This is a genomic window from Nocardioides sp., from assembly GCF_031397825.1.
In the GTDB taxonomy this organism is placed as follows: Bacteria; Actinomycetota; Actinomycetes; order Propionibacteriales; family Nocardioidaceae; genus Nocardioides.
The window spans coordinates 1-56506 of sequence record NZ_JANNML010000133.1 but is presented as its reverse complement, the minus strand read 5'-3'; the positions used below and the strand labels follow the sequence as shown (position 1 = coordinate 56506).

Genomic DNA, 56506 nt, shown 5'->3' with positions numbered 1-56506 from the left:
CTCCGTGCCATCGGGCTGAGTCGGCGGCACGCCCAGCGGGTGCTGGACTCCGGACTAGCGGGTCCACCGACGCGACTGCCCTCGGCCACGCTCTACAACGCCACGCGGGTGGACGCCCTCCTGACCTGGCCGACCCTCGAGGAGGCGGCGATCGATGCAGCCTGCCCCTGGGGGCTGTTCGTCGGGCGCCGACAGCCAGATCGCCCCATGACCTCAGACGGGCAGTGGGACCGGGCGGGGGTCGGATGGGACATGCCGGCGATCACCGGCGCGTGGATACGCATCTGCATCGATCGGCACGGCTTCCTGCCCTTGGTCCAGACCGTGGGCGGTTTCGTCGCCCTGGGTGCCGACATCGTCGACGTCCGAGTCGTGACCCACGGCGACAGCGGACTGCAGCATCGCGAGCGAAGGCTGCTGCTGCGCGAGCCGGGCGCGTGGTTCGACGCGCTGCGGCACCGACGACTGGTCACCGGCGCGGGTCCGCCGTACCTGATCCGCGGCTGGCACCCCACGGCCGGCGGAGGTCCCGGCTGGGGCGTGGGACAATGCGGCCCGTGACCGCACCCCACGTCCCCAACGTTCTCGCCACCCGCTACGCCGGGGCCGACCTCGCGCAGATCTGGTCGCCGGAGCACAAGATCGTGCTCGAGCGCCAGCTCTGGATCGCCGTCCTCCGTGCCCAGCGCGACCTCGGCATCGACGTGCCCGACGGGGTGATCGAGGCCTATGAGGACGTCGTGTCCAAGGTCGACCTCGACTCCATCGCCGCCCGCGAGCGGATCACCCGCCACGACGTGAAGGCGCGCATCGAGGAGTTCTCCGCGCTCGCCGGCCACGAGCACATCCACAAGGGCATGACCTCGCGCGACCTGACGGAGAACGTCGAGCAGCTCCAGCTCAAGGAGTCCCTCGAGCTGCTGCGCGACCGCGCGGTCGCCGCGCTGGTCCGCCTCGCGCGGCTGGCCGCCGAGCACGAGACCACGGTCATGGCCGGCCGTTCGCACAACGTGGCCGCCCAGGCGACCACCCTCGGCAAGCGCTTCGCCACCGTCGCCGACGAGATGCTGATCGGTGTCGAGCGCATCGAGGACCTGCTGCGTCGCTACCCGCTGCGGGGCATCAAGGGCCCGATGGGCACGGCCCAGGACATGCTCGACCTGCTCGACGGCGACGAGTCCAAGCTGGCCGCGCTCGAGGAGGGCGTGGCCCGGCACCTCGGCTTCGAGCGCGTGCTGACCTCGGTCGGCCAGGTCTACCCCCGCTCGCTGGACTTCGACGTGCTCTCCGCGGTCGTGCAGCTCGTGGCCGGCCCGTCCAACCTCGCCACGACGATCCGCCTGATGGCCGGCAACGAGATCGTCACCGAGGGCTTCAAGGAGGGCCAGGTCGGCTCCTCCGCGATGCCGCACAAGATGAACACCCGCTCCTGCGAGCGCGTCAACGGCCTGGCCGTCGTCACCCGCGGATACCTCTCGATGGTGGGCGAGCTCGCCGGTGACCAGTGGAACGAGGGCGACGTCTCCTGCTCCGTCGTACGCCGGGTGGCGCTGCCCGACGCGTTCTTCGCCGCCGACGGGCTCTTCCAGACCTTCCTCACCGTGCTCGATGAGTTCGGTGCGTTCCCAGCGGTGATCCAGCGCGAGCTCGACCGCTACCTGCCGTTCCTCTCCACGACCAAGGTGCTGATGGCGGCCGTGCGCAACGGGGTCGGCCGCGAGACCGCCCACGAGGCCATCAAGGAGGCGGCGGTCGGCACCGCGCTGGCGATGCGCCAGGGCCAGGCCGCCAACGACGTCTTCGCCAAGCTGGCCGCCGACGCGCGCCTCGGGCTGACGGCCGCGCAGCTGGAGTCGCTGGTGGCCGACCCGATCACCTTCACCGGCGCCGCGGTGCACCAGACCCAGGTCGTCTGCCGCCGCGTCGCCGAGCTCGCCGAGCGCTACCCGGTCGGTGCCGCCTACACGCCAGGCGCCATCCTCTAGGCCTTCGCGGTCGTGCGGCTGGCAGCATGTGGGCATGACTGCCTACTGGATCAGCCTCTACCGGGAGATCACCGACGAGACGAGGCTCGCGGCCTACGCCCAGCTCGCCGGCCCGGCGCTGACGGGCGCCGGCGGCACGTTCCTGGCCCGGGGGATGCCCGAACAGACCTACGAGGCCGGCGAGGCCACCCGCTCGGTGCTCATCGAGTTCGACTCCGTCGACGCCGCCCGCGCGGCCCACGACAGCCCGGCCTACCAGGAGGCGCTGGCCGCCCTCGACGGTGGCGCGGTGCGTGACCTGCGGATCGTGCCCGGGATCTAAGGCTCGCCCTCGATCGGCTCGCTGTCGAAGGCCGGACGCATGCGGAGGTCGTCGGCAGGGTCGGTCGGGGCGCAGCACGCCTGCCGCACGGCTCCGTGCCTGCGTGACAGGAGCGTCAGACCCATCACGACCAGCACGAAGCCACCGAGGACCGCGATCGCCACCACGTCTGCGTCCCGGGCCTAGGAGTAGCGGTGGCTCTTGGCCGCGTGGCCCTGCTCGCGCGTGCAGGTCTTGCCGCCCATGTTGCGGTGGCCGCAGAGCTCCTCGGAGCCTGACGGCGCCGCAGCGGCGGCCTTGGTGGACGCCCGCTTGGCGGGAGCCTTCTTCGCGGTGCCGGCCGGGGTCTCCGTCGGTGCGACCGGTGGCCGATCGGCCTTCTTGGCGGGCGCCGCGGCCCGGGCTGCTGCGTATCGGGCCTCGCGCATCGCGCGCAGGCCGTCCATCTTGCTCATCGTCCACTCACGTCGCAGACCATAGTCGCCCGCGCCGACAACCCCGACGGTAGTCGTCACTACTGCAGTGACGTGACATGGTGAGGCCGGTTCGACCCAGGACAGGGGTCGCGAGGCGAGCAGACGGAGCGGTCTGCCGCCCGCCGATGGACGACCTGATCCACGAGTCGGTGTGCTGGGCCGCCTGACGCGTCGGGACCCCCTTGCGTCCCGGGCCGGTGCGACCGGATGTGGCCAGACGCACAGCCCGAGGCGGCCCCGCCGGTTTGCCGCCCGGACGACCGAGCGACGACCATCGCAGGCATGACGTCTCCGGTCACCGTGTCGATCACCCGCCACCTCGAAGCGGGCCACGAGGCCGAGATGGTCAGCTGGCTGTCGGCCGGCATGGCCCTGGCGGAGCGTTTCCCGGGCTTCCTGGGCGGCGGGTGGGTGCGACCCGATGTCGACTCCGAGACCTGGCACATGCTCTACCGCTTCGCCGACCACGACGCCCTGCTGCACTGGGAGCAGTCGCCCCAGCGCGCCTGGTGGCGCTCGTCGGCCTCGGGCCTCGGCGTGGTCGAGTCACGGATGGAGAAGCGCACCGGCATCGAGGGCTGGTTCGACCAGCCGACCGCGAGCGACGTCAGCGACCTGCGACCTGCCTCCGTGGCTCCTCCGCGGTGGAAGCAGGCCTGCGTGATCTTCCTGATCTTCTTCCCGCTGAGCCTGCTGGTGAACTGGCTGGGCTCGGCCCTGCTGCCCGACCTGCTGCTGGCGTTGCGGGTGCTGCTCTCGGTGCTGGTGATGACCCCGGTGATGACCTACGTGGCGCTGCCGTGGATCACCCGCCGCATGGAGTGGTGGCTGCACGGACGCCCGGCGCCCTGGCGTCGTACGCCGACGGCCTGAACCGCTGCCCAGGCGATCAGACGCGGGCGTCCCCGCCCCAGTTGGCGAGCTTGGTCGCCACCGTGTGCAGGTCGGCGCGCCACACGTCCTCGGGGCCGGGAGGCAGGATGTCGTCCCACTCGAGCGCGCTGGAGCCGAGGACGTGGGTGAGGCGCGCGGTGCGCGCGAAGAACCAGACGTGCAGGTGTGCGCCGCCGTCGCCCCAGCGGTCGACGTGGACGCGACCGATCTCGGGGAGGTTCTCCATGATCCGCACCAGGCGGTTGGAGATGCGGCCGAGCTGGGAGGCCAGCTCGTCGTCGAGATCGCCGAAGTCGAGGTGCTCGCGGGTGTGTAGCGTGAGCACGAGCGGCAGGCCCGAGGGCTTGCCCCCATGGGTGAGGACCCAGAACTCGTCCTCCCACACGACCCGCTCCGGGTCCGGCGAGGTGCAGGCGCCGCAGGGCTTGTCGTCGCTGTCGCCGAAGCGGACGGGCTCGTCGCTCGGCGGCTGGAGGACCTTCGGCGCGAAGGAGCCGTCGACGACCTCCCACGGGAAGATGTCCCAGTCGCCGACCGGCGGCATGGGCAGGCGACCGTCGGTCCCGACGGCGGCGACGACTCGGGCGTAGACCTCTTCGGCAGACTCCGGCATGACCCAACTGTGCCACTGCCGCTCGCGGACTCCGGACGCGGCCCGGCAGGACCGCACCCCTAGGCTGGGTGCGTGGCCGACCTGAACATCCCCGAGGCGCCGGTCATCCCGGGCGCCACCCCCCTGCACTCGGGCATGGTGCGCGACCTCTCCGTCCTCGTGTCCGGCGACCTGCTCATGGTCGCCAGCGACCGGATCTCGATCTTCGACTTCGTCCTCGACTCGACGATCCCCGACAAGGGCGAGATCCTCACGCGCATGTCGCTGTGGTGGTTCGACCAGCTCTCCGGGGTCGTCGCCAACCACGTGCTCTCCGCTGACGTCCCCGACGTCGTGCGCGGTCGGGCCGTCGTCTGCCGCAAGCTCGACATGTATCCCGTCGAGTGCGTGGCCCGCGGCTACCTCACCGGCACCGGGCTGCTGGACTACCGCGCGACGGGCGAGGTCTGCGGCGTCGCGCTGCCGTCGGGCCTCGAGGACGGCAGCCGTCTCGACGCGGCGATCTTCACGCCCGCGACCAAGGCCGCGCTGGGCGACCACGACGAGAACGTGTCCTACAGCGCCGTGGTGGCCGAGGTGGGCGCGCCGGTCGCCGAACGGCTGCGCGACCTCACCCTCGAGGTCTATGCCCGGGCCGAGTCGATCGCCCGTGAGCGGGGCATCATCCTGGCCGACACCAAGCTCGAGTTCGGCGCCGATCACGACGGAGCGATGGTGCTCGGCGACGAGGTCCTCACGCCCGACTCGTCGCGCTTCTGGCCGGCCGACCAGTGGCAGCCGGGTCGCACCCAGCCGTCGTACGACAAGCAGATCGTGCGCAACTGGGCGCTCTCGCCGGACTCCGGCTGGGACAAGGCGTCCGGGGCCGCGCCGCCGCCTCTGCCGCTCGAGGTCGTCGAGCGCACCCGCGCCCGCTACGTCGAGGCCTACGAGCTGCTGACCGGAGAGAGGTTCTGATGCACTTCCCCGTGAGCCCGGAGATCGCCTTCGACTACCTCGCCGACCCGGTCAACCGCCCGGAGTGGCAGTCCAGCCTCAAGGCGGTCGAGGGCATCGACGGCCCGGTCGGCGTCGGGCAGAGCTGGACCGACGTCACGGTGCCGGGCCTGCGGCCGCTGATGGAGACGACCGAGCTCGACCGCCCGCGGCGGTGGACCGAGCGTGGTACCTGGCGGATGGTGACCGCCGAGCTCACCCTGGAGTTCGCGCCGGCGCCGGGCGGCTGCGAGGTCGGCGTGCGGATGCACCTCGAGGCGACCGGCCTGCTGCGCCCCGTGGGTCCGGTGCTGACGCGGCTCTCGCCCTTGGCGGTGCGCTCCGACCTGAAGCGGGCCGCGGCGATCCTGGCGAAGCGTCACCCCGCCTGAGGTCTGGCCCAGCGGTCATCTCGCCGGTCATCTCGCCGGTCACCTCACTCCGAGCCGATCGACTCCCGCGCCGCCCGGGTGGCCGCGACGACCTCCTCGAGGAACGCCGCGATGGTGTCGAGGTCCTCGTCGCTGCGCGCCGAGACGACCGGGGCGAGGTGGGCGGCCAGCCGGCCGAACATCGCGCCTCCGACCTCCAGGGCGTGCTCGGTGATCTCCACGACGACCGAGCGGCGGTCGGTGGGGTGGGGGGCGCGCACGACGTGGCCGAGCCTCTCCAGGCGGTCGAGCATCGCCGACGTCGCGGGAGCGCTGAGCTGGAGCGCGGCGCTGATCTGCCCGGGTGTCGGGTGCTCCCCGGCCTGGCCGCGGTCCATGACGAGGGCCAGGCCGGCCAGGTCGGTGCGGTGCATCTCGGCCTCGCGGCCGGCCGCCCCGACGTAGAGCTCCGACTCGTTGGCGAAGCCGCGCAGGCTGCGGACGACCCGCAATGCCGGCGGTGACCTCGGGTTGTCCTCGTGCATCCCCGCAGCCTACTCTTTCCAGCGTGGAAATATTCACTGAGCGAAATAAACCCGCCCGTCGCGCCCTGCTGGGGCGCTGGGTCAGCCGTGTCGTGGTGCTGGTCGCCATCGTCTTCTCCGGGATGATGCTGGGCTCCGGCATCGAGCCGGAGCAGATCGACAACGGCACCGCCAACCTGCCGACCGACGCGGAGTCGGCGCAGGCGGCGCGGCTCCAGGAGTCGCTCGGCACCGCGGAGTTCACTCCCGCGATCGTGGTCTTCGACCGAAGCGGGGAGATGCTCACCGCCGAGGACAGGCGCGCCGTGGCGACCAAGGTGGAGGAGCTCACCTCCCTCGCTGCCCCCGGCCAGCAGGTCTTCCCGGTCTTCGCGGAGGACGGCGCAGCCGCCTTCATCGGGGTTCCGCTCGCCACCGACACGCCCGAGGAGGAGCTCGAGGAGCCGATCACGGCGATCCGCGACCTCTCCGCGCAGGACCTGCCCGACGGGCTCGAGGTGAGCACCACCGGTGGCCCGGCCTTCGTCGTCGACCTCTCGAAGGTCTTCGACGGGGCCGACGTGCGGCTGCTCATCACGACCGCGGGCGTCGTGGCCCTGCTCCTGCTGATCACCTACCGCAGTCCCTGGCTGTGGCTGGTGCCGCTCTCGGTGGTCGGCGTGGCCGACCAGGTCGCCGCCGCCATGGTCGCCGTGGGCACCAAGGTCCTCCCGTTCGCCACCGACGGCGCATCGGTCGGCATCACGTCGGTCCTCGTCTTCGGTGCCGGCACCAACTACGCCCTGCTCCTCATCGCGCGCTACCGCGAGGAGCTGCGGCAGGTGGAGAACCGCTACGCCGCCATGCGGATCGCCCTGAGCCAGGCAGCGCCGGCGATCCTCGCAAGCTCCGGGACCGTCGTGCTGGCCCTGCTGTGCCTGGGCTTCGCCGACAACCCCACGAGCCGCAACATCGGCTTCGGCGGTGCCATCGGGATCGTCGTCGCCGTCGTCTACGCGCTCGTCGTGCTGCCGGCCGCCATGACGCTCTTCGGGCGCCGCCTCTTCTGGCCGTTCGTGCCGCAGGTCGGCCAGCCCGAGCCCACCGAGACCGGTGTCTGGTCGAAGGTCGCGGCCACGGTGACCAGGCGCCCCGTGCTCGTCTCCGTCGTCGGCCTGCTGGCCCTCGTCGTGCTCGCGCTGCCGCTGACCGGGGTCAGGACCGGGCTGTCGCAGACCGAGCAGTTCCGCGCGACGCCCGAGTCGGTGACGGGTCAGGAGGTCCTGGCCGAGCACTTCCCCGCCGGCTCCTCGCAGCCCACCTCGGTCCTGACCTCCAGCGCCGACGCCGACGACGTACGACGGGTGGTCGCCGACGTCGACGGGGTCCAGCAGGTCGACGACGGCGGGAGCGAGGGCGGCACCTCGGTGCTGACCGTGGTGCTCACCGCCGACCCGGCCTCCGACGCGGCCTTCGCCACCGTCGAGGGGATCCGGGAGGCTGTGCAGGGCGTGGACCCCGACGCGTTGGTGGGCGGTCCGGACGCGGAGTCGCTGGACGCCCGTGACGCGGCGTCGCGCGACCAGGCGCTGATCATCCCGATGATCCTGGTGGTCGTCCTGCTGGTGCTGCTCGCGCTGCTGCGCTCGATCGTCGCGGCGGTGCTGCTCGTGGCGACGGTGGTGGCGACGTTCGCGGCCAGCCTGGGTGCGAGCTGGTGGGCGTTCACCCACTGGTTCGACTTCCCGGCCCTCGACCTCAGCGTGCCACTGCTGAGCTTCCTGTTCCTCGTGGCGCTCGGGGTCGACTACAACATCTTCCTCACCACGCGGGCCAAGGAGGAGGCCGAGGAGCACGACACCACGCGCGCCATCTCGATCGCGCTCGCCGTGACCGGCGGGGTCATCACCAGCGCCGGCATCTTGCTGGCGGCGGTCTTCACCGTGCTCGGGGTGCTGCCCCTGATCACGCTCACGCAGATCGGCGTCATCGTCGGCTTCGGCGTCCTGCTCGACACGCTGCTGGTGCGCAGCGTGCTCGTCCCGGCGCTCGTCGCGCTGCTGGGACGGCGCTTCTGGTGGCCCGGTCACCTCTCGCGGAGCGATCACCCCGTGACGCGCTCATGAGCGGTCAGTAGGTTGTCAGCACCCACGACGATGTGACGGAGGACTCGTGTCGGACACGACGTACAACCTGGCCAGCCTGCTCGAGAAGAGCGCGGAGAAGTACCCCGACCGCGAGGCGATCGTCCTCGGGGACACGCGGATGACCTACGCGCAGGTGAACGGAGCCGCCAACATGGTGGCCAACCTGTTGGTCTCCCGCGGGATCGAGCACGGCGACAAGGTGGCGCTGAGCTGCGCCAACCTGCCCTACTTCACGATCATCTACTACGGGATCCTGAAGGCCGGCGCGTCCGTCGTGCCGCTCAACGTGCTCCTGAAGGGTCGCGAGGTGGCCTACCACCTCGGCGACGCCGAGGCGAAGGCCTACTTCTGCTTCGAGGGCACCGCCGAGCTGCCGATCGGCACCGAGGGCTTCGCGGGCTTCAACGAGGCGGAGGGCTGCGAGCAGTTCTTCGTGGTCACCGTCGACCCGGCAGCGGCCTCCCCGATCGAGGGCGCCGAGACCCTGGGCCAGGCCATGTCGGGCCAGGCGCCGACCTTCGAGACCGTCGCCACCGACGAGGACGACACCGCGGTCATCCTCTACACCTCCGGCACCACGGGTCAGCCCAAGGGCGCCGAGCTGCGCCACCGCAACATGCGCGACAACGCGCTCGCTGGCGCGGACCTCTTCGGCGCGAGCGAGGACAACCCCGACACGGCCCTGTGCGTGCTGCCGCTCTTCCACTCCTTCGGCCAGACCGTCGTGCAGAACGGCACCTTCGCCTTCGGCGGCACGGTCGTCATGCTGCCGCGCTTCGAGGCCGATGCCGCGCTGAAGACCATGGCCAAGGAGAAGGTCACCTTCTTCGCCGGCGTGCCCACGATGTACTGGGGACTGCTCGGCGCCCTCGACGACTCCGGCGTCGACGTCAAGGAGCTCGCGGCCAACCTGCGCGTCGCCGCGGCCGGCGGCTCCGCGCTCCCGGTCGAGGTGCACAAGGAGTTCGAGAAGCGGTTCGGCGTCACGATCCTCGAGGGCTACGGCCTCTCGGAGACCAGCCCCGTCGCGTCGTTCTCCCCGCACGGCCAAGACGTGCGCGTCGGCTCGATCGGCCTGCCGATACCCGGCGTCGAGATGAAGCTCCTCCAGGCGGACAGCTGGGACGAGGTCGACGGCTCCGACAACCCCGACGCGGTCGGCGAGATCGCGATCAAGGGCCACAACATCATGAAGGGCTACTACAACCGCCCCGAGGCCACCGAGGAGTCGATCCAGGACGGCTGGTTCCGCTCGGGCGACCTCGGCCGCAAGGACGCGGACGGGTGGTACTACATCGTCGACCGGTCCAAGGACATGATCATCCGCGGCGGCTACAACGTCTACCCGCGCGAGATCGAGGAGGTCCTGCTGACCCACCCCGACGTCTCGCTGGCCGCCGTCATCGGCGTGCCCCACGAGAGCCACGGCGAGGAGATCAAGGCCGTGGTCATCCTCAACAAGGGCGCGACCGTGACCGAGGACGAGCTCATCGCCTGGGGCAAGGAGCAGATGGCGACCTACAAGTACCCCCGCCAGGTGCAGTTCGTCGACGACCTGCCCATGACCGCGACGGGCAAGATCCTCAAGCGCGAGCTGTCGTGAGGACCGTCGGCCTGGCCGTGGCCGGGCTGATGGTGCTCGTCGGGGCGCTGTGGACGCTGCAGGGCCTCGACTACATCGGCGGCAGCGCCATGTCCGGCGAGCGGACCTGGTCGGTCATCGGGCCGATCGTCGCCGGCCTCGGCGTGGCCCTCGGCATCGTGCTGCTGCAGAACCGCCGCTCCTAGCGGCACCGATCCTCCGACGCCCCGCCGGGCCTTCCCGGCGGGGCGTCGCTGCGCCACAATGCCGACACGGGACCACGCCCGCGACGCTAGAGGTGGCCGATGGAGCTGCACGAGAGCCTGGCCGAGCTGGTCGCGGCCGTCGGGCCGCAGGTGCTGGACGACGCCGACGGTCTCCGGGCCGCGCTCGACGACTACCTCGACGAGGGGGCGGCCAGCACCGGTGACATCAACCTGCTGGTCGACGCCGTCCGGCTCGGTGCCTACGCCTGGATGATGAGCACCATCGCCAGCGGCGGCGAGGGGGCCAAGGCGGTCGAGGCCGCCGGTGTGATCCTGGCCCGCGACCGGGGCAGCCGCGACCTCGACACGGCCCGCTGGGCCTGCGCGGTGCTCGGCTTCGCGGTCGGCAAGGTCGGTGACGCCGACGTGCGTCGCTACCGCACCCGCACCATGGAGGTGCCGCTCCCGCAGGCGCCCGAGGAACCGCAGCCGAGCCCGCCCGCCCCCGTCGTGGAGCTTGTGGTGGAGCCCGTCGTGGAGCCCGTGGTGGCCCCGGACGTCTCCACGGCACCGGCGCAGCCGGCACTCGCCCCGGTCACGGAGGCTGCGGACGCCGTGGTCATCGCCCCGGGTCCACCGCCACCACCACCGCCGCCACCACCGCCACCAGGGCCGGCCCGCACGCGACGTCGTCGTACGCCGGTCCTCGCGGTGGTCGTCGTCCTCGCCCTCGTGGGTGGGGGCCTGGCGGCCTGGCGGGTCCTCGGGGGCGACGACGACCCGGAGCGGACGGCCGTCGCGGTGGACCAGGAGCAGTCCCGCACGCCCGAGCCGAGCGAGGATCCCAGCGACGATCCCAGCGAGGATCCCAGCGACGATCCCAGCGACGATCCGACGTCCGAGCCCGAGCCGCTGCCCTTCGAGGTCGACGCCGCCTTCGTCAACCAGCCGTGCACGGGCGAGGTGATCGTGATGCTGGCGACCGCGGGGGTGGCGGACAACTACGCCGCCAAGCTCGGCAACGCGGTCGAGGGCGTGCCCGACGCCCAGGTGCTGCGGGCCTCCGACTCGTGCGCCGCCTTCCAGCGCACGCACCCGGAGTCGGGCCAGCCGATCTACAACGCCTACCTCGGGCCCTACGCGACGGTGCCCGAGGCGTGCCAGGCGATCGAGGGGCTCGACAGCGCCACGGCCTGGGTGCGCGAGCTGGCCAACCCCTCGCAGGAGCGCGAGCTGTGCTTCTGCGAGTCCTCGGTCGACGCGCTGCCGACGATCGGCCGCGACTCCGACCTGACGTCGCTGGCGGTGCGACGGTTGATCGGGCAGGTGCAGTGGGGGCTCTACCTCTTCGGGCTGATCCCCAAGGAGGGCGTCTTCCAGAGCTATGGCCAGCGGACGCCCGACTTCGTCACGGCCCTGGAGGACTTCCAGTCCCAGGTGCTCGTCGATCCCGACGGCGTGATCGCCCAGGAGACCTGGGAGCGGCTGCTCGACGAGTTCTGTGAGACCGAGGTCTACGACGTCGAACGCTGAAAAGTAGGATGGGCGTGCCCGCGCACCCCACCAGGTGCCGCCCTCACCGCAGGAGCCTTCCGTGCCTCGAGTCGTCGTCGACGTCATGCCCAAGCCCGAGATCCTCGACCCCCAGGGCAAGGCCGTCCTCGGTGCCCTGCCGCGCCTGGGCTTCTCCGGCATCATCGACGTCCGACAGGGCAAGCGCTTCGAGCTCGAGCTCGCCGGCGAGGTGACCGAGGAGGTCCTCGCCGAAGTGCACCAGATGGCGGAGACGCTGCTCTCCAACCCTGTCATCGAGAACTTCACCGTCCACGTGGAGCAGCCCGCATGAAGATCGGCGTCGTGACCTTCCCGGGCAGCCTCGACGACGTCGACGCGCAGCGCGCGGTCACCATCGGGGGCAACGACGCCGTCGCCCTGTGGCACGGCGACCACGACCTCAAGGGTGTGGACGAGGTCGTCCTGCCCGGCGGCTTCTCCAACGGCGACTACCTGCGCTGCGGCGCCATCTCGCGCTTCTCGCCGGTCATGGCCGAGGTCATCGCGGCCGCCGGCCGCGGCATGCCCGTCCTGGGCATCTGCAACGGCTTCCAGATCCTGTGCGAGTCGCACCTGCTCCCGGGTGCGCTGATCCGCAACGACCACCGCAAGTTCGTCTGCCGCGACCAGCGCCTGCGCGTCGAGAACAACCGCACCCCGTGGACCTCGGCCTACGCCGAGGGAGCCGAGATCACCATCGTCCTCAAGAACGGCGAGGGTGGCTTCGTCGCCGACGAGGCCACGCTGGACCGCCTCGAGGGGGAGGGCCACGTCGTCGCGCGCTACCTCGGCGACAACCCCAACGGCTCGCTGCGCGACATCGCCGGCGTCACCAACGCCGCCGGCAACGTCGTCGGGCTGATGCCGCACCCCGAGCACGCCGTCGAGCACCTCACCGGCGCCGGCACCGACGGGCTGGGGTTCTTCACCAGCCTCGTGGAGCAGTCGTTCGCATGAGCTCCTCGCGCACCGGCTCGCTGACGGGTCCCACCCGGTTGTTCCGTGTCGTCGCGACGGCGGAGGCCATCACCTGGGCCGGGCTGCTGACCGGGATGTTCCTCAAGTACGTCACGCAGACGACCGAGCTCGGGGTGCGCGTCTTCGGGATGCTGCACGGCATCGTCTTCATCGCCTACTGCCTCACCACGGTCGTCGTGGCCATCGACCGTCGCTGGCCGGCCTCCCGGCTGGTGCTCGGCCTGGTCTCGTCGGTCCCGCCGTTCATGACGATCTGGTTCGACCGGCACGTGGAGCGGGCCGGCGGGCTGGCCGATTCCTGGCGCCTCACGACCGAGCCCGCAGGTCCTGGTGTCGAGCGTCCCACCGCGTGGTTGCTGCGCAACCCGCTCCAGGGTGCGGTCGCCGGCATCGTCGCCGTTGCCGCCCTCACCGGCGTTGCGCTGCTCGTCGGGCCACCGGTCGGCTGACACTGATCACCGACGCCGTCCACATGGGGTGCGACGGCAGCCAGGGGGACGTGCAGTGAGCACCGAGCAGGACACACCGGCAGCGTCCGGCTGCACCTACTGCGGCAACGCCTACGGTCCGGCCGACGTCGCCTGCCCCAGCTGCGGCTTCCCCACCCCCCACGCCTCGGTCAAGGCGGCAGCCGACGCCCGCCGGGCCCGCCTGCGCACGCGCGTGGTCGCCGGTGTCGCGGCGGTGGCGGTCGTGGGGGGCAGCGCCTTCCTGCTGGTGCGCGGTGGTGACGAGACGGCGCCCACGACCACGACTCCTCCGGGCGAGGCTCCCGTCGAGGGCCCGCGCCGGCTCGCGCCGTCCTGGGAGGTCGCCCTCGACAGCCCGGTGCTCGGCGAGCTCGCCGTCGACGACGCGGTGGTCCTCTCGCTCGAGTCCGGCGACCTCGTCTCCCTCGACGCCGAGGGCGAGCAGACCTGGAGCCGGGCCCAGCCGGTCGCCCCGGTCGAGGACGTCGACGCCGGCGGCGAGGTGCTCGTCAGCGCCACGGACGGCCCGGGCATCAGTGCCAACACGCTGGCGGACGGGGACGAGCTCTGGCAGTACCCCGACATCACCTACGTCGGCGTGGTCGGCTCCGGCTTCGTGGTCGACGTCGAGGCGCAGGGCGGGCCCTTCGGGGTGCTCGACGCCCGCACCGGCCTACCGACCTGGAAGGTCCCGGACGTCGACGCCTACGCCGTCGCCGGCGCGATGGCCTACGTCCTGCGCGGCCCGGAGCTGACCGCGTTGAGCGCCGACGACGGCAGCGAGCTGTGGACCAGCGACGTCGGCGCCGGACGCGAGGCCACCCTGGTCGCCGACCTGGGCCTGGTCGTGGTGGTCAAGGGGTCCGAGGTGGTCGCCCTCGACCCGCTCAACGGCACCGAGCGCTGGAGGGCCCAGGCGCCGGGCGCGGCGGTCGAGGTGTTCTCCGACGAGCTGGTGGTCGTCACCAGCGAGCGCGCGACGCCGCCGACGGCGGTCGCCTACGACGCGATGGGGGAGCGCGGCGAGCTGCCGGTCGAGGCCGGGCTGCCGGCCGACCTGGTGCCGTTCACCGTGGACGGGGAGGCCTACGTCGTCGACCCCGTCTCCGGCACCGTCCTGGACGAGGACCTCACCGTTCGGGCGACGTACGACGGCACCATCACGCCAGCCGACGACGGGGTCTACGTCGTCGCGGACGGCGTGGTCTCGCACTACCCCCTCGGCGCCTCCACCCCCGACGTCGAGGCCGAGGTGCCCGGTGCCGAGCGGGTGCTCGTCCTCGCCGACGGCTTCGCGGTCGTCGCCGGCGACACCGTCGCCCGGTTCCGGTAGCCGCCCCGGACGTCATGCGGGACGTGGAGTCGCTTCCACTGTCCGGATGACGTCCCGACAGCCGATCGACCGACGGGCTGCTAGCGGGTGCCGGCCTCGAGCCGGCCCCAGGTCGGGTAGGCGACCACGCCGTTGACCGGGGTGCCGGTCTTCTGCTGGTAGGCCCGTACGGCGTTGCTGGTCGCGGCGTCGAAGACCCCGGTCGCCTTGAGCGGCTTGGTGAGCGCAGCGGCGTTGAGGGCGCGCTGGACACGGCGCACGGCGGGACCGGCGGAGCCGACCTTCAGCACCTCGCGCGGGCCGGAGGCCAGCAGCATGATCCAGTGGCGGACGAACCAGGAGGAGGTCACGGCCACCTGGTGCTCGGTCTGCCAGGCGTTCATCGCCTTGACCAGCTGGGGGTTGTAGTTGCCGCCGGTCGGGCCGTCGTAGAAGCCCTGCTCGCGCAGCAGGCACTGGAGCGCCTTCATCTGCGCCGCCGGGGGACGATAGGTGTCGGTGGGGGGACGCAGCAGCGGGTACTCCCACAGCGAGACGTTGACGCCGCCGCAGTGGGTCTCCGCCTCGGCGACCGAGCCGCGGCCGAGGTCGAGGTAGTTGCGGTCGATGTTGATGCGCACGCCGCCCCAGGTCTCGTCGTGCCCGCCCATGTACTGCTTCACGCGGCCGCCGGGGCGCCAGCCGTCCTCACGGATGTAGGAGGTCGAGGTGTTGGCGATGCCGTCCCAGCGGGCCACCCAGATCGCGTCGGGGAGCGTGAAGCGGTCGGGCCGGTTGATCCGGGCGGCGTCGAGCGCGGCGATGCCGGAGCCGGCGCTGGAGTAGACGCCCGAGACGTAGCCGAGCTCGTGGATCTTCTGGGTCCAGCCGCTGAGGAAGGTCAGCGCGGACTCACGGCAGTCGGTGTTGGAGTTGTCGTAGCCCTCGAGGTCGTACCAGAGGGTGCTCCTCTCGACGATGCCCAGCGCCTGGGCCGCGGCGACCGCGGAGACGGCCTCGTCCATGCCCTGCTGCTTGGCCAGCGCGTAGCGGCCGACCTTGCCCGGCTTGGGGTTGATCTTGACGTCGTCGGAGTAGCGCGGGAAGCGCGGCTGGCACGAGGCCTGCGGGCCGAGGGTGATCGGGAGCAGCCGCCAGCCGTTGCGCAGCTGGGTGCTGATCCAGGTGGGCGTCAGGTTGGGCTGGTCGCGGCAGGCGCGTGACGTGCCGGAGATGTAGATGCCGACCGAGAGGAACGGCGAGTTCTGGAGCCAGGCGTTCATCGCCTTCTGGTCCGGCGCGTGGCACTGGTCGAAGCCGAAGCCGGTGAAGTCGCCGGGCGTCACGACGTTGCCCTCCCGGGCGGCGGTCGCCCGCGGGCTCGCGGAGGCGCTCGCGCCCGCCTGTGCGGCGGGGCCGATCGCGCTCACCGTGGCCAGCGTCAGCAGGCCCACCGCCGCGAGGCTGGCGGCATGTCGGAGGCGGGTGGAGAGCGGGGGAAGAGACGTGCGAGGCATGGCGGAGCTCCAGGGGAAGGGTGTCGATCCGTCGGACGGCGACGTCACCATAACCTCACGAGTCACACCCGTAACAGGCATCGCGAGTAACTACAGATCTGTAATTCGCGGACCGGCCAGCGGGGCCGGCCCGGGCGTCGCGCACGGTTAGATTGCGGCATGACCACCGCGGCCCCCGCCCCCGACCCGACGCCTCGTCGGGCCCGCTTCGTGGCCGCCGTCGGCGCTCTCGTGCTGGCCGCGGTCGCTGTCGGCATCGTCGTGGTCCTGCTCGTGGGTGACCGGGGCAGGTCGGCGAGCTTCTCCAGCGGTCTCGCCGCCCGGTTGCCCGAGCCCGTGACGTCGACGCCCGAGCTCGACTGGACAGTGCAGACCGATGGGCCCGTGACCGGCGGGACGGCCGTGGGGGAGCGGGTCTTCCTGTCGACCGGGAGCGCCGTGCTCGAGCTCGATGCCGCGGGCGAGGAGGCCTGGTCCGTGCGGCCCCAGGAGCCGTGCAGCGTGATCCTGTCCCACCCCGACCACGAGGACGTCGTGGTCTGCGTGACCGAGGCCGGCGCCGTCGGTCTCGCGGCCGCCGACGGCGAGCAGCTCTGGGAGCTCGCCGAGGGCCCGCTCGTGCGCTACCTCGACGACGGTGCCGGCTTCGCCGGCGAGACCGCCCTCGGCGTCATGGACGTCGCGTCCGGCGACGTGCGCTGGTCGATCGACGTCACCGACGAGTACGCCTTCGGCCCCGACGCGCTCTACACGGCGCAGGGCGGCACCCTGACGTCGTACGACGTCGGCTCGGGCGAGGAGCAGTGGTCGATCCCCTACGACGAGGAGTCGCGCGTCGACGGCACCCAGGCCGCCACCCCGGACCTCGCGGTCAACGACGACCTCCTGCTGCTGACCTCCGAGGCCGGTGCCGTCGCGCTCGACCCCGACGACGGTGAGGACCTCTGGCGCGTCGACCCGGGCGCCGACGGGATCGCCGGCGGGGTCCTCTCCGACGACCGGGTCTGGCTGCTGCCGACCGACGACGACGAGCAGGCTGCGGCCCCGCAGATCCTGGTGCGCGACGCCGACGGGGAGGTGGGCGAGCTGGAGACCGACGAGGACACCGAGGTCGTCTCGCTCGAGCGCTTCGAGGTCGACGGCGACGACTACGCGATCGACTTCATCTCGGGTCGGGTCTACGACGACGAGCTGGTGACCGTGGGCACCTATCCCGGGCTCCTCACCGTCGTGGACGGCGGGCTCTACGCGGCGACCGAGCCGGAGGCCGACCTGCCGGGGAGCTTCGCCTACTACGAGCTCGGGGCGGACGAGGCCACCTGGACCGTCGACCTCGCCGGGGTCGAGATGCTCAACGTCGCCGCCGCCGACGGCCTCGTCGTGGTCGTGGCGGACGACGAGGTCCGCGGCTACCGCTGAGCCCGGTCGTCCGCGGCCTGCGCCGGGTGCACCGGAGCGGCCCGGCGCCGGTAGATTGACGCCCGTGCCCGAGACCTCCGTGAAGCCGTCCCTCGACACCGTCGCCGTCGCGGGGTCGGACCCCGCACGCGAGCAGCCGTGGGCCGATCTCGGCCTCAAGGCGGACGAGTACCAGGAGATCCGCGAGATCCTCGGGCGTCGTCCCACCAGCGCCGAGCTCGCGATGTACTCCGTCATGTGGAGCGAGCACTGCTCCTACAAGTCCTCCAAGGTGCACCTCAAGCAGTTCTCCGAGATTCCTCAAGAGACCCCGGCGGGGAGGATGCTCGCCGGCATCGGCGAGAACGCCGGCGTCATCGACGTCGGCCAGGGCTATGCCGTGACCTTCAAGGTCGAGTCGCACAACCACCCGTCCTACGTCGAGCCCTACCAGGGTGCCGCGACCGGCGTCGGTGGCATCGTGCGCGACATCCTCGCGATGGGTGCGCGCCCGGTCGCCGTGATGGACCCGCTGCGCTTCGGCCCGCTCGACGCCCCCGACACCCAGCGCGTGCTGCCGGGGATCGTGGCGGGCGTCGGTGGCTACGGCAACTGCCTGGGCCTGCCCAACATCGGCGGCGAGGCCGTCTTCGACGAGTCGTACCTCGGCAACCCGCTGGTCAACGCCCTCTGCGTCGGCGTGCTGCGTCACGAGGACCTGCACCTCGCCAAGGCGTCCGGCGCCGGCAACCAGGTGATCCTCTACGGCGCCAAGACCGGGGGCGACGGCATCGGTGGCGTCTCGATCCTCGCCAGCGAGACCTTCGAGTCGACCGGGCCGGCCAAGCGCCCGGCCGTGCAGGTCGGCGACCCGTTCATGGAGAAGCTCCTCATCGAGTGCACGCTCGAGATCTTCGCGGCCGGTCTCGTGGCCGGCATCCAGGACCTCGGCGGCGCCGGGCTGTCCTGCGCGACCTCCGAGCTCGCCAGCGCGGGTGACGGTGGCATGCACGTCGAGCTCGACCGGGTGCCGCTGCGCGACTCCACGCTCTCGCCCGAGGAGATCCTCATGAGCGAGTCGCAGGAGCGGATGATGGCCGTCGTCGAGCCCGACGACGTCGCGGCGTTCCTCGCGATCTGCGCCAAGTGGGAGGTCGACGCGACCGTGATCGGCGAGGTCACCGACACCGGCCGGCTGCACATCGACTGGCACGGCGAGCGCGTCGTCGACGTGCCCCCGCGCTCGGTCGCGCACGACGGCCCCACCTACCACCGCCCCTTCGCCCGCCCCGACAGCCAGGACGCCCTCCAGGCCGACGGCGCCGAGTCGCTGCCCCGACCCGCGACCGGTGAGGAGCTGCGCGAGACCGTGCTGCGCCTCGCGGCGTCGCCCAACCTGTGCGACAAGTCGTGGATCACCGATCAGTACGACCGCTACGTCCGCGGCAACACCGTGCTCGCCCAGCCCAGCGACTCCGGGATGATCCGCATCGACGAGGACACCAACCTCGGTGTCGCGGTCTCCACCGACTGCAACGGCCGCTTCGCCCGCCTCGACCCCTACGCCGGCGCGCAGCTGGCGCTGGCCGAGTCCTACCGCAACGGCGCCACGGGTGGCGCGACGCCGCTGGCGATCTCCGACTGCCTCAACTTCGGCTCGCCCGAGGACCCGGCCGTCATGTGGCAGTTCGCCGAGGCCTGCCGCGGCCTCAAGGACGGCTGCCTCGAGCTGGGCATCCCGGTCACCGGCGGCAACGTCAGCCTCTACAACCAGACCGGCGAGACCGCGATCCTCCCGACCCCGGTCGTCGCGGTGCTCGGGGTCATCCAGGACGTCACCAGGCGCACCCCGTCGGCCTTCGAGGCCGCCGGTGAGCGGATCTTCCTGCTCGGCGAGACCCGCGAGGAGCTCTCCGGCTCCGAGTGGGCCCACGTCGTGCATGGTCACCTCGGCGGTCGCCCGCCCGTGGTCGACCTGATGGGCGAGAAGTCCCTCGCCGAGCTGCTGCGCGAGGGAGTCGGACTGCTCACCAGCGCCCACGACCTCTCCGACGGAGGCCTGGCCCAGACGCTCGTCGAGGCCAGCCTGTGCAGCATGATCGGCGCGACCGTCACCGTGGCGGGCGACGCGTTCGTCGGGCTCTTCTCCGAGTCGGCCGGTCGCGTGGTCGTCACCGTGGCGGACGGCGACGCCGCTGCCCTGACCTCGCTGGCCGAGAGGCACGGCGTGGCCGTGAGCGAGCTCGGGGTCACCGGTGGCGACAGCATCGTGGTGGAGGGCCAGTTCGAGCTCGCCCTGCTCGAGGTCCGCTCCGCGTGGATGGCGACGCTGCCCGCAGCGTTGGGCTGATCCTTGGCCGACGACCTGGTCGTCTCGCGGTCGCTGGTCGTCCCGGCGGCCGAGCTCGCCGAGCGCTTCTCCCGCTCGTCGGGTCCTGGCGGGCAGGGCGTCAACACCGCCGACTCCCGAGTCGAGCTCTCCTTCGACCTGGCCGCCTCGCCCAGCGTGCCGGCGTACCTCCAGGAGCGGATGCTGGCCGCCCTGGGCTCGCGTCTCGTCGACGGCGTCCTCACGATCGCCGCCAGCGAGCACCGCACCCAGCTCGCCAACCGGCGCGCCGCGCGGGAGCGGCTGGCCTCGCTGCTGCGCGACGCGGCCCTGCCGCCGGCGCCACCACGCCGTGCCACGCGCCCCACGCGCGGCTCCAAGGAGCGTCGCCTCGGCGCCAAGAAGCGGCGCGGTGAGATCAAGAAGGGGCGTCAGGGGCGCTTCGACTAGTTGGACCCCTCTGGTGGGATGGCGCTCGTGCACCGACGGACCCTGCTGAGCCTGCCCGCCCTGGGGGTGGTCGGTCTCGCGCTGGCCTCGTGCGGGGAGGATGCTCCCGTGAGAGAGCCCGACGGTCCCGGTGAGGGGCGCACCGCCTACGGCACCGACCCCAGCCAGTACGGTGAGCTCTACCTCCCCGAGGGCACGCCCCGCGGCGTCGTGGTGGTCATCCACGGCGGCTTCTGGAAGGCGGAGTACGACCTCTCGCTCGGTCGTCCGCTCGCGACCAGCCTGGCTGCGCAGGGCTGGGCCGCCTGGAACATCGAGTACCGACGCGTCGGCAACGGCGGCGGCACGCCCGAGACCTTCGACGACGTCTCCGCGGCGATCGACGCGCTGGCCGACCTCGACCTCGACACGTCGACAGTCGTGACGCTCGGCCACTCGGCCGGTGGACACCTCGCCGCGTGGTCTGCCTCGCGCGGTCGCGACGGGGCCTGGCCCGACCGCGTGCCGGTCACCCACGTGATCTCGCAGGCCGGGGTGCTCGACCTCGTGGCCTCCGAGCGCGACGGCCTGGGCGGCGGTGCTGCCGCGGCACTGCTCGGACACGCCCCGGGACCCGACGACGCGGCGTACGACCCGATGCAGCAGGTGCCGCTCGAGCAGCCGGTCTGGTGCGTGCACGGCACGGCCGACACGATCGTGCCGATCGGACAGTCCGGGACCTACGTCAGCGCCGCCACCGCGGCGGGCGCGCAGGCCGACCTGGTCGCCGTCGACGGTGACCACTTCGCCGTGATCGACCCGCTGTCGCAGGCCTGGACCGAGATCCTCGGCATCCTGGACGGGATCGGCTGAGGCAGGGGTGTGCGCGGGCGTCAGGCAGCTGGCGGGAGGGTCGAGATCTTCTGCCAGATCTTGCGCGACATCCCCGTCGTGAGCTCCTCGATGGAGTTGACCGTGTCGAGCACGACGGCGTCGCGGGACTCCTCGGCGCACAGGGCCGCGGTCTTGGCGACCAGGCTGAGCAGCTCCGAGCAGTAGTCGAGGTAGCGCTCCATCTCGTCGCGCTCCATGTCCAGCGGGACGCTCGCGCTCGTCGAGGTGTAGCTCGGCCGCAGCTGCTCGGGGTCCTTGGTGAGCTGGTGCATGTCGACGATGTGCGCCGTGGAGCGGAGCTGGTGGAGCAGCGCGAGGGTGCGGCCGCGCTGGAGCCGCTCGGGCACGGTCCAGAGGAAGAAGACCGCGATGCCCGCGAAGACCAGGTCGTTGATCGTCGTCTCGACGAGCGGCAGCACGTCGAGGGAGCTGGTGAACCGGCCGTCGACCCGGATCGCGTCACGGGCCGCCAGCGCCAGGGCCACGAGCGTGGCGCCCACGATCAGGCCCATCGCGACCCGTGACACGACACGGGCCAGCCGCAGGCGGCCCTGGATCGCCCCGGCCCCGGTCTCGACCTCGTCGATGAGGATCAGCAGGTCGCCGGCCACCTTGCGCAGCCCCCGCTCGGGGAAGCGGGCCGTGATGCGCTCCTGGAGGTGGCGCACCGTGTCGCGGACGGGACCGGCCTCCAGCGGCTCGTGCAGGTCGCGGGTCACCTGCGCAGCGTAGGTGGTGCGGAGCGTGCGCGAGTCGTGTGCCGGAGAACGCGGTCGAGCGCTGCATCCGGCACACGACCCCGCGGCGGCCGGCGGTCCGGGCCGGCGTCGAGCCGCTCAGCGAGGTGCTGCGGGTGGCGGCGTGCGTCGCGACGGCGGCCGGCTCGGTCGACCCGACGAGTCGATCCGCGCCTCCGGCCCCGGACCCGGCTGGCAGCTCGGGCACCACCAGCACCGTCGGTTGGCCGGGTCGTCCGGGATCTCCGGCACCATCCGCACCGTCGTGCCGCAGCGCAGGCAGGGACGCCGGTTGCGCCCCGAGACCCAGTGGTCCTCACCACGGCGGCTGGTCCCGGTCGTCACCTGGTAGGCACCCGGCACGAGTGCGGAGTGCCGCAACGCCCTCGCGGCCAGACGCACCAGCGCATCGACGTCGACCTCGCCGATCGGCGTCCAGGGACTGCGACCGACCAGGAAGCACAGCTCGTTGGCCCACAGGTTGCCCAGCCCGGCCATCCGCGTCTGGTCGAGCATCGCCGAGGCCAGCGGCACGTCAGGGTCGGCCGCCAGCCGTCGTACGGCCTCGGCGTGGTCCCAGTCCTCGCGCAACGGGTCCGGACCCAGGTGCCCGACCAGCTGCTGCTCGTCCGCGGTCGCCACGAGGTCGAGCTGGTGCAGGTCCAACCCGTACGCCGTCGCGCCGCCCTCCGTCTCCAGCACGACGCGCACCTGCGGCATCAGCCTGGTCGGGAGCCGCTTGCCGGGTCGGGTCACCGTCCAGCTCCCGTCCATCAGCAGGTGGCTGTGGAGGCTGACGCCACCGCTGAAGCGGGTCAGCAGGTGCTTGCCGTGCGTCGCGTGCTCGAGCAGCGTGCGGCCGGTGAGGTCGCGCGTGGCGAGCCGGGGCATCCGCAGGTCCGACCGGACGATCGAGCTGCCCTTCAGTCCCCGGTCGAGGCGTCGCGCGAGCTTGTGGACGCTGTCTCCCTCCGGCACCGCTCCATCATGCCGGTCTAGGGTTCACCGCGTGCCCGAGGACGACGCCTGATGCCACCCCGCCTGCGTGTGCTGACGGCCGACGAGCTGGCGACCGCGACCGCAGCCGACGACCTGCGCGCCCTGACCAAGCACTTCATGGCCGTGCTCGAGCAGCGCGCCCCGGGTCACTCCGTGGAGGTCCGGGTGCCGCCCTACGCCGCCGTCCAGGTGATCCCGGGGGTGCGGCACACCCGCGGCACCCCGCCGGCCGTGGTCGAGATGGACGCCGTCACGTGGATCGCGCTCGCGACGGGCGAGCTCGCCTGGGTCGACGCGGTCAGGAGCGGAGCCGTCCGGGCCTCCGGCGAGCGCACCGACCTGTCGGCCCACCTACCCCTGGGGTGAGGTCAGGGCGACTCGATAGGTTGGCGCTCATGACTGCAGAGATCCGCGCCCAGGTCACCGCCCTCCTCCCCGCGATCCGCCAGGACCTCGAGGACCTGGTCCGGATCGAGTCCGTCAGCGCCGACCCGGCGCGTGCCGGCGAGGTGCAGCGCAGCGCCGAGGCCGTGGCCGAGCTCTTCCGGGCCGAGGCGTTCGACTCCGTCGAGATCGTCAGCGCCGAGGGTGGCGCCCCGGCCGTCATCGCGCACAAGAAGGGGCCGGAGGGGGCGCCGACCGTGCTCCTCTACGCGCACCACGACGTGCAGCCGGAGAACGACCACGCCGAGTGGGACTCCCCGCCCTTCGAGCCGACCGAGCGCGACGGGCGCCTCTACGCCCGTGGTGCCGCCGACGACAAGGCCGGCATCGCCGCCCACCTCGGGGCGCTGCGCGTCTTCGGCGACGACCTGCCGGTCAGCGTCACGATGTTCATCGAGGGCGAGGAGGAGGTCGGCTCCGACACCCTCCCGGCGCTGCTCAAGGAGCACCACGACGCCCTGCGCGCCGACGTCATCGTCATCGCCGACTCCGGCAACTGGGACATCGGCGAGCCCGCCCTCACCACCAGCCTGCGCGGCCTGGTGCGCGTCGACGTCGAGGTCCGCACGCTCACCCACGCCGTCCACTCCGGCATGTGGGGCGGTCTCGCCCCCGACGCGCTGATCACCCTGAGCCGGCTGATCGCGAGCCTCCACGACGACACCGGCGACGTGGCGATCGCCGGGCTGCACGCAGGACCTGCCGCCGACGTGACCTACCCCGAGGAGCGCCTGCGCGCCGAGTCCGGTGCCGTGCCCGGCCTGGAGTGGATCGGCACGGGCTCCGCCGTCGAGCGCCTCTGGACCAAGCCCGCGCTCTCCATCACCGGGCTCGACGCTCCCAAGGTCGACGGCGCCAGCAACACCCTCGTCGCCTCGGCCCGCGCCAAGATCAGCCTGCGCATCGCCCCCGGCGACACCACCGCCAACGCGCTGGCCTGTCTCCAGCAGCACCTCGAGGCGCACGTCCCGTGGGGCGCCGAGCTCAGCGTCACGGTCGTCGACACCGGCGAGGCAACGCAGATCGACGCCACCGGTCCGGCGTACGACGCGGCACGCGCGGCGTTCCAGGAGGCCTGGGACGGCACCGCTCCGGTCGACATGGGCGTCGGCGGGTCGATCCCCTTCATCGCGGAGTTCCTCGTCGCGTTCCCGGAGGCCAGCGTGCTGGTGACGGGCGTCGAGGACCCCGACACCCGCGCCCACGGCGCCAACGAGGGTCTGCACCTGGCGGAGTTCGAGCGGGTCGTCCTGGCCGAGGCGCTGCTGCTCAAGAACCTCTCCGAGCTCTGAGCCCGAGCCCGTGCGCGCCGACACCCTCGCCTTCCTCGCCGAGCACCGGCGCGCCAGCCTCGACACCCTGACCGAGCGCCTCGTCGTCACCATCGAGGCGGACAACCCGGGCTACCGCGCGACGGGACTGGTCCCGCGCACCGACCTGTGGCACTCGTGCCACGACAACATCAGCCGCATCCTCGAGCTGCTCGCCGAGTCGCTGGAGCGCGATGAGCGGCACGGGCGCGCCGACGACAACCCCGCCTACGACGCGGCCCGGGCGACCGGACGCCGGCGTGCCGAGCAGGGGCTCCCGCTCGACGTCGTGCTGCGCTCCTTCCGGATCGGCGGTCGGCTGATCTGGGACGACCTGGTCGCCGCGGGGGAGGAGGCGCTCGACGCCGTGGAGCTGCGCGAGATCGGCACCCTGCTGTGGGAGGTGGTCGACGAGACGTCGGCCCAGGTGGCGACGAGCTACCACCTCTACGAACGGGCCGCCGTGCGCGCCGACGAGCAGCTGCGCGCCCAGCTGTGGGAGGGCCTGATCAACGGCCGCGCCAAGGAGCCGGGCTTCGCCCACGAGGTGTCGCGGCTGCTCGACCTGCCGGTGTCGGGCGACTACCTCGTCGTCGTCACCGGGGTCGGGCTGGACCTGGCCGCGGTCGACCGGCACCTGGCGCCCCACGCCACCGGGTGGGTGCGGCGCGCCGACGGCCTGGTGGGTCTGGTCGCCCTGCGCGACGACCGCCCCGACGAGGCGCTGGGTTCCCTGGCTGCTCTGGCGTCCGCGGTCCGGTTGGCGCTCGGGGTCTCGGTGGTCGTCCACGGCCTGGCGGGGATCGACCAGGGCTACCGGCAGGCGTCGCTGGCGCTCCAGGTGCAGGAGGAGCAGCCGGGCCTGGCCTCCTTCGACCAGCAGCTGCCCGAGGTCCTGCTGCTGAGCTCACCCGAGGTCTCGGCCCGGATCGTCTCGGTGTGGCTGGACCCGGTGCTCGCCCTGCCCGAGGCGGAGGCACGGATCCTGGTCGACACCCTGCGCGCCTGGGTGGCGCATGCAGGGTCCGCGACCCGCACCGCCGCGGCGGCGCACTGCCACCGCAACACCGTCATCAACCGGCTGCGCCGCACGGAGGAGCTGATCGGGCGCTCCTTCGCCGATGGGGCGCCGCCGGTGGAGCTCGACCTGGCGCTGCGCGCCCTGCGTCTCGAACCGCAGTGATTGTGCATTCTGCACAGGTGACGTGTCCCATTACTGGTGCTACGTCCCTTTTGTGACGGGGTGACGCCTGTCACGCTGGAGGCAGGCGTGACGCACGTACCTCGGGGTCCACCTCGAGGCGTCGCGCACTCATGGGGTGTACATGTCTCTCTCTTCGTCCGACCACGCGCACAGCACGCCCGACACCGCCACGGCCCCCGCCGGCCTGGGTCGTCGGTCGTTCCTGGGCTACGTCATGGCCGGCAGCACGCTCGTCGTGGCCGCCGACCTCAACCTCGCCCGTCCGGCGCGCGCCGCGGTCCCGTCGGGTGTGCAGATCCCGGAGCTCTACGACCTCGAGGACCTCCAGACCGACTCCGCGCTGCCGACCTCGCAGCTGATCACGGTGACGATCAACCGTGACGGCACCGCGTCGTTCGCGCTGCCGCGCACCGAGGTCGGTCAGGGCATCCTGACGTCGACCACGATGATCCTGGCCGAGGAGCTCGACCTGCCGATGAGCAAGGTCAAGGTCACCCTGGCCAAGGCCCGCCCCGAGCTGCTGCTCAACCAGCTGACCGGTGGCTCCAACACGACGTTCTCCACCTACACGCCCATCCGCGTGGCCGGTGCCCTTGCGCGCCAGCGCCTCCTCGAGGCCGCCGCGATCCTGTTCGGCACGACGGCCGACCGGCTCACCACCACCGGCGGCGTCATCAGTGACGGTCTCGGCAACAACGCGACCTACGGCGACCTCGCCTCCGACGCCGCCAGCCAGGTCGTGGAGGCGGTCGAGGTGGTCCTGCGTCCCCCCAGCGACTTCAAGCTGATCGGCAAGCCGAAGGGCCGTCTCGACGCGCGCGACGCGGTGACCGGCAAGAAGAAGTTCACCACCGACCTCGACGTGCCCGGTGCCCTGCCGACCATGGTCTGCCGTGCCCCTGAGCACATGGGCACGCCCAAGCGCCTCAAGAACCGTGCCCGCATCCTCACGATGGACGGCGTCACCCACGTCGCGACGGTCCCCACGGGCGTCGCTGTGCGGGCACGCACCTTCGGCCAGTGCATCGATGCCATCCGCGAGATGGACGTCGAGTGGAACCCCGGCACGGCCTCGGGTGAGTCCGACAGCACCATCTTGGCCAAGCTGCGGGGCCAGGAGATCCCGATGGTCGTGCCCAACGTGCCGATCCTGGCCGAGACGGTCGAGACCAACGTCGCGTTCGCGTTCCGGAGCAGCGCCGCGCTCGAGCCCTATGCCGCCATCGCCGACGTCCGTGACGACAAGGCGACGATCTGGGCGGGCCTGAAGGTCCCGATCCTCGCCCAGCAGCGCGTCGCCGAGGCGGTCGGGCTGCGCCAGGACCAGGTCGAGGTCAACGTCATCACCTCGGGCGGGTCGTTCGGTCACAAGCTCTTCGGCGACCACGCCATCGAGGCCGCCACCATCTCCAAGGCGATGGGCAAGCCCGTCAAGCTGATGTGGCACCGCGCCGACGAGCCGCGCCAGGGGCGCCTGCACCCGATGGCCACCACGCGGGTGCGCGCCACCGTCCTCGACGGACAGGTGCTCAGCTTCGAGCAGCGCCACACGAGCGTGACGACCGACTTCAGCCACGGCCTCGGCGAGATGATCACCTCGCAGGCCGACGAGCTCGACCCGCTGGGGCTCGGTGGGCTCGGCTTCGCCGAGTCGATCTTCACCCTCACCCAGGAGCTGCCCTACAACTTCGGGGTCCTGACCCAGCTGCTCAACGAGCCGTTGGAGTTCGAGGACCAGTTCAGCACCGGGTCGATGCGCAACATCTACTCGCCCGACGTGTGCACCTCCGCCGAGCTCACGATCGACCAGATCGCCAAGAAGGTCGGCAAGGACCCCTTGGAGTTCCGCCTCGAGTTCCTCAAGAACGAGCGGGTCAAGACGGCGCTGCGCAAGGTGGCCAAGGAGGGCAACTGGGGCCGCACGATGCCCCAGGGCACGGCCCAGGGCATCGCGATCCACAAGGAGTACAAGGGCTGCACGGCGGTCCTCGTGGAGATCGACTGCCGCCCGCAGACCGTCAACCGTGATCTCGGCAAGGAGACCGTCACCGGCCCCCGTGTCACCAAGGTCGTCATCGCCGTCGACGCCGGGCTGGTCATCAACCCGCGCGGCCTCGAGGCACAGATGCAGGGCGGTGCCATGGACGGCATCGCGATGACGCTGACCAGCTCCTGCCACCTGCGTGACGGCAAGTTCCTCGAGGCGAGCTGGGACAACTACTTCTACACGCGCCAGTGGAACGTCCCGAAGGACATGGAGATCCACATCATCAAGTCCGACTCCGACACCCCCGGCGGTGCCGGCGAGGCGGCCGTTGGTTCCACGGCCGCCGCCGTGGCCTGTGCCTACGTGCGGGCCACCGGCGAGATCCCGAAGTACTTCCCGATCAACCACGGCCAGATCTCGTTCAAGCCCAAGTCGTTCATCCCGCCGGTGCCGCCCTCGCCGACCAACGGCCTCAAGCTCACCCGCTGAGGAAGAAGAGAGACAGACATGCCCAAGCAGACCTTCATCCTCAACGGCAAGCCCGTGACCGTGAACGTCAACGACGACGTGCGCGTCCTGTGGGTCCTTCGTGACCTGCTCGGTGTCACCGGTCCCAAGTACGGCTGTGGCATCAACGTGTGCAAGGCGTGCACGTCCCACATCAACGGCAAGGCGTTCAACCCGTGCGCCGTGCGGGTGGGCGACCTCAAGCCCCAGGACCGGCTCACCACCATCGAGGGCCTCAACGAGACCGTCGGCAAGGACCTCCACCCGATGCAGAAGGCCTGGCTCGACCAGGACGTGTCGCAGTGCGGCTACTGCCAGCCCGGCCAGATCATGGCCGCGGTGGCGCTGGTCAAGAAGGTCCGTCGGGAGGGTCGCGAGATCCGCGACTCCGACCTCGACCAGATCCGCAACATCTGCCGCTGCGGGACCTACTTCCGCATCCGCGAGGCCATCGAGCAAGGCGCGCGCAACATGCGCTGACCCTCACGACCCGCTGAGCCACGTGTTCGCCTTAAGTCACTAAAATCAGTAGACTTGAGGGGTGGTTACCTCCTCCTCGACCTCTCCCATCCACGCGCCCGCGACCCGGGTCGCCGTGATCGGTGGGGGAGCGAGTGGGGTCCTCACCGCGATCAACCTGCTCACCACCCCCGGCGGTGAGCAGGTCGCGGTGACGATCCACGAGGCCAGCGGCATCATCGGCCGCGGCGCCGCCTACGGCACGTGCGACCCTCGGCACCTGCTCAACGTCCGGGCGCGGCACATGAGCGCGTGGCCCGACGTGCCCTCCGACCTGCTCGAGTGGGCGGCCCGCACGGGCCGCGACCTCGACCCGCAGGGCTTCCTGCCGCGGCGCGACTTCGCCGCCTACCTCCAGGACACCCTGGCCTCGGTCGCCGACCACCGCCTCACCGTCCGGGCCGGGCGCGTCGACGACGTCGTCCCGAACGAGGGCGGGGGCTTCGAGGTCCACGCCGCCGGGACGGTGTCGATGGCCGACTCGGTGGTGCTGGCCTACGGCAACCCGGAGCCGCGCGCGCTCGTGGTGGACGGCGACGTGTTGCCGCCTGCCTCCTGGCACGTGGCCAACCCGTGGGAGCTCGCCTCGCTGCACCTGCTGCCCGGTGACTCCACCGCCGTCGTCGTCGGCACCGGGCTGACGGCGATCGACACCGCGATCACCTTCCTCGAGGAGCACCCCGCGCGCCGCGTGGTGATGGTGAGCCGCCACGGCTTCCTGCCCGAGACCCACGTGGGTCAGCAGTCCACGGCCTGGGTGAGCCCGACGATCACCGGTCCGCTCGACGCCGACGGCCTCGCCGACTTCTTCGCCGAGCAGGTCGCCGCGGCCGAGGCGCAGGGGGTCGACTGGCGCGCCGTCGTCGACGGGCTGCGCCCCCAGACGCAGGCCGTCTGGCAGCTGCTCGACCTCGACGAGCGACGTCGCTTCCTGGCGAAGCACGCCCGCCACTGGGAGGTCCGACGGCACCGGATGGCTCCCGAGGTCGCGGCCCGGCTCGAGGGCTACCAGGTGGAGGGGCGCCTCGCGGTCCTCGCCGGCGGCATCCACCGGGTGGTCGACCGTGGCGAGCGCTGCGAGGTGCACCTCGGCCAGGGCCACGCGCCCGTCGTGGCCGACGCGCTGGTCAACTGCACGGGGCCCTCCACCGACATCAGCCGCAGCGGGGACCCCCTGCTGCTCGCGCTCCGCGAGCGAGGTCTCGCCTCGCCTGATCCGCTCTGCCTCGGCCTGTCCACCACGACCGACGGCGTCCTCCTCGACCCGCACGGCCAGCCCGTGCCCGGGATGTACGCCGTGGGGCCGCCGCGCAAGGGCGTCCTGTGGGAGTCGACGGCCATCCCGGAGATCCGCACGCAGGCGGCCGAGGTGGCCCGGGCTCAGGTCGTCTCGGTGCCGCTCGGCTCGCTCGGGGAGCTGGCGACCGGCAGGTAGAGCCGTACGGTCGATCCGGCTCGTCGTGCTCGTCCCGGGTCTGGCCCAGGTCCGGTCCCGCCCTCTCAGGCCGCTGCCGGCAGTCGCACGGTGAACGTGCTGCCCTGGCCGAGCGCGGAGGCCACGCTGATCGAGCCGTGGTGACGCTCGACGATCCTGGCGACGATCGCCAGCCCCAGCCCGGTGCCCGGCTGGGCGCGGGCGGCAGGGTCGGCCGAGCGGAAGAACTCGCTGAACAGCTGCTCCTGGTCCGCGGGGGAGATGCCGATGCCCTGGTCGCGGCACGTGATCACGACCTCCGCGCCGTCGCGGCGCACCGAGAGCGAGACGCTGGTGTCCGCGGGACTGTACTTGACGGCGTTGCTGATCAGGTTGGTCAGCAGGCAGTCGATCTCCTCGGCGTCGCCGTCTGCCACCATCGGCTCGCGGGGCAGGTCGAGGTCGACCCGCACCCCGCCGCGGCTGGCGGAGATGTCGGTGAGGTCGCGCACGTCCTCGACGATCGGCTGGAGGTGGACCGGGGTCGGGATGATCGGGTGGTCGGGGTCGCCGACCTTGGAGAGCAGCAGCAGGTCGTCGATCACCCGTTGGAGGCGTTGGGCCCCTCGGCCGATCGCGGACACGGAGCCGCGGCTGGCCGCGCTGAGCTCCGGGGCGGCGTCGAGCATCTCGAGGTGGCCGATGATGGCCGTGAGCGGGTTCTTCAGCTCGTGCGACACCGTCGCGATCAGCTTGCCCTTGTAGACGTCGAGCGCGGTGAGCTCGGCCACGAGCCGGTGCTCGTGGGCGAAGGTGCGCGCGTTGAGGATGGCGCGGCCGAGGTCGTGGCCGATGTCGAGCGCCGCGTCGGCCTCGGTGGACGTCCAGGCCGGCTGGCCCTCGACCCGGGTCAGCACCAGGTTGCCGACACAGGTCGACCCCGCACCGAGAGGGACGAAGAGGAGGTAGTCGGCCCCGATGCGCTCCATGAACGCCGTGATCTCGTCGTACTGCTCCTGGGTCAGGACGCCGAGCGACGTGGGCTCGCGCTCCAGCACGACCGACTGCTGCAGCGCCCACAGCTGGCGGGCGGCGACCTCGGCCATCTCGATCAGTCCCTCGGGGAGCCAGATGTCGGCTCCCTGGGCGCTGTGCAGCGCGCCGGAGCCGCTCACCTCCTCGTCGAAGGTCTGGACCCAGCTCCCTCCGGCGCGGAAGCCGGAGGTGAGCGCCTGGCCGCACTGGGCCAGGAGGTCGTCGACGTGCAGCTGCACGCTGGCGTTGCGTACGATCTCGCGCGCCGCCGTGGCGAGGCGGATCTGCTCCGACAGGGCCTCGCGCTCCAGCGCGACCAGGACGGCGCGCTCCGCCTGCGCGGCGTAGCGCTCCAGCAGCGTGCGCTGGTCGGTGTCAGGGCGCCGGCCGTTGACCGGCAGGTCGATCGAGAGCAGGCCGACGATCTCGTCGGAGGAGTTGTGGAGCGGCGCGACGAGCAGGTCCAGGGCCTGCCAGGAGTGGGGGTCGTCGCTGGGCGCGAGCTCGGGCACCCAGCCCCACTCGGTGGTGTCGGCCGGCGCCCGCTCGGCGGGGACGAACTTGAAGCGCCCCCAGTCGTCGGCGACGGCGAGGTCCTGGTGGATGACCTCGATCGGGGTCACGGCATCCATGAGCTGGGCGCGGGCGGCCTCGCTGCCGGCGATCGCCACGGAGCGGAGCCCGTGCTCCTTCACGACGCTGATCGTCGCGACCTGGAAGCCGACCATCTCGGTGACGCCCTCGGCGATCAGCTGGAGGGCGTCGCGGGAGAGGGCATCGGCCCACTCCGTGCGGCCCTCGCGCACGGGGGCTTGCTGGGCCTCGAGAGCCATCTCACCTCTTAGGTCTGCTACCTACGTTCCAGCCACCTTACGACCGGCGTCGTCCGTCGGGGCCGGGATCTCCTAGAATCAGTGCGTGCCCTACCTCAGCAGCAGTGGCCAGAGACGCGGCGGTGACGGGCGTCTGACCGCCGCGCTCGACCCGCACGACCAGGGACCGCAGGACGCCTGCGGCGTCTTCGGGGTCTGGGCGCCCGGTGAGGACGTCGCCAAGCTCACCTACTTCGGGCTCTACGCACTCCAGCACCGGGGCCAGGAGTCGGCCGGCATCGCGGTGAGCAACGGCCGCCAGATCCTGGTCTACAAGGACATGGGCCTGGTCTCCCAGGTCTTCGACGAGACCACCCTCGACTCCCTCAAGGGTCACCTCGCGATCGGCCACTCGCGCTACTCCACGACCGGGGCGAGCACCTGGCAGAACGCCCAGCCGACCTTCCGCCCCACGGTCGACGGCTCGATCGCCCTGGGCCACAACGGCAACCTGATCAACACCCACGACCTGCGCGAGCTGGTCGAGGCGCTCCCGGCGGATCCCGGCGAGCTGGACCTGCACGCGCGCAACGTCGAGTCCTCCACCAACGACACCGGCCTGGTGACGGCCCTCCTGGCGCACCACCCCGACACCAGCCTCGAGCAGCGCGCGCTCGAGGTGCTCCCGCTGCTCCAGGGCGCCTTCTCCTTCGTCTGGATGAACGAGAACACCCTCTACGCCGCCCGCGACCCCCAGGGCATCCGGCCCCTGGTCCTCGGTCGACTCGACCGTGGCTGGGTGGTCGCCTCCGAGGACGCCGCGCTCGCCACGATCGGCGCCAGCGTCGTGCGCGAGGTCGAGCCCGGCGAGATGCTCGTCATCGACGACCAGGGCCTGCGCTCGCACACCTTCGCACAGCCCGACCCCAAGGGCTGTGTCTTCGAGTACGTCTACCTCGCCCGCCCCGACGCCACCATCGCCGGTCGAAGCGTCCACGAGTCGCGCGTCGAGATGGGCCGCGAGCTGGCCCGCCAGTTCCCCGTCGAGGCCGACCTGGTGATCCCGGTCCCCGAGTCGGGCACCCCGGCGGCCGCCGGCTACGCCGAGGAGAGCGGGATCCCCTTCGGTCAGGGCTTCGTCAAGAACGCCTACGTCGGCCGCACGTTCATCCAGCCCAGCCAGACCCTCCGCCAGCTCGGCATCCGGCTCAAGCTCAACGCGCTCGAGCACATGATCCGTGGCAAGAAGATCGTCGTGGTCGACGACTCGATCGTGCGCGGCAACACCCAGCGGGCCCAGGTCCGCATGCTGCGCGAGGCGGGTGCCCTGGAGGTGCACGTCCGGATCTCCAGCCCGCCCGTGAAGTGGCCGTGCTTCTACGGCATCGACTTCGCCACCCGGGCCGAGCTGATCGCCAACGGGCTGACCCCGGAGGAGATCGCCGCCAGCGTGGGGGCCGACAGCCTCGGCTACATCTCCCTCGACGGCATGATCGAGTCCACCAAGCAGGAGAAGACCAGGCTCTGCACCGCCTGCTTCACCGGCGACTACCCCATCGAGCTGCCCGACGAGAGCCTCCTCGGCAAGCACCTGCTCGAGGCGACGCTGCAGTCGCCGACGCTGGGCAAGGCGCTCCCCGTCCTCAACAACCCCTGATCGCGAGCCATCTGTGAGCCAGACCCCCTCCCCGTCCGGGAGCACCCACGTCGGCAACGCCTACGCCGAGGCCGGCGTCAGCATCGAGGCGGCGGACACCGCCATCGAGCTGATGAAGGGCTGGGTCGAGAAGGCCCGTCGGCCCGAGATGATCGGGGGACTGGGCGGCTTCGCCGGGCTCTTCGACGCCAGCGCCCTCACGTCGTACAAGCGCCCGCTGCTGGCGACCTCGACCGACGGGGTCGGCACCAAGGTCGCCATCGCCCAGGCGATGGACGTCCACGACACCATCGGCTACGACCTGGTCGGCATGGTCGTCGACGACCTCGTCGTGTGCGGCGCGGAGCCGCTCTTCATGACCGACTACATCGCCTGCGGGCGCGTGGTCCCCGAGCGCATCGCCGCCATCGTCAAGGGCATCGCGGAGGCCTGTGTCGAGGCCGGCTGTGCGCTGATCGGCGGCGAGACCGCCGAGCACCCCGGGCTGCTGGATCCCGACGACTACGACGTCGCCGGTGCCACCACGGGCGTCGTGGAGGCCGACAAGCTCCTCGGTCCCGGCCGGGTGCGGCCCGGCGACGCCGTCATCGCGATGGAGGCCAGCGGGCTGCACTCCAACGGCTACTCGCTGGTGCGCCACGTCCTGCTGAAGACCGCCGGGTGGCAGCTCGACCGCGACGTCCCCGAGCTCGGACGCACCCTCGGGGCGGAGCTGCTCGAGCCGACCCGCATCTACGCCAAGGCCTGCCTGGCCCTCGCCGACCAGGTCGAGGTGCACGCGATGTCGCACGTGACCGGTGGCGGGCTTGCGGCCAACCTGGCCCGGGTCATGCCCGAGGAGCTCATGGCGACCCTCGAGCGCGGCACCTGGACGCCCCAGCCGATCTTCGACGTCGTACGCCGCGTGGGCTCGCTCTCGCAGGCCGATCTCGAGATGACGCTCAACTGCGGCGTGGGCATGGTGGCGATCACCGCTCCGGCTGCCATGGACCGCGCGATCGAGGTGCTGGCCGGCTTCGGCATCCGGGCGTGGGTGGTCGGCGAGGTCACCGTCGACCCCGAGCAGCAGGGCCGGGTCGTCCTCGAGGGCCAGCACCCGGGCTGGTGAGGGGCGATTTCGCCCAGGGCGTAGTCCAAATCGCCGCGACATTGACCCTCGGCGTGCGGGAACACCCAGCCAGCAGGTAGCGTTGCCCTCACGAGAAATCTTTGAGACAGCCCGGGAGCCATGGTGCCCCGGCCGACTTGCGAGGGGGCTGACCCTATGGGGCGCGGCCGAGCTAAAGCCAAGCAGACGAAGGTCGCTCGCGACCTGAAGTACCGGACGCACGACACGGACTTCGGGGCGCTGGCCAGCGAGCTGCACGGCGGTGACAACAGTCAGACCGAGGAAGTCGATCCCGAGGTGCTCGAGAAGTGGTCCGACGTCATCGAGCCGACGCGGCGAGACTGACCCTCCACTGACCACGAAGGGCCCCCCGGCATGCCGGGGGACCCTCGTGTCTGTGTGGGCGGAGCCGGGGCTCAGGCGTCGAGCCAGATCCCCCGGAGACGGCCCACGTCGCGGATCCGTCGCTCGGCCAACCGGTCCGCGGCGATCGCCGGCGGCACGCCGTCGGAGGCTGCGAGCTCGAAGACACGCAACGTCGTGTCGAAGATGCCCGTGGCGCGCTGCTGGGCGCGCTCGAAGACGAAGCCCTCGAGCTCGTCGGCGACCTGGATCAGACCGCCGGCGTTGACGCAGTAGTCGGGCGCGTAGAGCACCCCGCGGTCTTCCAGCGCCTTCTCGATTCCGGGGTGGGCGAGCTGGTTGTTGGCGGCGCCGCAGACGATGCGGGCCGACAGCACGTCGAGCACGGCGTCGTCGAGCGCGCCACCCATGGCGCACGGGGCGTAGACGTCGAGCGCGGTGGTGACCAGGTCCTGCGTCGAGCCGACGACGGTGACCCCGGGCAGCTCGTCGCGCACCCGCTCGAGCGCCGCGGTCGCGACGTCGGTCACGACGACCTGGGCGCCGTCCTCGACGAGGTGGCGCGCCAGGTGCCGGCCGACCTTGCCGACCCCGGCGATGCCGACGGTGCGACCTGCCAGCGAGTCGGTGCCCCACGCGACGGTGGCGGCGGCCCGCATGCCCTGGAACACGCCGTACGCCGTGAGGACGGAGCTGTCGCCCGCCCCGCCGTGGGCGGTGGTGCGGCCCGTGACGTAGTCGCACTCGCGGGCGATGTCGTCCATGTCGGCCGAGAAGGTGCCGACGTCGCAGGCGGTGTAGTAGCGCCCGCCGAGCGACTGCACGAAGCGGCCGTAGGCGCGCAGGAGCGCCTCTCCCTTGAGCGCGGCCGGGTCGCCGATGATGACGGCCTTGCCGCCACCGAGGTCCAGGCCCGCGAGCGCGGCCTTGTAGGACATCCCGCGTGACAGGTCGAGCACGTCGCGCACGGCGTCGGCCGTGCTGGCGTAGGGGTAGAAGCGGGTGCCTCCGAGGGCGGGTCCGAGGGCCGTCGAGTGGATCGCGATGATCGCCTGGAGGCCGGTCGCAGCGTCGTTGGCGAAGACGACCTGCTCGTGCTCGGAGCCGAGGTCGAACACGTCGACCGAAGGTGTTGCAGACATGGATGATGTCCTCATTCGTGTGTCGCGGGCCGCGTGGGTGTGGCGGCCCTGGTCGGTGAGTCGCAGGGGTGGCGCGGCTCACAGCCAGCCTAACGCCGCTCAGACCAGCGTGGTGACCACGTAGGCCACCCCGAACGCCGCGATGAAGGCGAGCAGGCTGATCAGCGCGGTCGTCCAGGTGGGGCCACCGTCGGAGGGGACCTCCGCGCGGGGTCGGTCGGGGAGCTGCCAGAGCGTCAGCTGCTCGGCGCCTGCGGCCGCGGGGACGGCGGCGCGGAGCGCCGCGACGTACGACGCCACGTCGGGCCAGCGGTCCTCGGGGTCGGGCTCGAGGGCGCGCAGCAGCACGTCGTCGACCGCCGACGGGAGGTCGGCGAGCGAGGACGGCGCCGGGGGGAGGGTCGCGTGCACGAGCTCACCGAGGGTGCCGGTGCGGACCAGGCGGCCGGTGAGGAGCTGGTAGGTCACGGCGGCGAGGGCGTGGACGTCGGCGCGCACGTCGACGCCGATGCCGGTGGCCTGCTCGGGCGCCATGTAGGAGGGGGTGCCGACGACCTGGGTGAGCCCCGACGCGTGCAGCATCGCCTTGGCGACGCCGAGGTCGGCCACCAGGATCCGGTCGCCCGCGCTGCCGCCGCTGCGGACCAGGAGGTTCTGCGGCTTGATGTCGCGGTGGACCACGCCGTGCTCGTGCAGCACCGAGAGCCCGGCGCCGGCCTGGCGCACCATGTCGACGGCGGCGGCCGGCGGGGGGAGGTCGTCGCGCTCGAGCACGTCGCCGAGCGAGCCGAGGTCGGCGTAGGTCATGACGAAGTAGGGCGTGCCGTCGGCCTCGCCGACGTCGTAGACCCGCACGATGTGGTCGGAGTCGGCCCGGCGCAGGATCCGCGCCTCCTCCAGGAAGCGCTCGCGGACGTCGAGCCGCTGCGCCCAGTTCTCCGCGAGCGCCTTCACCGCGACGTCGGACCGGAGCTCCTCGTCGTGGTAGAGCCAGACCGTGGCGAACCCGCCCACCCCGAGCCGCCTCACCTGCTGGAGTCGTCCGAGCCGTTCCGGGAGGGCCATGAAAGGTAGTCTGCCGCAGGTGATCTCGGACGACGGTGGCCCCACGCTCGAGGAGCTGGCGGCGCGGGCGGCGGCGGGCGACCGCGACGCCCTCGAGGAGCTGCTGGCGCAGATCCAGCCACGCGTACGACGGATCTGCGGGCGGATGCTCATCTATCCGGAGGACGCCGAGGAGGCGACCCAGGACGCGCTGCTGCTCGTGGCGACCAAGATCGGCGGGTTCGCCGGGCGGAGCAAGTTCACGACCTGGCTGCACGCGGTCGCTTCCAACAGTGCCCGTTCGACCTACCGCACGCTCAAGCGACGGGCCGCGGAGCGACTGACCGACGAGCTGCCCGCCGCCCCCGACCCGCGCACCACGAGCGTGATCGCCGGGAGCCGGCTCGACCTGCTCGACGCGCTGGAGATCCTCGGGGCCGACCGCCCTGAGCTCGTGGAGCCCCTGGTGCTGCGCGACGTGCAGCAGCTGGACTACCTCGAGATCGCCCGGTTGCTCGACGTGCCGCTCGGCACGGTCAAGTCGCGCATCCACACCGCGCGCCACGCGGTGCGACCGCTGCTGGCCGTGCACGACTGAGGCGCCGCGGGTCTGGGGCGCCTCAGTCGGGATAGTCCCTCACGTTTCCGCGGCCGTGGGAGCAGGCGAGCAGTGATCTTGTTGGGGACTATCCCGACTCCCCGACTGGACGACCCGTCAGCTGGACACGCGGACCAGGGCGTCGACGCCGGTGACGACGGCCTGGGCGAGCCCGTCGACCAGCGAGCCGATGCCCTCGACCGAGCCGGTCTCGGCGTAGGCCTCGACGGCGGCGGCTGCCGCCCCGACCTGGGTGAGTCCCAGGTTGAGCGCGCTGCCCTTGAGCTGATGGGCGGCGGCCATCGCCCCTTCGGCGTGCTCGTCCGCGACCGCCGTGCGGATCTCGGCGAGGGTCAGGTCGATGCGGGCGAGGAAGGACATCCGGGTGCGTTCGAAGAAGCTCACCCCGTCCTTGACCAGGTCGCTCAGCATCGCGACACGCTCCAGGTCGAGCACGGGGTCGAGCACGGGCGAGGTGTCGGACTCAGCGACGGACGTGCTCGAGCGGGCGGCCGGGACCCAGCGGAAGATCGCCCGCGCCAGCTGGGGCGGATCCACGGGCTTGGTCAGGAAGTCGTCCATGCCCGCGGCCAGGCAGCGCTCCCGCTCGCCCTCCAGGGCGGAGGCCGTCATCGCGATGATCGGGACGCGCACGTCGTCCTCCCGCGCCCGGATCGCCCGCGTCGCGTCATAGCCGTCGAGCAGCGGCATCCGGCAGTCCATCAGCACGACGTCGAAGCCGTGGTCGCCCGCGAGCCGGTCCACCGCCTCGACCCCGTTGCCGGCCACCTCGACCCGGCAGCCCAGGCTCTCGAGCAGCCCGGTCGCCACGAGCTGGTTGACCGCGTTGTCCTCGACGACGAGCACGCTGACGCCCAACGGCGGCGTCGAGCGGGTCCGGCGGGGCGACCGCGCCCGCGCCGGCGCCTCGCCGACCACGGCCAGCAGCAGCGCGTCGTAGAGGTCGGAGAGCTTGACGGGCTTGGTCACGGTCGCGGTGATGCCGGCTGCGCGAGCCTGCGACTCCGAGACCGGTTGGTCGCGGGTGAGCAGCAGGAGGGGCGGGGGCCGGTCCAGGCTCGCCCGCAGGCGGGCTGCGAGGGCCAGCCCGTCGACCGCATCGAGGGTGAGGTCGAGCAGCACCACGTCGAAGGGCACCCCGGCCCCAGCGGCGGCGAGCGTCTGGGCCACCGCGTCCTCGGCGGTCGCGACCGCGACGACGGAGGCCTGCCACGCGACCAGCTGCTCCCGCAGCACCGTGCGCGAGGTGGTGTTGTCGTCGACGACGAGGATCCGCCGCCCGCGCATCGGGTACGTCGACGCGGACACCTGCTCGGGCCGGTCGGACCGGGCGTGACCGAGGCGCGCGGTGAACCAGAAGGTGCTGCCCTCCCCGGGCGTGCTCTCCAGGCCGATCTCGCCGCCCATCGCGTGCACGAGCTGCTGGGAGATCGCGAGCCCGAGCCCTGTGCCCCCGTGCTGGCGGGTGGTCGAGCGGTCGGCCTGGGTGAAGGCGTCGAAGAGACCCACGCGCTGTGTCTCGGAGATGCCGAGGCCGGTGTCGCGCACCTCGACACGCAGCACCAGGCCGTCGTCGTCCTGGCCGGCCACGACGGCCTGGATCGCCACCTCGCCGACGTCGGTGAACTTCACCGCGTTGGAGCCGAGGTTGGTGAGGATCTGTCCCAGACGCACCGAGTCGCCGTTGAGCAGCACCGGGACGTCGGGATGGCACGCCACCACGAGCTCGAGGCCCTTCTCGTGGGCGGGACCGGCGAGGACGGCTGCTGTCTGCTCGAAGGCCGAGCGGATGTCGATGTCCTCGGCCTCCAGCTCGAGCTTGCCGCTCTCGATCTTGGACAGGTCGAGGATGTCGTTGATGAGCCCGAGCAGCGTGAGCCCGGCGCCGCGCAGGCCCTCGGCCAGGCGGCGCTGACGGGTGTCGAGCTCGGTGCGCAGCAGCAGGTCGTTGAGGCCGATCACGCCGTTCATCGGGGTGCGGATCTCGTGGCTCATCGTGGCGAGGAACTCCGACTTGAGGCGCGAGGCCTCCATGGCCGCGTCGCGGGCGGACGCGAGCTCCTCGGCGTTGCGCTCCCGCTCGGCGACCCGGCTGAGCTGGTCGACGATCTGTCGGATCAGCTCCTGGGAGCCGACGTCGGGCGGCACCTCGTCGGCGACGAGCCCGACGACGCACACGGTCTCACCGTTGACCACGAGTGGCACGCCCACCAGGCTGTGGGTCGCGTCGCGGCCCGGCGCCGGGGCCAGCTCGACGCCGAGCGAGGTCCAGCACCGCTCGGCCAGCGCGTGGTCGGGCTGCTCCACGCCGGGGACGAGGTCGTCGTGGAGGTCGAGCGGGACGAGCGCCCCGGTGGCCTCGTCGCGGACCAGGGCGAAGCCGAAGTCCCAGCTGGTGTTGGCGGCGATCGCGCGGGCGGCGTTGGCCAGGGCCGAGGAGAGGTTGGAGGAGCGGTTGGCGGACTCGGCCATCTGCTGGAGCAGGTGCAGGCGCCGGGTGGCCTCGGCCGCGAGCTGGTCGGCGCGCATGAGGCTGCTGATGTCCTGGGCGGTGCCGCTCATGCGCAGCGGCACGCCGGCGGCGTTGCGGTGCACGATCCCGAGCCCTCGCAGCCAGCGGATCTCGCCGTCGCCGCGCACGATGCGTCCCTCCCAGGAGAAGTCCTCACCGGCGGCGAAGCAGTCCCGGATCGCCTCCTCGACACGGGGGCGGTCGTGAGGGTGCAGGAAGGACAGGAACGCCTCATAGGTCGCGTCGAACTCGTCGGGGTCCAGCCCGTAGATCCGGTAGAGCTCGTCGGACCACCAGATCGTGTCGGTCTCGACGGTCCACTCCCAGCTGCCGAGGTGGGCCAGCGACTGGGCGGCGGCGAGCTGGTGCTCGCGGTCCTGCAGGGTGTCGAGGAGCAGCTTGCGCTGGGTGTACTCGCTGACGCGGTGCAGCCAGCCGCGCACGACACCGTCGGGGTCGGGCAGCGGAGTCCAGCTGAGCAGGACCCACACGGGGGACCCGTCGGGACGCAGGAGGAGGGCGTCGAGGTTCTGTTGGCCCGGATGCCCGGCCCGCATCTCCTCCAGGTGGGCCTCGAGCTGCACGCGACCCACTGCATCGAGCACGTCGGCGCAGAGGAGACCGACGAGCTCCTGCTCCGGGCGCCCGAGGATCTCGGCCAGACGGGCGTTGCCGAAGAGGGTGCGCCCCTCACCGTCGAGGATCCACAGCCCGTCCGGGCTGTGCTCGACGATGCTGCACTGCAGCGACGCGTCGCGCATGGCTGCCCTCCTGTGGCCCCGGTCCCGGACGTCTCGACGACGAGGAGGTGCGGCGTCGGTGCCGAGTCGTCGTCAGGCCGTGCTGGACGGCCGTGTCGAGCCTACGGGAAGGCGCAGCACGAGGGAGGCCCCTTCTCCGAGTGCGGAGCTGATCGACACCGTGCCCCCGTGACGCTCGACGATCTGGCGCACGATCTCGAGCCCGAGGCCGACTCCTGGCACCGCGGCCGTCCCGGGCGCGCGGTGGAGGGGCGCGACGACGGCCGCGTGCTGCTCCGGAGGGATGCCCGGGCCTTGGTCGGAGAGCGACACGACCACCGTGGAGCCCGCGTCCATGACGGCGTCGAGCGGGGTGTGTGTCGCACCCGAGGCGTAGGTCCCGAGCGGGCAGGGACAGCCCTCAGGACGACGCTCGCGCGAACACGACCCGCCCGTGGCTGCCGTAGCCCACCAGCCGTCCGCCGTGGGGCTGCCCGTCGAAGCCGATCATCAGCCAGCCGTCGTCCTCCTCGAGGAGGGTGGGCCACGGGATGTTCGTGCCGTACGGCGCGTCCAGCGCGCCGACCTCGGCGAGGCGTAGCTCCGGCGCCAGGTCGGGGCGCAGGTCGAGCACGGGGAAACGCCGTCGCTGGCCGGGCAGGCCGTCGCGCCCGTCGCTGGCGAGGACCTGCCACCCTCCGCCGGGGCCGCCGAGCCGGGTCAGGACCGGCCCCTCGGTGGCGCGCCGGTCGGCCGCGGCCCCCAGCAGCGCGAGGTCGTCGAGGCCGGGGCCTTCGGCCAGCACGGGGTGGAAACGGAAGAACCGGCTGGCGCTGACGTAGGCGACCAGCCAACCGCCGTCGGTGCGCACCAGGTGCGGGTCCCAGACCCCCACGGAGCGCAGCCCGGTGGTGGGCAGGGCCAGCGGCCGGGTGTCGAGCACGTGCCGACCGCGGATGAGGTCCGCGCCGGACTCAGCGAGCGTGACCTCGACCGACGCGTCGGTGGCGCTCTCGTCGAAGTCGCCCCAGGTGCTGGTCGTGAGCAGCCACCGGTCACCGTCACGGAGCAGGTGGCTTGCGTGGTCGCCGAAGACCCCCGGCCGGTCCGACCGGCGGAAGAACAGGTCGCTTCGGTGCTCGAGCGTGAGGCTGCGCGGGTCGAGCGACCAGACCGAGGTGTGGGCGGTGTCGAAGAATCCCGGCCCGGCGCTGGTCGCGGTCAGCAGGACCCGCTCTCCGTCGGGTCCGGCCTCGCGCCACGGTGCCCCGTCGGCATGGCTGACCAGGCGCAGGTCGCGCAGCCCGAGCTGGCCGAAGGCGCCGGCGCGCACCTCACCGACTGCGCCGGTGCTGCCGTGGGTCAGCCCGGCGAGCCAGGCCTCGTCGCGGGTGTCGACGCGCTCGAGGAGGTCCACCCGGCCACGGACCGTCCACCCTCCGTCAGGCTCGGCCGCCTCCCTGGTCAGGACCGACAGGTGGGTGCCCGTCAGCGCGAGACCCACGGTCGTCACCGCGGACTCCGGTCGTCCGCTGCGCCGGCTCTGGTGCCGTGTGGTCCGCGACCCGGTGGTGACCGTCAGGCCCAGCGTGCCGTCGTACGTGCCGGTGAGGGTGACGTCGCCGCTCACCAGGCTCAGGCTCAGGGGACCGGGGCCCGTCACGTCCGCCTCGACGGCGACCGAGGGGGCGAGCGGCGCTGTGAGGTCGGTGCCCGGCTGGACGAGCGCGACGGGGCGCGCGTGGCCGACCGTCTCGAAGCGCTGCATCACCCGCCCATCCTGTCGGACCAGCTCGGCTCCCGCTCGGACCCCGCTCGCGCCCGGCCGGCGTGACCGGCGACGCACCCCACGCACGCTTGCCGTCGGCGGGGTCGGGCACCGGTCTGGTGGTCGCGCGTGCGGCCGCGACGAACGGGGTGGGACATGCAGGTGCTCGTGACCGGAGCGACGGGCTTCGTGGGGTCGGCGCTGGTGCAGGCGCTGGTCGACGGGGGACACCGGGTGCGGGCGATGACACGCCGCCCCGACGACTACGACGGCCCGGGCACGCCCGTGGCGGGGGACATGGGCGACGAGGCCAGCCTGCGCGAGGCCCTGGCGGGCGTCGACGTGGCCTACTACCTGATCCACTCGCTCTCCTCGAAGGACTTCGAGGAGGAGGACGCCGCCGGCGCCACCGCCTTCAGCGCCGCCGCCGCGGCGCAGGGCGTGGGGCAGATCGTCTACCTCGGGGGACTCGGCGACGAGGCCGACGGGCTGTCGCCGCACCTGCGGTCGCGTCGCGAGGTCGAGTCGCTGCTGGGGGCCGACGGGGTGCCCGTCACGGTGCTGCGGGCCGCGGTCGTCGTCGGCCACGGCGGGATCTCGTGGGAGATGACCCGCCAGCTGGTGGACCGGCTGCCGCTGCTGGCCGCCCCGCCGTGGGCCAAGACGCGCACGCAGCCGATCGCCCTGGCCGACGCCGTCACCTACCTCGTCGGCATGCTCGACGAGCCGCGTGCACGGGGGCGGGTGTTCGAGATCGGCGGCGCCGACGTGGTGACCTACGAGGACATGCTCGTCCGTGCGGCGAGGATCCAGAACGGCTCGGACGTCGCCCTCGTGTCCGTGCCGCTGCCCCAGACCGACCTCGTGGACTCCGCGGTGGCCCGCGCGTCGTCACTCGGGTTGGCGGCGTTGACCGAGGTCGACGTCGACACGGCCAAGAACCTCGTCGAGTCGATGAGCACCGAGGTCGTCGTCTCCGACCACTCGATCCGCGAGGTCGTCGACCTCGAGCCGATGGGCTACGACGAGATGGTCCGCGTCGCGCTCGGCGAACGCCTCCGCCAGGGCGAGCAGGTCTGAGCCGACTACATCTCTTCCTTCGGGCAGTCGGGGATCCCGGAGGTGGACTGGTAGACGTGGCCGTAGGGGTGGCCGACCGCTCCGGCCGTGCAGAGGAGCGGCCCCAGCGTGTGTTGGCAGGTGGGTGCTCTCATGATGTGCCTCCGTGGGGGATCGTGGCCTTCCCATCGGTCTCCGACGGGCGGTCCTGAGCCCTCGACGGCCGGGGGCTCGGTGGTCAGCCGGCCCGGACCTGCGCCACGGCGACCGGGTGGTCGGTGATGCGACGCACCTCGGAGTCCTCGAGGTAGCCGAAGCCGGTCCACGTCAGCGCCGGGGACCCGAAGATCCAGTCGATCCGGGCGCGTGGCGGGCGGCAGCCACCGACGACCGAGCCGCCGTTGGCGGCAGTGAGACCGGTGGTGAGGGCGAGGTCGCAGAAGATCTCGCCCTTCTCGTTCATGTCGCCGGTGACGACCACGGGCAGGCCAGTGGTCTGGAGGTCGTGGATCTGCGCGATCAGCAGCGCCGTAGCGGCGTTGCGTTCGCCCTCCGCGTCGCGCCGGGGACGTCGCGGCGACAGGTGCACGTTGATGAACCACACCTGCTGGCCCGAGGCCTTGTGCTGGAGCAGGACGACCGTCTGGGCGCGCTGCTGGCCGACGAAGGGGATGGTGAACGTCGTCGCCGCCAGGACGTCCCAGGTGTCGACGCGCCACATGATCGCCTGCGGCACCGAGGTCCCGCGCTGGCCGAGGGGCGGGTACGACGTGAACGCGCCGCCCGTCGCCGCCATCACGGTCGCCAGCTGGTCGACCTGGATCTCCTGGAGCCCGACCACGTCGAAGCCGCGCCGCACCACCAGCTCGCTGGCCCACCGGGCCCGGGTCACCCCGTCGGCCCAGCCGGAGCCGCGGGGGGTGTGGTTGGAGCCCAGCACGTTGAAGGACGCGACGGTGAAGTCGGCCGCCGCCGGCAGCGGTGACGGAGGGAGCGTGGGGAGGGGTGCCGGCGGCTGGACGACCTGCTCGAGGAGTGGCAGCTCGACGGGCTCGACGGGCTCGACGGGCTCGACGGGCGGCGGGGTCGGCGCAGCGGTGCGTCGGTTGGCGCGCGAGCCCTGCTCCGCGCGGTCGGCCCCCTCGGCCTGTGCTGCCTGCCCCTGGGCGGGCCGCAGGGTCCTCCCCGTGCCCCCGGGCTCGACCGGGAGGCTGCCGGCGGTCGCGGAGGGGGTCCCCGCCACCGCGAGGACGAGCGCGAGGAGGCACCCGACCGTCGCCGTACGCCGCCCGGCTCCCAGCACCACCGCCACACCCACCACCATCGTCCTCGGGGCTCTCGTCAGGACCCCCGATCGGCCGCGACGGCCGGCACCTGAGCACTCCGAGGTGTGGAGAGGCGCTCACGCCGCTTGGGGTCGTCGGGTTAGCGTCGGGCTCGCACTGTCTGTCTGCCTGTGAGGTCGTCGGTCCCGAGGAGGTGCCTGTGTCGCGTCGCGAGCCCCACGAGAACGTCGCCACCGTGCTGGTCGACCCGGCGGCGCTGCGCGACCTGGAGCTCGACCTGGTGACGCTGGACCTGTGGGTGTGGCCGGTCGCCACGGCGCCCGTCTACCCCGACGCGCCACGCGCGGCCTTCCAGCTGCGTCGCCGCATGGTCGAGGCCCGTCGTGGTGCCTGGGACCTGGCCGCCGACTGGACCCCGGTGTGGATCTCGTTCGGTGACGGCTGGCGCCGCGGGGACGACCCGCTGCCCTGGGCCGCGCACGTCGCGCTCTACGACACCCTCGAGCACCACGCGGCGCACGTCCGCTACCGCCGCGGCCTCGGCGGGGTCCCCCGGCTCTCGGTCGCCCGCGAGACCGAGCCTCGCTAGTGGATCCCGAAGTGGGCGCCGCTGCCCCCGACCGTCCCCTCAACCTGCGCCCCAGCCGTCGGCCGACCCTGGTGCGGATGCTCCTGGCGCTGCTGCTCGGCGGCGGCATGCTGGTGGTGCTGGGCGCGCCGGTCTGGTTCTTCATGCACTCCTCTGCAGCAGGCTGGCAGGAGGGCCGCCCCGTCGTCGCCTCGGTCGCCGACGACACCCGCTGCCGCGTCGGACCACCCCCGGGCGAGCCGACGACCTGCAGGGGCGTCTGGTCCGGCGGTGACGGCGACGTCAGCAACCGCTACGGCGGTCCGCCGCCCGTGCCCGGCGAGCCGGTCGACGCCCGCGAGGTGGGAGACGACCTGGCCCTGACCGGCTACCACCCGGTGCTGCTCGGCTGGGCCCTCGCGGCGCCCTACCTCGCCCTGGTTGGCGCCGGGGGTGCCGCCGTGGCTGTCGTGGGGCTGCGGGTGCTGGACCCGCGGTGGTGGACCTTGCGGACCGACCTGCCGTCGGGCTGACGGACCGGGTGCACCGCCACGGAGCGGAGGCCGGCCCGGCGCGGGGCGGTCTCGGCTCCGTTGAGAGCGTCCCGGCCACGCCGGGCACCGGCGATGACGACCAGCGCGACGTCGGTGTCGGCGGGGGCGATGGTGGCAGGGGAGGTCATGTCGACCATGGTGTCGATGCGTCGTGAAGGCCCGATGAGACCACGCGGTGAGCGACCTGTGGGACCAGGGGCATGACGCGGCCCGCTACGGTCGAGGTCGTCGCGACCCACCCTTCCCACCGCTCCTGGAGGCCTCGTGCCCGACCGTCGTGCCCCCCGCGGGGTCCGCTCCCTGCCCAGCGCGCTGAGCCGCGGCCGCGAGCGCATGACCGGTGTCTTCGGGCAGCGCTTCCCGACCGTCGCGGTCACCGGCATGACAGGGGTGGGCAAGACCGAGCTGGTCGACCACCTGTGCGGCCGCCCGTCCGAGAGCGGTACGCCGGAGGCAGGATCGGCGGTGCTCGAGAGGCGCGTACGCCGGGGGGCCCGCCTGACCGGTTTCCGCTTCCGGGTGGTGCCGGGCGACAACGCCGCGACCCGGCTCGGCGCGCTGGACGACGTCTTCCACGACGACCCCGTCGACGGGGTTCTGCACGTGGTGGCCAACGGCCATGCCACGGGGCGGCGACCGGCCGGCACCACCGGGCGCGCCGACGTCACCCGCGAGCAGCAGCTCGCCGCCGAGCTCGAGGACTGGACGGTCACGGCCCACCGGATCGCCTCGATGGCCGTGCGTCGCTCGCGGCCCACGTGGCTGGTCGTGGTCGTCACCAAGGTCGACCTCTTCGCCGACGACGTCGACGCGGTCGTGCGCTCCTACTCACCCGGCAGTGGCACCCCGTTCGGCGACCGTCTCGACGAGCTCCGTGCCCTGGCCGGCGGCGCCAACCTCTCGATCGACGTGCTGCCCGCGTGCAGCCACCTCGACAGCGATGCGGGCGGGGTGACCCGCAAGGACCGCGACCGCTACCTCGCGGCCCTCGAGGCGCGGATGGCGCAGCTGTCGGGCCACGTCTGAGGCGGGGCGCCTGCGGTGCACACCACCCGGTGACGCACGGCTCAGGTGCTAGCCACGGAGCAGCCGACCAGGACCATCCGCATCATCCGCTCCGCCGCGTCGGCCAGGAGGGTGGCGCCCTCGGTGAGGGCGTCCTCCAGGGGCATCGGGACGGTCAGGATCGAGGCCAGGGCATCGATCCCGGCGCCGTGCACCTCACGTGACCCCTCCCCGAGGCTGCCCGCCAGTGCTACGACCGGACGACCGTGGAGCTGGGCCCTGCGCGCCACCTCGGCGGGGATCTTGCCTCGTGGAGTCTGGAAGTCGACGGCCCCCTCGGCCGTGATCACGAGATCGGCCGCACGCACCGAGGCATCGAGGTCGACGTGGTCGAGAAGCACGTCGAAGCGCGGGAGCAGGTGGGCACCCAGCCCGGCCGCGAGGCCGGCCCCGAGCCCGCCGGAGGCACCCGTCCCGAGACCCAGTCGCAGGTCCGTCGTGCCCGCCTCGCGGTGTCTGCCGACCTGGTCGAGCAGTGCGGCCCACTGGGCGAGACCAGTCTCGAGCTCATCGACCTGCGCTGGCGTGGCGCCCTTCTGAGGTCCGAAGACCCGGGCGACCCCGCTCTCACCCAGCAGGACGTTGTGAGGGTTGCAGGCGACCTTGACCTCGACACCCGACAGCCGCTCGTCGAGCCCGCTGAGGTCGATCGTGCGGGCGTGTCGCAGCGCGGCGCCACCGGGGGCGACGTCCTCACCGTGTTCGTCGCGGACGGTCGCGCCCAGCGCCACCAGGGCTCCGGCCCCACCGTCGCAGGTGCCCGAGTCGCCGCAGCCGACCAGGATCGTGGTGGCCCCGTGGTCGAGCGCGGCCCGGATGAGCTCGCCGACGCCGTACGTCGTCGTGGCGCCGGGATCACGCTGGTCGCGAGGCACGAGATGGAGCCCGGCCGCCGCGGCCATCTCGACCACCGCTGTCCCGGTGGCCTGCGAGCCGAGCAGGGCAAGGTGACTCTCGACGGGCTGCCCGACCGGTCCGGTGACCGTGAGCGGGACCAGGCGTCCGCCCGTGGTGGTCGCGAGGGTCGTCGCGGTCCCTTCGCCGCCGTCGACGAGGGGCACGAGGTCGAGGTGCACCCCGGGGAGTGCTCGTCGGACACCCTGCGCGATCGCCTCGGCGACCTGCTCGGAGGTCAGGCTCTCCTTGAAGCCGGAAGGGGCGATGAGGATGCGCTGCGGGACGGACATGGGCATGGAGAGCCTCCGAGAGGTGGTGGGTCGGTGTGGATCAGGGAGTCAGGGACAGGCCGAGGACCGGCCAGACGAGGAGCGAGAACAGCAGGACGAGGCCGGCCGTGACAGGTGCCAGGACGGCCGAGAGGCGCAGGAGGTCACGCGGGGCAAAGGTCTCGACCTCCTCGACGCGCGCGAACAGGGCCACCGGTTTGGCCGAGGCCGGCAACGTGTGGCAGAAGCCGGCTGCCGCGGTGGAGGCGAAGGCAGCGGCGGCCGGGTCGACGCCGGCGGCCGGCGCCAGCGCCACGACGATCGGGATGAGGACGGAGGAACGGGCCGACCGCGACTGGACGACCAGGTGGAGGGCCGTCGAGGCGATGATGACCACCACGAGGAAGGGCACAGCGGCACCGGCGCCGCTGAAGCCGCCGAGCGCTCCCTCGGCCAGCCAGGTGGCGGCGCCCGAGGAGGTGAGCGCCGAGCCGAGCGCGAGGGTGGCGGCCAGGAAGAGCAACAGCGACCACGGGGCCGACTTGAGGGCCTCGCCCAGCGGGACGGCGCCCAGGCGCGGCGAGGTCGCGACGAGTGCGCCGAGCAGCGCGACGATCGCGGGGTGGATGCCGTGCAGCGGCTCGGTGCACCACAACCCCACCGCGGTCGCCACCAACAGGGCCGCGCGCGACTCGGCCACGCTCAGCGGACCCGTGACGGGCGGTGCGCCGGGGCGGGCGAAGTCGTGGACCTCCAGGGAGATCCGAGCGCGACGCGTCGCGCGGTCGGCGAAGAGGGCCAGGACGATCTCGGCCGAGACATGGGCGGAGACGATGGCGAGCGGCAGACCGAGGATCAGCCACTGCACGAACGAGATGCCCTCCCCGGTCGCCGTGAGCAGGACCTGGCTGGTGACCAGGTGGGCTCCGGCGCCGAGGAGGGAGCCGACCGCCGTCAGGAGGATGACGGTGGGGAAGAGCACCGCCAGTGCGCGCACCAGCTGCGGAAGGTGGCCGAGCGTTCGGGCCAGGGCCAGGAAGACCGGCAGGACCAGGGCGGCACGCCCCGAGGTGGACGGCACCGCGAAGGTCGTGACCACGAGGGCGGCCGTGACGAGGTGGACCAGCTGGCGAGGACTGCGTGCCGGGGCGACCATGAAGGCCGCCGCGCGGTCGGCCAGGCCGGAACGGGTCACACCTGCCGCGATGACGAAGGCTCCGAGCAGCAGCCAGACGGTCTCGTCCCCGAGCGTGGCGAAGAACGTGTCGGTGCTGATGACGCCTGCGAGGACCAACGCGACGGCGGCTCCCAAGGCGACGTAGGTGTCGTCGAGGCGGGTGAACACCCAGGCCCAGACCGCGAGGACGAACACCACGAGCGTGGTGCCGGCGTCACCGTCGAGGCTCGCGTCCCGATTGCCGATCGCGGCGGCGAGGCCGACCAGCGCCAGGAGACCGACCGCGCCCAGCAGCAGGCGGCGCAGGATGCGCGAACGCACCAACGAGCGACCGGTCACGACCTGGGGTGCGTCGGCGCGCGCAAGCGCCGCCGGGGGCAGGGTCGACACGCGGTCGTGCCGCGCCTGGCTCATGCGGGCACCTCGGGGCTCGTGGGAAGGGTCCACGCTCCGGTCCCGGTGTGGGGACCGCCCTGGGGGGAGCCGTGCCGGGGCAGGGCGAGACCGAAGGTGGCGCCGGCGCCCGGGGCCGTCTCCACCCAGAGCGAGCCCTCGTGCGCGTCGGCCACGGCCCGCACCACGGCCAGCCCGAGGCCCGGACCGATGTGGTCCGGGCCGGTGGTCGGGCCGTGGGGCTCGTCGTACCTCTCCAGGGCGAGGCGGGCCGCCTCGGGCGTCAGCCCGGTCCCCTCGTCGGTCAGCGAGATCTCCACGTGCTCCGCGGTGGTGCGGCACTGCAGGGTGATCGTGCTGCCCGCAGGCGCCTGCTGGGCTGCGTTGCGTGCCAGGCGCAGGACCGCGTCGGTGAGGCGATCCGGGTCGAGCTCGACGTCGACCAGGTCGCACTCACCGACACGGACCACGTGGGTGCCGCCGACCTGGATGGCCACGCGCTCCGCCAGCGCGTCGACCAGCTCGCCGGTGGACGTCCGTCGGGTCGTGACGAAGGCGGCCCGCTCGGACGCTGCCAGCACGGCGAGGTCGTCGAGGATCAGCTCCATGCGGGTCACGGCGTCGGCAGCCTCGTCGTCGTGGGCCGAGCGCTCCCGCACGATCGCGAGGGCGGGCCGCAGGTGCGCGCCGGCAGAGGCGGAGAAGCGCGCCTGGGCGGAGAACGCGCGCTCGAGCCGGTCGAGCATGCCGTTGAACGTCGAGGCCAGTGCGGAGACGTCGTCGCGGCCGGTGGCCGGGATGCGCTCACCCAGGTCGGCCCGCGTGATGCGGGCGGCAGCGCGCCGCACCAGTCGGACAGGGCGCAGGATGGCCCCCGCCGCGACCCAGGCGATGCCGGAGGTCACGAGCAGCCCTCCGAGGCAGACCGCCCCGACGACCAGGAGCTGCTGGTCGACCTCGGCGCGATCCTCCTGGGTGCCGACCGCGACCAGGAAGGTCCCACCGGGTCCGGGAGATCCTGTCGTGTCGACGTGCACGGTGCCCCAGCGGAAGGCGACTCCCGCAGTGGTGGTGGCGATGCCCGAGGTCTGGTCCGCGCGCACGAGCTCGGCGACGAGGTCGGGCTCGACGGTCAGCCCCACAGGATCGGCGACGTCCTGCACGACCAGCGCCTTCCTTCCCTCTCGGGCGGCGTCCCAGCCGAGGAGCACCTCGTCGCTGCCGGGGAACTCGCGCTGTAGGTGCAAGGTGAGCATGCGGACCGCGTCGGTGAACGCAGCGCCGGTGTCGGGGTCGCGGCCCTCGCTCGCGAAGGTGCGGAACTCGTCGATCTCCTGCGCCACGTCGGCGTTGGCCTCGCGCTCGATCTCGGCCAGGGCAGCGCTGCGCAGCGTGATGACCACGGCGAGGAGGCCCAGGGCCGTGGCCAGCATGATCCAGGCGACGATGCGGATCCGCCCAGGGATCACGGACGTCTCGGGCGCGCGCTGAGGAGCCGCGGTCGACCAGCGGGCCGCGGGGCGGTCAGTCATCGTCCTGGTCCGCCCGGTCGTCGACGTCCCCGTCCTCGACGTCCCGGTCGTCGGCATCGGAGTCGCCGCCGTCGCCTTCCTGTCCGGTGGCGACCGGCGCTGACGGCGTCACCACGAGCGGTCCCGGCGAGGGGGCGGACGGCGGTCGGGTGGCCGGTGAGGAGGGGGACTGCGCGGGCTCAGGGGGCAGGTCGGAGTCGACGAGCACCGGCGTGGTGGGGACGGACGGGTCGCCGGGTCGTTCGGCCAGTGCCTGGCTGGCCACTGCCAGGCCGAGCGGCAGTGCGAGCAAGGTGACAACCACCCCGATGCGGCTCCACAGACCCATGGGACTCTCCTTCGTCGATGCGAAGCAGAGATCTCATCGAGCTCCGGTGAGCAGCACGTGAGGCCATGATGAGCGTGCTCTCATGCACGGCGACGACTCGTCGCTGGCGAGGTGGAGCACGAAGGCCGCGACCTCCTCGGGAGCCCCGCTCGATCAGCCCGCCTCGCGGTGGTCGAGCGCCCACGCCTGGACCAGCGCGAGGTACTCCGCCGGCGCCTCCATCATCAGCGCGTGACGCCGGTCGTCGAGGACGTGGCCGCTCCAGTCGCGGCGACGGGCGAGCACCTGGCGCAGCACCTTGGCGGGCACGAGCGCGTCGGCGGTGCCGCCGAGGATCAGGGTCGGGGCCTCGACGGCATCGATGGCCCTCAGCACGCGACCGGGGGCGGCCCAGAGGGCGGCGATGGAGCGGAGTGCGCTGAGCAGCGCCTTGCGGCGTGAGGCGACGACCACCTCGTCGTCGTCGGCGTACTCCTGCGCCATCAGGTCGATGAGCTCCGGGCGCACGCCGTCGGGCTCGGAGAAGATCAGCCGCATCAGGTGCCGGTTGCGCCGCTCGTCCAGCAGCCCACCGGCGCCGAGGACGCCCAACGCGGCCGCCGACACCGACGAGACGGCGATCGGCACCATGCCCTCGAGCGTCGCGCGGGCCGGCACGAGCAGCTTGAGGGGCGAGGTGGGCGGCAGGGCGGGAGAGACCAGCACCAGGCGGGAGACCCGCTCGGGCTGCTGCGCCGCGAGAAGGGTCGCGATCAGCCCGCCCATCGAGTTGCCGTGCAGGGAGAAGGTCGTCCAGCCGAGCGTGTCCGCGACGTCGAGGACGAAGCGCACGTAGCCGGCGACGGTCAGCGGCTCGTCGTCCAGAGCGGTCGTCCGGCCGAAGCCGGGCAGGTCGACGGCCACGACGGGACCGGTGGCGCTGAGTCCGCTCATCACCTCGACCCACGTCACGGCCGAGGCGCCGAGCCCGTGGACCAGGAGCTGTGGCTCGCCGTCGGCGACCTCCGGGGCGCCCGCGGCCCGCAGGACGCGCACCTCGCGCCCGCGCACCGCCAGGACGTCGTCGACCACACCGGGGAAGGCGGGCCCGAGCCCCGCGACAGGTTCCATACCCTCAGTATGCGCACGGGTGCCCTGCTCGACCCCACCCGCGGGGGTGTGGGCGTGCCCACCAGCGCCGCCTCGACGCTGCCCCGCCGGTGCTCAGCTGCTCAGCCGGGCATGGAGCAACGAGGTGATCGGCCAGGCGCCCGAGGACCAGTTCGAGAGGACCGTCCAGGTGAGTGCGGCGGAGGGCTGGTGCAGGCTGACGAACGACACGCCGGCGTCCGCGCCTTCGAGCCACACCGCGTCGCTCGTCGCGTGGAGGTGGAATCCGAGTCCGTAGCGCTCGGACTCCTCCGGCCAGTCGCTGTGCGGACGCACCATCTCGGCCACCAGGTCCGGCGACACGATGCGGCCGGCGAACAGCGAGTCCCAGAAGGCGCTGAGGTCGGCCGCGGTCGAGTAGAGGCCGCCGTCGCCGCTGCCGACCACCGGGAGATGCAGCACGTTGGTCCGCAGGCCGTCGCGCTCGAGGTAGCCGAGGGCGGCACGGCCCGGGAGCTCGTCGGAGCGGAGGAACGCGCTGTCGACCATGCCCGCGGGCTCGCAGACCAGCTCACGGACCAGGCGGTGGAAGTCCGTGCCGCTCGACCGCTCGGCCAGCAGCGCGAGGAGCACGTAGCCGCCGTTGTTGTAGGCGAAGCGCTCGCCGGCGCGGAACACAGTGGCGTGCCCGTCCAGCACCGAGAGGTACTGCTCGGTGGTGGCCAGCTGGTGCACGGGGACGGGCATGACGTAGTCGCTGATGCTCTCGATCGCGTCCTCCTCGAGGTAGTCGCCGATCCCGGACCGGTGCGCCAGCAGGTGCCCGATGGCGACGTCGTCGGCGACCAGGGGCAGGTCGTCGCCCAGCAACGAGCGGGCGGTCGTGTCCAGCGCGAGCGCCCCGCGCTCCACCAGGCCCATGACGGTCAGTGCCGTCAGGCTCTTGGTCCCGCTCGCGATCCCGAGCTGGGTGTCGAGGGAGTGGGGGATGCGGTGGGCCCGGTCGGCGAGGCCGTAGGCCGCGGCGAGCTCGGTCGTTCCGGCGCGATCGACGCGGACGACGCCGGAGAACCCGGTGCGGTCCACTGCCTCGTCCACCGCCTCCTGGAGCTCCATCGCGCGAGCCTAGCGACGTGCTGCCCCCACCGGCAGTGCACGGCCAGGACGGCGAAGGCCCCCGCCGGAGTCCGGCGGGGGCCTTCTCGCAGGTCGAGGACCTGCGGTGCTCGTGGGCAGGGGCGGGGTCGAACCGCCGACCTATCACTTTTCAGGCGATCGCTCGTACCAACTGAGCTACCTGCCCAAGCGACGCACACCCTACAGGAGCCTCAGGGGACCCACGAAAGCGAGGACCGGACGTGACGTGCGTCACTTCGTGGGCGTTGGGACGTTGAGCCTCCCATGAGCCACTCGCGCGGGCGTCGTACGACGCTGCTCCCTGTCCTCGTGCTTCTCCTGGTGGGCGTCCTGGCCGCCTGCGGTTCGCGGGTGCATCCCGAGACCGTCGCGCAGCTGGAGGGGGGATCCGCCGCACTGCCTGGGCAGGCGGAGGGCGGGACCGTGGCCGGCGCCGAGGGCGCCGACACCACCGGCGCGACCGGGACCTCGCCGCTCCCGGGCGCCCCCGGGTCCGTGCCGGAGGCCGGGGCGCCGGTGGCTGGGACCGACCGCACCGGAGGCGGGGCGAGCACCGACGGTGGGGCGGCCGCTCCCACGGAGGAGAACGCCCCCGGCGGCGGGGGTGAGGCCGGAGGCTGCGAGGGCTTCACCAACCAGACCGGGATCACCGACGAGACCATCACCATCGCCAACGCCTCCGACATCTCCGGCCCCGTGCCGGGCCTGATGCAGGCCGGCCAGGATGCGGTGCGCGCCTACGCGGCCTACTTCAACTCCACCTCCGACATCTGCGGGCGCAAGCTCGAGGTGCTGCTCCTCGACAGCCGCACCGACGCGGCGGCCGACCAGCTCGCCTACACCAAGGCCTGCGACCAGGCCTTCGCCGCCGTCGGCTCGATGTCGGCCTTCGACTCCGGGGGTGCCGCCACCGCCCAGGCGTGCGGCCTGCCGGACCTCCGTGCCGCCTCGGCCTCCCTCGAGCGCTCGAAGTGCACGACGTGCTTCGGAGCGATGTCGCTCAAGGCCAACGAGTTCGAGAACGCCGTGCCCGACTGGATCAAGGCGAACTATCCCGACGCCGCGAGGAAGGCGGCCTACGTCTGGATCAACGCCGGCGCCGTGCCCGCGAACGCCAACTACCAGGCCGACGCCATGGAGCAGCGCGGCCTGGACTTCATCGTGCGCCAGGGCATCGACATCTCGGAGTTCAACTACGCGCCCTACGTGCAGGAGCTCAAGGACGCGGGCGTCGAGTACGTCCAGTTCCTCGGCTCCTCGTCGCACTCCGTGCGGATGGCGCAGGCCATGCAGCAGCAGGGCTACAAGCCCGACCTCTTCATGATGTCGCAGCCGATGTACGAGCAGGGCTACATCGCGCAGGCCGGCGCCGCCGCCGAGGACACCCACATCTTCATCACCCACGTGCCCTTCGAGGAGGCCTCGAGCAGCCCCGAGGTCTCGCTCTACCTGGCGTGGCTCCAGCAGGTCGACCCCGGCGCCGAGCCCACGTCGTACGGCCTCTTCGCCTGGTCCGCAGCGCGGCTCTTCGTCGAGCAGGCCACCGCCCTGGGCGGCAGGCTGACCAGGCCAGCGCTGATCGCGAGCCTCAAGCAGGTGAAGGACTGGACCGCCAACGACGCCCACGGCCCGCAGAACGTCGGGGCCAAGCGCACCGGGGAGTGCTGGCGCTTCATCAAGGTCGACGGCGGCCGCTGGACCGCGGCCGGCGCGCGGGACTACTCCTGCCGTGGCACCACCGTCGTGCCCGAGTGACCCAGCGTGGCTCCATCGCGGGGGCGATGCGGGTGAGATCCGGCTTTGGAGGCGGCTCGCGCGCGGCCCTATGCTGTCCCGGCAGTCCGGCCCCCATCGTCTAGCGGCCTAGGACGTCGCCCTTTCACGGCGGTAGCACGGGTTCGAATCCCGTTGGGGGTGCTCGGAGCGGTTTGGCCTAATTCGGGCGAGGGCTCATGAAATAGGTTCAGGCCATCTGACCTGGGTAAACACGACGCGAGCGCCTCAAGAGGGGGTCGACGGCATGGCAGCATCAAACCCTGGCTGGCGTCACGCCGAGTCGAAGGCTGAGTCGCATGGAACACCTACTGGCGGTCATCACTCAGCGGCGTTAGCGCTGCTGGGTCGACGAGTCCGAACGCTCAGGGCGCAGGCCGGCCTGACTCAGGTCGAGGTCGCGCAACGGCTCGGAATGAGCCGTTTCACTGTCATGTCACTCGAGTCGGGGAGGCACGATATCGGCGCTAGTAGACTGCCGT

Annotated in this window: 54 protein-coding genes and 2 tRNA genes; 35 read left to right on the top strand and 21 right to left on the bottom strand. The window is 72.3% G+C overall.

The genetic code is table 11. The features are described from left to right. Positions 1-108 precede the first annotated feature (108 nt). The 3 genes from RMN98_RS11940 to RMN98_RS11930 are packed head-to-tail and all read left to right on the top strand — an operon-like array spanning position 109 to position 2307. A complete protein-coding gene (locus tag RMN98_RS11940; protein ID WP_309649038.1) occupies positions 109-561 on the top strand; it encodes a hypothetical protein in 453 nt (150 codons plus the stop codon). Continuing rightward, positions 558-1985, top strand: coding sequence for an adenylosuccinate lyase (purB, locus tag RMN98_RS11935; protein WP_397209458.1), 1428 nt, complete (start codon positions 558-560; stop codon positions 1983-1985). The genes RMN98_RS11940 and purB overlap by 4 nt, the downstream gene beginning before the upstream one ends. 34 nt (positions 1986-2019) lie before the next feature. Then, complete coding sequence (locus RMN98_RS11930) at positions 2020-2307, top strand: DUF1330 domain-containing protein (protein WP_309649036.1); 288 nt, start codon at positions 2020-2022, stop codon at positions 2305-2307. Here RMN98_RS11930 and RMN98_RS11925 read toward each other — a convergent pair. Beyond that, the gene (locus RMN98_RS11925; RefSeq protein ID WP_309649035.1) at positions 2304-2471 is read right to left on the bottom strand and encodes a hypothetical protein; all 168 of its coding nucleotides are present in this window, start codon (positions 2469-2471) and stop codon (positions 2304-2306) included. The genes RMN98_RS11930 and RMN98_RS11925 overlap by 4 nt on opposite strands. An 18-nt stretch (positions 2472-2489) precedes the next feature. Further along, positions 2490-2762: a hypothetical protein gene (locus tag RMN98_RS11920; RefSeq protein WP_309649034.1), complete on the bottom strand. Its 273-nt coding sequence runs from the start codon at positions 2760-2762 to the stop codon at positions 2490-2492. 303 nt (positions 2763-3065) lie between these two features. Between RMN98_RS11920 and RMN98_RS11915 the strand changes: the two genes are divergently transcribed. Continuing rightward, positions 3066-3656 carry an antibiotic biosynthesis monooxygenase gene (locus RMN98_RS11915; protein ID WP_309649033.1) on the top strand — a complete coding sequence of 197 codons (591 nt, stop codon included), beginning with the start codon at positions 3066-3068 and terminating at the stop codon, positions 3654-3656. A gap of 16 nt (positions 3657-3672) precedes the next feature. Here the strand turns inward: RMN98_RS11915 and RMN98_RS11910 are convergent, their stop codons facing one another. Further along, positions 3673-4290 (bottom strand): hypothetical protein, encoded by a 618-nt coding sequence (locus tag RMN98_RS11910; RefSeq protein WP_309649032.1) that lies wholly within the window; start codon positions 4288-4290, stop codon positions 3673-3675. A 72-nt stretch (positions 4291-4362) separates the two neighbouring features. On the opposite strand from RMN98_RS11910, the gene RMN98_RS11905 reads away from it, so the two are divergent. Both RMN98_RS11905 and RMN98_RS11900 read left to right on the top strand, forming a co-directional pair. Next, positions 4363-5247 carry a phosphoribosylaminoimidazolesuccinocarboxamide synthase gene (locus RMN98_RS11905; RefSeq protein ID WP_309649031.1) on the top strand — a complete coding sequence of 295 codons (885 nt, stop codon included), beginning with the start codon at positions 4363-4365 and terminating at the stop codon, positions 5245-5247. Further along, a complete protein-coding gene (locus tag RMN98_RS11900) occupies positions 5247-5657 on the top strand; it encodes an SRPBCC family protein (protein ID WP_309649030.1) in 411 nt (136 codons plus the stop codon). The genes RMN98_RS11905 and RMN98_RS11900 overlap by 1 nt, the downstream gene beginning before the upstream one ends. 44 nt (positions 5658-5701) lie before the next feature. Here the strand turns inward: RMN98_RS11900 and RMN98_RS11895 are convergent, their stop codons facing one another. After that, positions 5702-6181 carry a MarR family transcriptional regulator gene (locus RMN98_RS11895; RefSeq protein ID WP_309649029.1) on the bottom strand — a complete coding sequence of 160 codons (480 nt, stop codon included), beginning with the start codon at positions 6179-6181 and terminating at the stop codon, positions 5702-5704. A gap of 23 nt (positions 6182-6204) precedes the next feature. On the opposite strand from RMN98_RS11895, the gene RMN98_RS11890 reads away from it, so the two are divergent. From RMN98_RS11890 to RMN98_RS11855, 8 genes are all read left to right on the top strand, one after another. Beyond that, positions 6205-8286, top strand: coding sequence for an MMPL family transporter (locus tag RMN98_RS11890; RefSeq protein WP_309649028.1), 2082 nt, complete (start codon positions 6205-6207; stop codon positions 8284-8286). A 46-nt stretch (positions 8287-8332) separates the two neighbouring features. Continuing rightward, positions 8333-9910, top strand: coding sequence for a long-chain fatty acid--CoA ligase (locus RMN98_RS11885; RefSeq protein WP_309649027.1), 1578 nt, complete (start codon positions 8333-8335; stop codon positions 9908-9910). Beyond that, entirely contained in the window at positions 9907-10095 is a 189-nt protein-coding gene (locus tag RMN98_RS11880) for a hypothetical protein (protein WP_309649026.1), read from the top strand. Before RMN98_RS11885 ends, RMN98_RS11880 begins: the two co-directional genes overlap by 4 nt. A gap of 99 nt (positions 10096-10194) precedes the next feature. Further along, complete coding sequence (locus RMN98_RS11875) at positions 10195-11628, top strand: hypothetical protein (protein ID WP_309649025.1); 1434 nt, start codon at positions 10195-10197, stop codon at positions 11626-11628. 61 nt (positions 11629-11689) lie between these two features. Further along, complete coding sequence (gene purS, locus RMN98_RS11870; protein WP_309649024.1) at positions 11690-11941, top strand: phosphoribosylformylglycinamidine synthase subunit PurS; 252 nt, start codon at positions 11690-11692, stop codon at positions 11939-11941. After that, positions 11938-12606, top strand: coding sequence for a phosphoribosylformylglycinamidine synthase subunit PurQ (gene purQ, locus RMN98_RS11865; protein ID WP_309649023.1), 669 nt, complete (start codon positions 11938-11940; stop codon positions 12604-12606). Before purS ends, purQ begins: the two co-directional genes overlap by 4 nt. After that, positions 12603-13076 (top strand): DUF3817 domain-containing protein, encoded by a 474-nt coding sequence (locus RMN98_RS11860; protein WP_309649022.1) that lies wholly within the window; start codon positions 12603-12605, stop codon positions 13074-13076. Before purQ ends, RMN98_RS11860 begins: the two co-directional genes overlap by 4 nt. 55 nt (positions 13077-13131) lie before the next feature. Next, complete coding sequence (locus RMN98_RS11855; protein ID WP_309649021.1) at positions 13132-14430, top strand: PQQ-binding-like beta-propeller repeat protein; 1299 nt, start codon at positions 13132-13134, stop codon at positions 14428-14430. An 80-nt stretch (positions 14431-14510) separates the two neighbouring features. Here RMN98_RS11855 and RMN98_RS11850 read toward each other — a convergent pair whose 3' ends face one another. Next, positions 14511-15926, bottom strand: coding sequence for a glycoside hydrolase domain-containing protein (locus RMN98_RS11850; protein WP_309649020.1), 1416 nt, complete (start codon positions 15924-15926; stop codon positions 14511-14513). A gap of 159 nt (positions 15927-16085) precedes the next feature. On the opposite strand from RMN98_RS11850, the gene RMN98_RS11845 reads away from it, so the two are divergent. From RMN98_RS11845 to RMN98_RS11830, 4 genes are all read left to right on the top strand, one after another. Further along, positions 16086-17345 carry a PQQ-binding-like beta-propeller repeat protein gene (locus RMN98_RS11845; RefSeq protein WP_309649019.1) on the top strand — a complete coding sequence of 420 codons (1260 nt, stop codon included), beginning with the start codon at positions 16086-16088 and terminating at the stop codon, positions 17343-17345. Between the two features lie 55 nt (positions 17346-17400). Then, positions 17401-19674 carry a phosphoribosylformylglycinamidine synthase subunit PurL gene (purL, locus tag RMN98_RS11840; RefSeq protein WP_397209447.1) on the top strand — a complete coding sequence of 758 codons (2274 nt, stop codon included), beginning with the start codon at positions 17401-17403 and terminating at the stop codon, positions 19672-19674. Positions 19675-19677: 3 nt separating this feature from the next. After that, entirely contained in the window at positions 19678-20103 is a 426-nt protein-coding gene (gene arfB, locus RMN98_RS11835) for an alternative ribosome rescue aminoacyl-tRNA hydrolase ArfB (RefSeq protein ID WP_309649017.1), read from the top strand. 108 nt (positions 20104-20211) lie between these two features. Then, a complete protein-coding gene (locus RMN98_RS11830; RefSeq protein ID WP_309649016.1) occupies positions 20212-20955 on the top strand; it encodes an alpha/beta hydrolase in 744 nt (247 codons plus the stop codon). Between the two features lie 20 nt (positions 20956-20975). On the opposite strand, the gene RMN98_RS11825 is transcribed toward RMN98_RS11830, so the two are convergent. Both RMN98_RS11825 and RMN98_RS11820 read right to left on the bottom strand, forming a co-directional pair. Beyond that, on the bottom strand, positions 20976-21695 hold the full coding sequence (locus RMN98_RS11825; protein ID WP_309649015.1) for a hypothetical protein: 720 nt from the start codon (positions 21693-21695) through the stop codon (positions 20976-20978). A 117-nt stretch (positions 21696-21812) separates the two neighbouring features. Then, on the bottom strand, positions 21813-22691 hold the full coding sequence (locus RMN98_RS11820) for a DNA-formamidopyrimidine glycosylase family protein (protein ID WP_309649014.1): 879 nt from the start codon (positions 22689-22691) through the stop codon (positions 21813-21815). A gap of 51 nt (positions 22692-22742) precedes the next feature. Between RMN98_RS11820 and RMN98_RS11815 the strand changes: the two genes are divergently transcribed. The 6 genes from RMN98_RS11815 to RMN98_RS11790 all read left to right on the top strand — a co-directional run bounded on the left by RMN98_RS11815 (position 22743) and on the right by RMN98_RS11790 (position 30118). Further along, a complete protein-coding gene (locus RMN98_RS11815; protein WP_309649013.1) occupies positions 22743-23078 on the top strand; it encodes a sterol carrier family protein in 336 nt (111 codons plus the stop codon). A 29-nt stretch (positions 23079-23107) separates the two neighbouring features. Continuing rightward, positions 23108-24448, top strand: a complete 1341-nt coding sequence (locus RMN98_RS11810; protein WP_309649012.1) for a dipeptidase — start codon at positions 23108-23110, stop codon at positions 24446-24448. A gap of 10 nt (positions 24449-24458) precedes the next feature. Beyond that, a complete protein-coding gene (locus tag RMN98_RS11805; protein ID WP_309649011.1) occupies positions 24459-25649 on the top strand; it encodes a helix-turn-helix domain-containing protein in 1191 nt (396 codons plus the stop codon). A gap of 142 nt (positions 25650-25791) precedes the next feature. Next, positions 25792-28146 carry a molybdopterin cofactor-binding domain-containing protein gene (locus RMN98_RS11800; RefSeq protein WP_309649010.1) on the top strand — a complete coding sequence of 785 codons (2355 nt, stop codon included), beginning with the start codon at positions 25792-25794 and terminating at the stop codon, positions 28144-28146. Positions 28147-28164: 18 nt separating this feature from the next. Continuing rightward, positions 28165-28644, top strand: coding sequence for a 2Fe-2S iron-sulfur cluster-binding protein (locus tag RMN98_RS11795; protein ID WP_309649009.1), 480 nt, complete (start codon positions 28165-28167; stop codon positions 28642-28644). A gap of 61 nt (positions 28645-28705) precedes the next feature. Next, the gene (locus RMN98_RS11790; RefSeq protein WP_309649008.1) at positions 28706-30118 is read left to right on the top strand and encodes an FAD/NAD(P)-binding protein; all 1413 of its coding nucleotides are present in this window, start codon (positions 28706-28708) and stop codon (positions 30116-30118) included. Positions 30119-30183: 65 nt separating this feature from the next. Here the strand turns inward: RMN98_RS11790 and RMN98_RS11785 are convergent, their stop codons facing one another. Continuing rightward, positions 30184-31965 (bottom strand): HAMP domain-containing sensor histidine kinase, encoded by a 1782-nt coding sequence (locus tag RMN98_RS11785; RefSeq protein ID WP_309649007.1) that lies wholly within the window; start codon positions 31963-31965, stop codon positions 30184-30186. Positions 31966-32050: 85 nt separating this feature from the next. Between RMN98_RS11785 and purF the strand changes: the two genes are divergently transcribed. From purF to RMN98_RS11770, 3 genes are all read left to right on the top strand, one after another. Continuing rightward, a complete protein-coding gene (gene purF, locus RMN98_RS11780; RefSeq protein WP_309649006.1) occupies positions 32051-33601 on the top strand; it encodes an amidophosphoribosyltransferase in 1551 nt (516 codons plus the stop codon). A gap of 13 nt (positions 33602-33614) precedes the next feature. Beyond that, the gene (purM, locus tag RMN98_RS11775) at positions 33615-34709 is read left to right on the top strand and encodes a phosphoribosylformylglycinamidine cyclo-ligase (RefSeq protein ID WP_309649005.1); all 1095 of its coding nucleotides are present in this window, start codon (positions 33615-33617) and stop codon (positions 34707-34709) included. Between the two features lie 156 nt (positions 34710-34865). Next, positions 34866-35054: a DUF3073 domain-containing protein gene (locus RMN98_RS11770; RefSeq protein ID WP_309649004.1), complete on the top strand. Its 189-nt coding sequence runs from the start codon at positions 34866-34868 to the stop codon at positions 35052-35054. Between the two features lie 71 nt (positions 35055-35125). On the opposite strand, the gene RMN98_RS11765 is transcribed toward RMN98_RS11770, so the two are convergent. Then, on the bottom strand, positions 35126-36214 hold the full coding sequence (locus RMN98_RS11765; protein ID WP_309649003.1) for a Glu/Leu/Phe/Val dehydrogenase dimerization domain-containing protein: 1089 nt from the start codon (positions 36212-36214) through the stop codon (positions 35126-35128). 99 nt (positions 36215-36313) lie between these two features. Next, positions 36314-37279 carry a serine/threonine-protein kinase gene (locus RMN98_RS11760; RefSeq protein ID WP_309649002.1) on the bottom strand — a complete coding sequence of 322 codons (966 nt, stop codon included), beginning with the start codon at positions 37277-37279 and terminating at the stop codon, positions 36314-36316. 19 nt (positions 37280-37298) lie between these two features. Between RMN98_RS11760 and RMN98_RS11755 the strand changes: the two genes are divergently transcribed. Then, positions 37299-37856, top strand: a complete 558-nt coding sequence (locus tag RMN98_RS11755) for an RNA polymerase sigma factor (RefSeq protein ID WP_309649001.1) — start codon at positions 37299-37301, stop codon at positions 37854-37856. Positions 37857-37973: 117 nt separating this feature from the next. Here the strand turns inward: RMN98_RS11755 and RMN98_RS11750 are convergent, their stop codons facing one another. From RMN98_RS11750 to RMN98_RS11740, 3 genes are all read right to left on the bottom strand, one after another. After that, on the bottom strand, positions 37974-41150 hold the full coding sequence (locus RMN98_RS11750) for a response regulator (RefSeq protein ID WP_309649000.1): 3177 nt from the start codon (positions 41148-41150) through the stop codon (positions 37974-37976). Between the two features lie 72 nt (positions 41151-41222). After that, positions 41223-41486, bottom strand: coding sequence for a sensor histidine kinase (locus RMN98_RS11745; protein ID WP_309648999.1), 264 nt, complete (start codon positions 41484-41486; stop codon positions 41223-41225). A 64-nt stretch (positions 41487-41550) separates the two neighbouring features. Next, positions 41551-42897, bottom strand: a complete 1347-nt coding sequence (locus RMN98_RS11740) for a hypothetical protein (RefSeq protein ID WP_309649039.1) — start codon at positions 42895-42897, stop codon at positions 41551-41553. Between the two features lie 156 nt (positions 42898-43053). Between RMN98_RS11740 and RMN98_RS11735 the strand changes: the two genes are divergently transcribed. After that, positions 43054-43977, top strand: a complete 924-nt coding sequence (locus tag RMN98_RS11735; protein ID WP_309648998.1) for an NAD(P)H-binding protein — start codon at positions 43054-43056, stop codon at positions 43975-43977. 217 nt (positions 43978-44194) lie between these two features. Here RMN98_RS11735 and RMN98_RS11730 read toward each other — a convergent pair whose 3' ends face one another. Beyond that, the gene (locus RMN98_RS11730) at positions 44195-45274 is read right to left on the bottom strand and encodes an endonuclease/exonuclease/phosphatase family protein (protein ID WP_309648997.1); all 1080 of its coding nucleotides are present in this window, start codon (positions 45272-45274) and stop codon (positions 44195-44197) included. Between the two features lie 167 nt (positions 45275-45441). On the opposite strand from RMN98_RS11730, the gene RMN98_RS11725 reads away from it, so the two are divergent. From RMN98_RS11725 to RMN98_RS11715, 3 genes are all read left to right on the top strand, one after another. Next, positions 45442-45831, top strand: coding sequence for a hypothetical protein (locus RMN98_RS11725; RefSeq protein ID WP_309648996.1), 390 nt, complete (start codon positions 45442-45444; stop codon positions 45829-45831). A gap of 11 nt (positions 45832-45842) precedes the next feature. Then, complete coding sequence (locus RMN98_RS11720; RefSeq protein ID WP_309648995.1) at positions 45843-46343, top strand: hypothetical protein; 501 nt, start codon at positions 45843-45845, stop codon at positions 46341-46343. Positions 46344-46628: 285 nt separating this feature from the next. After that, positions 46629-47390: a GTPase domain-containing protein gene (locus RMN98_RS11715; RefSeq protein WP_309648994.1), complete on the top strand. Its 762-nt coding sequence runs from the start codon at positions 46629-46631 to the stop codon at positions 47388-47390. 41 nt (positions 47391-47431) lie between these two features. Here RMN98_RS11715 and RMN98_RS11710 read toward each other — a convergent pair whose 3' ends face one another. The 7 genes from RMN98_RS11710 to RMN98_RS11680 all read right to left on the bottom strand — a co-directional run bounded on the left by RMN98_RS11710 (position 47432) and on the right by RMN98_RS11680 (position 54417). Then, complete coding sequence (locus tag RMN98_RS11710) at positions 47432-48622, bottom strand: glycerate kinase (protein WP_309648993.1); 1191 nt, start codon at positions 48620-48622, stop codon at positions 47432-47434. 34 nt (positions 48623-48656) lie between these two features. Next, positions 48657-50186 (bottom strand): SLC13 family permease, encoded by a 1530-nt coding sequence (locus RMN98_RS11705; protein WP_309648992.1) that lies wholly within the window; start codon positions 50184-50186, stop codon positions 48657-48659. After that, positions 50183-51697, bottom strand: coding sequence for an ATP-binding protein (locus RMN98_RS11700; RefSeq protein ID WP_309648991.1), 1515 nt, complete (start codon positions 51695-51697; stop codon positions 50183-50185). The genes RMN98_RS11705 and RMN98_RS11700 overlap by 4 nt, the downstream gene beginning before the upstream one ends. Beyond that, a complete protein-coding gene (locus tag RMN98_RS11695) occupies positions 51690-52025 on the bottom strand; it encodes a hypothetical protein (RefSeq protein WP_309648990.1) in 336 nt (111 codons plus the stop codon). The genes RMN98_RS11700 and RMN98_RS11695 overlap by 8 nt, the downstream gene beginning before the upstream one ends. A gap of 153 nt (positions 52026-52178) precedes the next feature. Beyond that, positions 52179-53135, bottom strand: a complete 957-nt coding sequence (locus RMN98_RS11690) for an alpha/beta hydrolase (RefSeq protein ID WP_309648989.1) — start codon at positions 53133-53135, stop codon at positions 52179-52181. A gap of 93 nt (positions 53136-53228) precedes the next feature. Further along, the gene (locus RMN98_RS11685; RefSeq protein ID WP_309648988.1) at positions 53229-54230 is read right to left on the bottom strand and encodes a serine hydrolase domain-containing protein; all 1002 of its coding nucleotides are present in this window, start codon (positions 54228-54230) and stop codon (positions 53229-53231) included. A 113-nt stretch (positions 54231-54343) separates the two neighbouring features. Then, positions 54344-54417 (bottom strand) — tRNA-Phe (locus RMN98_RS11680). A gap of 98 nt (positions 54418-54515) precedes the next feature. Between RMN98_RS11680 and RMN98_RS11675 the strand changes: the two genes are divergently transcribed. From RMN98_RS11675 to RMN98_RS21070, 3 genes are all read left to right on the top strand, one after another. Continuing rightward, positions 54516-56006: an ABC transporter substrate-binding protein gene (locus tag RMN98_RS11675; protein ID WP_309648987.1), complete on the top strand. Its 1491-nt coding sequence runs from the start codon at positions 54516-54518 to the stop codon at positions 56004-56006. 89 nt (positions 56007-56095) lie between these two features. After that, positions 56096-56168, top strand: a tRNA-Glu gene (locus tag RMN98_RS11670). A 103-nt stretch (positions 56169-56271) separates the two neighbouring features. Beyond that, a partial coding sequence (locus RMN98_RS21070; protein WP_397209426.1) for a helix-turn-helix transcriptional regulator occupies positions 56272-56506 on the top strand: 235 nt, incomplete at its 3' end.

Coding starts and splice junctions, on each gene's coding strand:
- RMN98_RS11930 (WP_309649036.1), top strand. CDS start 2,020: ATGACTGCCTACTGGATCAGCCTCTACCGGGAGATCACCGACGAGACG.
- RMN98_RS11920 (WP_309649034.1), bottom strand. CDS start 2,762: ATGAGCAAGATGGACGGCCTGCGCGCGATGCGCGAGGCCCGATACGCA.
- RMN98_RS11915 (WP_309649033.1), top strand. CDS start 3,066: ATGACGTCTCCGGTCACCGTGTCGATCACCCGCCACCTCGAAGCGGGC.
- RMN98_RS11910 (WP_309649032.1), bottom strand. CDS start 4,290: ATGCCGGAGTCTGCCGAAGAGGTCTACGCCCGAGTCGTCGCCGCCGTC.
- RMN98_RS11900 (WP_309649030.1), top strand. CDS start 5,247: ATGCACTTCCCCGTGAGCCCGGAGATCGCCTTCGACTACCTCGCCGAC.
- RMN98_RS11895 (WP_309649029.1), bottom strand. CDS start 6,181: ATGCACGAGGACAACCCGAGGTCACCGCCGGCATTGCGGGTCGTCCGC.
- RMN98_RS11875 (WP_309649025.1), top strand. CDS start 10,195: ATGGAGCTGCACGAGAGCCTGGCCGAGCTGGTCGCGGCCGTCGGGCCG.
- purQ (WP_309649023.1), top strand. CDS start 11,938: ATGAAGATCGGCGTCGTGACCTTCCCGGGCAGCCTCGACGACGTCGAC.
- RMN98_RS11860 (WP_309649022.1), top strand. CDS start 12,603: ATGAGCTCCTCGCGCACCGGCTCGCTGACGGGTCCCACCCGGTTGTTC.
- RMN98_RS11850 (WP_309649020.1), bottom strand. CDS start 15,926: ATGCCTCGCACGTCTCTTCCCCCGCTCTCCACCCGCCTCCGACATGCC.
- RMN98_RS11845 (WP_309649019.1), top strand. CDS start 16,086: ATGACCACCGCGGCCCCCGCCCCCGACCCGACGCCTCGTCGGGCCCGC.
- RMN98_RS11815 (WP_309649013.1), top strand. CDS start 22,743: ATGCCACCCCGCCTGCGTGTGCTGACGGCCGACGAGCTGGCGACCGCG.
- RMN98_RS11810 (WP_309649012.1), top strand. CDS start 23,108: ATGACTGCAGAGATCCGCGCCCAGGTCACCGCCCTCCTCCCCGCGATC.
- RMN98_RS11800 (WP_309649010.1), top strand. CDS start 25,792: ATGTCTCTCTCTTCGTCCGACCACGCGCACAGCACGCCCGACACCGCC.
- RMN98_RS11795 (WP_309649009.1), top strand. CDS start 28,165: ATGCCCAAGCAGACCTTCATCCTCAACGGCAAGCCCGTGACCGTGAAC.
- RMN98_RS11785 (WP_309649007.1), bottom strand. CDS start 31,965: ATGGCTCTCGAGGCCCAGCAAGCCCCCGTGCGCGAGGGCCGCACGGAG.
- RMN98_RS11770 (WP_309649004.1), top strand. CDS start 34,866: ATGGGGCGCGGCCGAGCTAAAGCCAAGCAGACGAAGGTCGCTCGCGAC.
- RMN98_RS11765 (WP_309649003.1), bottom strand. CDS start 36,214: ATGTCTGCAACACCTTCGGTCGACGTGTTCGACCTCGGCTCCGAGCAC.
- RMN98_RS11760 (WP_309649002.1), bottom strand. CDS start 37,279: ATGGCCCTCCCGGAACGGCTCGGACGACTCCAGCAGGTGAGGCGGCTC.
- RMN98_RS11750 (WP_309649000.1), bottom strand. CDS start 41,150: ATGCGCGACGCGTCGCTGCAGTGCAGCATCGTCGAGCACAGCCCGGAC.
- RMN98_RS11745 (WP_309648999.1), bottom strand. CDS start 41,486: ATGGACGCGGGCTCCACGGTGGTCGTGTCGCTCTCCGACCAAGGCCCG.
- RMN98_RS11740 (WP_309649039.1), bottom strand. CDS start 42,897: ATGCAGCGCTTCGAGACGGTCGGCCACGCGCGCCCCGTCGCGCTCGTC.
- RMN98_RS11735 (WP_309648998.1), top strand. CDS start 43,054: ATGCAGGTGCTCGTGACCGGAGCGACGGGCTTCGTGGGGTCGGCGCTG.
- RMN98_RS11710 (WP_309648993.1), bottom strand. CDS start 48,622: ATGCCCATGTCCGTCCCGCAGCGCATCCTCATCGCCCCTTCCGGCTTC.
- RMN98_RS11705 (WP_309648992.1), bottom strand. CDS start 50,186: ATGAGCCAGGCGCGGCACGACCGCGTGTCGACCCTGCCCCCGGCGGCG.
- RMN98_RS11700 (WP_309648991.1), bottom strand. CDS start 51,697: ATGACTGACCGCCCCGCGGCCCGCTGGTCGACCGCGGCTCCTCAGCGC.
- RMN98_RS11695 (WP_309648990.1), bottom strand. CDS start 52,025: ATGGGTCTGTGGAGCCGCATCGGGGTGGTTGTCACCTTGCTCGCACTG.
- RMN98_RS11690 (WP_309648989.1), bottom strand. CDS start 53,135: ATGGAACCTGTCGCGGGGCTCGGGCCCGCCTTCCCCGGTGTGGTCGAC.
- RMN98_RS11685 (WP_309648988.1), bottom strand. CDS start 54,230: ATGGAGCTCCAGGAGGCGGTGGACGAGGCAGTGGACCGCACCGGGTTC.
- RMN98_RS11675 (WP_309648987.1), top strand. CDS start 54,516: ATGAGCCACTCGCGCGGGCGTCGTACGACGCTGCTCCCTGTCCTCGTG.